Origin of the sequence: Microcystis sp., from assembly GCF_048564745.1 — a bacterium.
In the GTDB taxonomy this organism is placed as follows: Bacteria; Cyanobacteriota; Cyanobacteriia; order Cyanobacteriales; family Microcystaceae; genus Microcystis; species Microcystis ichthyoblabe_A.
This window is the reverse complement of the sequence record NZ_JBLZRT010000129.1, coordinates 1-57,671: the sequence shown is the minus strand read 5'-3', so window position 1 is coordinate 57,671 and position 57,671 is coordinate 1. Positions and strand designations below refer to the sequence as shown.

Genomic DNA, 57,671 nt, shown 5'->3' with positions numbered 1-57,671 from the left:
TGATGCGCCAGATTCTGCCGGAAAAAGCTAAAACTGGTTTAATTATTGCCCTCGATGAGTTCGAGATAATTGAGGATTTAATCGAAGCGAATACCCTCCCCCGGAATTTCCTCGGCTATCTGCGTTCCCTTGTCCAGAGTAGTCCGCGTCTAGCTTTTGTTTTTGCCGGATTACATACCCTAGAGGAGATGACTGCCGATTATTTTCATCCTTTTTTTGGCAGTGTTTACCCGATTCCAGTTAGTTTCCTCTCTCCTGAGTCCACTCGCGTTATCCTCGCTAATCCCGTTGGGGAAGACGAGGATTTTCCCCTAGACTATACCCCATCCGCTTTGGACAAAATTTATCAACTTACCCACGGTCAACCCTATTTAGTACAACTGATCGGCTTTCATCTGGTACGTTTTTATAATAAACAGGTCTTTGAGTTGCAACGTCCCCAAGATATTCGTTTTCAGGTGGAAGATGTGGAAAAAGCCATCGATGCTGAGTTTTTCCAAAGGGGGAATTATTATTTTACGGGTGTCTGGAAACAGGCTAAACAAGATGCGGCCGGACAACAGGAAATTTTAATAGTTCTTTCTCCCCATCTGCAAGGATTAACCCGGGCAGATTTACTGTCCAGCACCGGATTAACTGCCACAACTCTCGACCGGGCCCTAAAAACCCTTGAAAATCATCATGTCATCGAATGCCAAGACTCCCATTATCGGATTGCTGTGGAATTATTCCGTCGTTGGGTATCGGAAACAATGGCCTAAGGGACTTGCGCTTTAATAATGTACCTTTTGGGCGAACGCAGTTCGCCCCTACATTAATGTACCTTTTGGGCGAACGCAGTTCGCCCCTACATTGTGGACAAAATCCGTTACTGTAGGGGCGCAAAGCTTGCGCCCTCCGATCGGTTGGGATATTATTCCCACGCAGGTCCCTAAATTCTTTTGTTATATTTTTGGCTAATATTTCAGCCCCAAATAGGGGGGTTACAGGGCAGCACGGATTCCCACTATAACAAAATATTAGAGCAAATCTGGAAATTTGTCAAGGCCTTGGCAATTTTCCGGTTAAAATTGTTTGTTGAGATGGGGTAAGGGACAAGACCCCCCAGGCCCCGACGAAAAACTTTAGTATAATCAAGAACACTGAGTATTTATTAGCTTTTCTGTCTAAGATTGATGTTAAAGGCTGTTCTGTTCGATTTTAATGGGGTGATCATCAATGATGAACCAATCCATCAAGAGTTAATCAATGAAATCTTGCTCGGGGAAAATTTACTGCCCCTAGGGTCGGAATTTGCGGAGTTATGTCTGGGAAGAAGCGATCGCGTCTGTTTGCGTAATGTTCTCACCCGTCGCGGTCGTCAAGTGACCGAGGAGTATCTGACTAAGTTAATTAACAAAAAAACCAGTTTATACCGAGAAAGATTAGGAAAATTAGAGAAACTTCCTATTTATGAAGAGATATACTCTTTTTTAAAACGGGTTAAGGCCAGGGATCTACAAATCGGTTTGGTGACGGGAGCAATACGCTCGGAAGTAGAATCGATCTTGCAACAGACGGGCCTTGGGGATTATTTTAGTGTCATTGTCACCGGGGATGAGATTAGCACCAGTAAACCTCAACCGGATGGTTATTTACTGGCCGTAGAAAGATTCAATCGTTGGAATTTTAATCTGCAATTGCAACCCTGGGAATGTCTGGTGATTGAAGATACTTTTGCCGGTTGCGAAGCGGCAAAAAGAGCGGGAATGCAGGTGGTGGGAATCGCTCATACCTACCCCTTCCATTTTATGCAGAGAGTGTCCAACTGGGCGATCGATAATTTCTCCCAACTAGACCTCGATCGCGTGGAAGAAACTTTTAGCCAAATCGGGGATAAAAAGGAGCGATCGGGATTTTTAGGCGATCTATGACCATCTAGAGGCGATTCACAAGCTGAAAATCCCTACTTGTAAAAATCGGCAATTCGTGTTATGCTAACGAAAGTGCTAAGAAAATGCGGGTGTAGTTTAGTGGTAAAACCCTAGCCTTCCAAGCTAATGATAGGGGTTCGATTCCCCTCACCCGCTTAAGTTGTTGTGCAGTAAACGTCTAAGGAATTATCGGTAATATCAACGGCGATTCTGACTTAGAGATCGCTATCTTCTAAATATCTCCGTAAATCTTTGGTACGCTGCTCGGTGACATTTGCCAAACAATTACTGTAAATCATGGGAGCTATAGAGCCTCCCTCATAGGCACTTCTTTCAAATTCGCAACTGCTGTCTCTAAACTTAATCCAAGCTTGTTGGGCAGCAATTAATTTTTGTTTGCGAGCAGCTGACAGTTTTGGCAGTAGTTGTTGATAAACTTGATTTAACTTGCGATCGGCGTTTTGATAAGCTATGCTGGCACAAATGTTCATTTGGCTTTGAGTCTGGGGATTGTTACAGTTAGGACGTTGAGCTAGTTGCAAGTTCGTCGATCCAGATGTGGGACTTGCAATGCCAGGGGTAGTCATCCCGACGGCAAATAAACTGGCTATGCTTAATACGGTTAGTAAAAACTTGTCCATGGCTACTTATTTTAATGACGGTAAGAATAAAATAACAGAAAGCGGAAAGATTCTTGAAAAAATGTGTATTTGGCGTGATATATAAAAAGTTTCCGTATAATCCATAGTTAGGTTGCCTGAGTTATTGGTGAGGACTGTGTCAAAGCTTATCGGTAAGGAAGGGCAATTCAAGGAAATTAGCTTGCATTTTGCACCTCCAACTCTGTTGCTCCACGGGTTAGAGCTACAAACGCATCTGCTCTAGCACACAGAAGACCAATATTTATGTCAGTTGAGAAATAACCATCTGCCCACGTTGGAAGTTGTAGAGTATTTCCGAGAACTAAGATTGAGTGAGGTCTTATTTGAGTTTGTAGTTGTCGTCTGTATCTATATTCTGATAGTTGTCCCACTCCTAAGCGAATACGAGGTTGAAAGTTTCTTGGGTTAATAGTTTTTACTTCAAAAATAGTCTCTAAGCCGTTCTTTTCTGCGAGTAAATCAACTGAATTTGGATCATCTGATACGTTATAAGAAAGCTCAGTTAGTCTAGCTGCAAGTCTTGCAACGAGTTCTTGATGCTGACGAGTTTTATCACGTAGCCGTGTTCGTCCTTGTAGGATATTTTCAACGTTAACGTTAGGATTTGACTCGGCAACTTCAGGAATGTTGGGTGAAAAAGGTCTGAGGTTGATTTCTGATACCTCAACAGCCACCATAGGACTATCAATTTCATCTAGCAATTCATGATCAGGATAGTTTTCTGAAAGATATTCTTGACTACGCAAATCGTCAGGTGTGACCCATTGAGATTCAATGCTTGGGCTACCGAAGAATCCGTACCACGATAGGGCATTTTCGCGTTCAATTGAACTTTGTGGTATCCAGAAAGTTGCTGGATCACTATGAAAGTCTAAAATAGCTTGAAGCTGGTCGATATCTGCTAAAACAGTAGGTGACAAGGAAATTCTATTTCCTTGTTTACTCGCAAAGTCGCTTTGTCCTAAAAATTGAAACCATTCCTGAATATCTCGTAACCTACGTTGATCAGCCTCAAATGTATCACCGCGCTCTCTCACCTGTAATAGTCTTGTATATGCCTCTTGCCAATCCCTATTGCGAATTGTAGGTACAAGAGCTAGAAGGCACTCACGATTGTCTAGAGTTGGGGAATAACCTTGTCGATATAGCTCAAGCAGAATTTGTAAAATTAGCACTCCTGGCTTAATCAAAATTCCTGAATCAACATCTAGTTCTGTTCGGTTTGGTGGAATTGTTATTCCTGCTTGTGATAACTCTCCTCTCACTGCTGGAGATAAGTCTGTTTTGTGTCCATTGGGATATTGGTAAGCAAGAACTTGAGTAGAGAAGAGTTCAGAGTAACCAATTGTGCCATCGATATACATGAGACCAATCGATGTTAATTGTGGTTGTCTAATATATCTAGTTGAGTAAATTAGACCCAAATCAGGAAGGATTTGTTGATAGTCACGCCATGTATCCACTTGCCCAGAATCGGCTCTGATATTCGCAGTGAATACTCCGCCACTAACCAAAGCTTGATTAACTAGAACCCGATAATTTGGATATTGTCTAAATCGATAAGCTGCCTCTAGAAGAGCAAACACCTCTCTTGAATTCACCCTTCCCATGTGATGATTAAAAGACCAAGAGTATCCTGGGTACGGAAGTGTCAAACTGCTATCTCCTCCTTGCTCAGAGTCTTTAATGTATCTTGAATAGATTTCCCAACAGCAAAAGCAAGAAGTGGAGGGACAGCATTACCAACCTGCCTATACTGTGCTGTTGATGTTCCTAGAAACTTATACCAATCTGGAAATGATTGAAGGCGTGCTGCCTCCCGAACTGTAATATGACGAGGAACATAGGGATGGATATGTGGTCTGCCACCACCTGCCTTGGAACCAACTAGCACTGTCCCTGAAGGCTTTTCGGGATCGATTCTATCTGTATGGTCTACTTTGTCTCTACTTCCAGGCGGAATTTTTTCGTATCGACTACGAACTCTGTCACCATGAATACGAATATCATGATTAGGCAAATTCTCAACCTGCTCTAAAGCTAACTTTGCAGGTATCCAGTCTGGAAGGTGCTGATTAAGCAAATCTAAGCTTGACGGATCACGATATCTAGGTGAAGGAAAATTAAATTCAACGGGTTGACAGAAGCCTACAACAAATACTCTCTTCCTAATTTGCGGTACTCCATAATCGGCGGCATTTAGGATATCTGTATAAATGTCATAACCTGTCTCAACTTGAAAGTGATAATAAAGCTTCTCCCAGTCCTCGCCGTTGTTAAGAGTCAGCAATCCTGGTACATTTTCAAAAACAAAAGCTTGCGGTTTTAGCTCATTTATAAGACGAATGTAGTCAAATACAAGTTGACCTCGATCATCTGCAAAAGAACCTCTTTTACCTAGTATGCTAAATGCTTGGCAGGGTGGTCCTCCTGCAATAAGGCTTATCTTTTCAGTTTTAATTATTTCTTTGATTTCATCTCCTTTCAGATCTCTCACATCTTTAGCTTCTGCTACGCAATCAGGAAAGTTATAAGAAACGGTATCACAGTAGTATTGAACTTCATCATTTGAGTATTTGAAATTGAACCCTGCAAGAGATAAACCTAAATCTAGCCCTCCACCTCCAGAAAAAAGGGAGACTGCAACAAGCTCGTTCCTCTTTTCTTTAGGCAATCTTAGGGAATTTAATGCAGTAAGATATGAGTTCATGCAGGTCTTAGTTAGTTAACCAAAGAGTCATTAGGTATTGGATTGTAGCTTAAAAGGCGACGTTTTGTACCAGAAGTGTTGAATCTCGATATAGAACTTTACAAACTTGGAGTCTTTGCGCAAATTTGAGCTTCCACTCATGAGAATAGAGTCAATAGCAGAGCAAATTTGCTATCATCAAAACCAATGCACACTTTGGTATCAAACACCCAAATCTTAAGATTCAACACTTGTGGTTTTGTACCACTTCGAGCAGAAAATATACCTTTTGTACCCCCTTAGAGTAGGTGTTGTAGGGTTTTAGGTTAGTGGCTGACGGTAACCTAACTTCACCTTTAGACAAACAGTGAAGCCAGAGAGTTGAGGGGCCATAAGCTGCTTCGGAAGATCCGCCTCAGTTAAGAACTTAGGCTCAGACCTGCCTCAGATGCAAACGGGAATCAGTCCCCCGTCAAGGGTGCAGGAGGCATAAGGTTCGCGGCGGACTGTATCGCCCCCTGAACGGTTACAATTTCTTCTTGACAGGCCCTGCCCTGATAGCTCTACTAGGGTTCTTTGGCCACTCCCCTACTCCTCTCTTTGACTGGCTTGTGCAGCTTCTCCCCTTGTCCCCTAGTCCGGCTTTACACCGTCTCTTTTTGACGGGAGGATGTGGTTTTCCTCATTAACGGGATACCGGTCCTCGCGATCGAGTGCAAAAACCCCAAGAAAGATGAAGCTATCGCTCTGGGTATCGACCAGATCCGTCGTTACCATACAGAAACTTGGGAATTATACTAAATCCGTTGAGCATAGGCTACATATCAGGACGGGCAAAAGGCAAGAAGCAATAGGCAAAAGGGGGAATCAATAATCAGTTTTTAATAACCAGATTTAGTATTATTCGTTCCCCAAATGATTTTCACCGCCACCGAAGTGATCGGTTTTTCCTCCCGGGTCATGTGGAACGTGATCCCAAGGAATCTTTTTCACTGGAAAGATGATCTGTTAATGTACGGCGGTAATGCCTGATTTTGTCCTATAGGTCTAATAAAGTTGTTAAGTATTGCCGTTATCGATCGAGATCGGGTTAGCTTGGAGATAGCAGTGAGCATTCAGCTTTAAACACTTAATAACTGCTAACCGAATCATTGATAAGGGGGTTTTTTCATGGCTTTTAGCCGTTCTAGCGGTATTTTGCTTCATCCCACCAGTCACCCCGGCCGTTACGGGATTGGAGAACTAGGTAGGGAAGCCTATCAATTTATCGATTTTTTGGCTCAAAGTGGTCAAAAACTCTGGCAAATTCTCCCTTTAGGCCCCACAGGGTACGGTAACTCTCCCTACATGAGTTTTAGTGCCATTGCCGGCAATCATCTCCTGATTAGTCTCGATATTCTTCGGGAAAAAAACCTGCTTAGTGAGGCAGATTTCGAGGATATTCCCGATTTTCCCCTCGATCAAGTGGATTTTGATAAATTAATCGCTTGGAAAATTCCCCTACTTAGAAAGGCGGCGAGCAATTTTGTCAAGGGTTCTGACACAATTCTTTACAAACAGTTTGCCGGCTTTTGTGCTGGCAATGCCGATTGGTTAGAGGATTACGCCCTATTTATGGCTTTATCCCACGCTTACCAGGGTAAAGCATGGATGGAATGGCCGACAGAAATTCGCGAACGTCATTGGGGTGCGTTGGAAACACCGAAACAGGAGTTACAAGAGGAGATTTTTCTGCACAAATTCCTGCAATTTGAGTTTTTTGAGCAGTGGTTAGCCCTAAAACGCTATGCTAACTCCCTCGGTATCGAGATTATCGGTGATATCCCCATTTATGTCTCCCATAATAGTGCCGATGTTTGGGCAAATCCGCAGGTTTTCCGACTGGATCCGCAAACCGGTAATCCCTTGGAAGTGGCGGGGGTTCCCCCGGATTATTTCTCAGAAACGGGGCAATTATGGGGAAATCCTCTTTATAACTGGGATTATCTCAAAAATACGGGCTTTGAATGGTGGGTACGTCGTTTAAAAGCGGTTCTTTCCCTAGTCGATATCATCCGTATCGATCATTTTCGCGGATTAGAAGCCTATTGGGCGGTGGCTTTCGGCCAGGAAAACGCTATTAATGGTCGTTGGCTCAAGGCCCCGGGTTATGATCTCTTTAATACTATTGGCGCTCGTTTAGGTAAATTGCCGATTATTGCCGAAGATTTGGGCGATATCGACCAAGCAGTCCTAGATTTTCGCGATCACTTTGCCTTCCCCGGGATGAAGATTCTCCACTTTGCTTTTGGGGGTGATGCGGGTAATCCCTATCTTCCTTTCAACGTCGAACGCAACTGTGTGATTTATACCGGCACTCACGATAATAATACCACTGTGGGCTGGTTTCAGGATAACGCTAATGACTACGAAAAAGCGCGACTTTATCAATATCTTGGCGCTCCCAGTGGTCAGGGAGTGGCTTGGGATCTGATTCGACTGGCCTATAGTTCCGTGGCTAATCAGGCGATCGTACCGTTACAGGATGTGTTAGGTTTAGGATCGGATGCGCGTATGAATACCCCCAGTGTCCCAGAAGGCAATTGGTCATGGCGCTATCGTCAGGAAGCTTTAACCGGAGAATATAGCGAGAGATTGCGAGATTTAGTCAATCTTTTTGGCAGAAATCGTTAAATCCCAATCCTTTTGTCGAGACGTTACCCCTAACGTCTCTTTTTGTCCGGTTAATGTGAGGGAGAATTTTTTAGCAATCTTTGCCGGATGCGATCGAGATTTTCTTGACTATTGACGGGTAAATGGGGTAGGGGTAATTCTAAATTGGGCCAATTACTCAAATCATGGCAGGGACAGGATAAACCCGATTGGCCCAGCACTTCAATTGGTACGGGTATAGTACAACGAGCGCAGGGGTGAAATTCCCATTGAGGGGAAAGTAAGTCTTGGATGGTTTGTTGAGTACCTTCTAGGTAACAATCGCCACTTTGAGGATCAAGCATTTTTTGCCAACAATCCTCAAACTCCGACGAATAGCGATCAGCATTGAAAATAGGCAGCGGAAATAGCATAGCTTGGTTTTTGGGACAAACAACTTTTTTTCCCAATTGAAACCAATGGGCGAGATATTGTTTAACGGCGGAGGTGTCTGACATATAGTTTGTGTGGAGGCTGCCCTGATTATTGCTCTTACCATCAATCCTAGCGTTAACTTCCGGTGTCGGACAGGTCTTAGGATGATTGATGATCGAGTTTAATAATTATTTTAGTAACTGAGCATCGGGAGCTAGATTAATCCCAATAAACTCACCATTAAAGCTTTTTGGGCGTGCATCCGATTCTCCGCTTGTTCCCAGACTTTTGATTGTACACCCTCGATCGCCCCGTCGGTAATTTCTTCACCCCGGTGAGCAGGCAAACAATGGAGAATAATCGCATCTTTGTCAGCGTGACTCATTAGCTGTTCGTTGACTTGGTAGGGCTGAAAAACGGGAATTCGGGCATCAGCGAGGCTTTCCTGTCCCATACTCGCCCAGACATCAGTATAGACCACCTGAGAGTCTTTTACGGCGGTAACGGGATCGTCGGTAATTAGGATTTTACTACCGGTTTTCTCGCCAATAGCCTGGGCGCTGGCGACAATTTCCCCATCCGGTTGATAGTTTGCGGGGGAGGCAACCCGCACATTTAACCCCATCAAAGCACCACCCAAGAGGAGAGAATTAGCGACATTATTACCATCCCCCACATAGGTGAGGTTAATTCCCCTTAAAGTCTGAAAAGTCTCTTGGATAGTCTGTAAATCGGCTAATATCTGGCAGGGATGTTCTAAATCCGTTAAAGCGTTGATAATCGGGATGCGCGAGTAATTGGCAAAAGCTTCTAAATCCTCTTGTTTAAAGGTGCGAACCGCGAGAATATCGAGATAGCGATCGAGTACCCGGGCTGTATCGGCTAAGGGTTCCCCTCGTCCCACTTGGGTTACACTGGGATTAAGATCGATCACCTGTCCCCCTAACTGGTACATGGCGACGGTAAAGGAAACCCGGGTCCGAGTGGAAGCTTTATAAAATAGCAATCCTAAGACTTTTTTGCAGCTAGGGTTAAGAGTGCCAGCTTTAAGCTGTGCCGATAGATTGAGTAGGGCGCTGATTTCTTCGCTACTCATGTCGGTTATTCTTAAAACATCTCGTCCTTTTAAAGTGGCTACCATTGGTTTTTCTCTCGATAAACAGGGGTCTTGATTGGGCTTTATGGCAGTTAGCGATTAGCAAAAATCTTGAGTAAAGACCTTATTATAATCCAGTTTTTTCGCTATTAGGCAATTTTTCCCGAAAATTTTCATTTTGGGGGATGTTAGTCCAGCTAACACCCCCAATTTTTCTGTTAAATTAGGTAGGTGTTAAACATTGTCAGATTCACCCCTTATCAAGGTAGATCCCCCCGCCTATCGGCACCCCCCTTATCAAGGTAGATCCCCCCGCCTATCGGCACCCCCCTTATCAAGGTAGATCCCCCCGCCTATCGGCACCCCCCTTATCAAGGGGGGCAGGGGGATCAAACCCAAAATCTAATTTCTACTTAACTAATTTTGCCCCACACTTAGAACAAAAATTAGACGAGGGCGGGTTTTTGTGTCCACAATTACCGCAGATAATTAAAGCTGGGTTAACCACTTCCGTCACCGAAGAAAGAGGAATTTCTCCACCGCTATCCAACTTATAGTTATGGATTAACTGCAAAATAATTGCATCTTCCCGTTTATATTCTGTATTATCTTTTCCTCCTGTCAACTCCTCGGAACGTTGTTGTAAATATTCAATGAAAGTCCGATACAAAGCTTGTTTTTTCTCGGGAGTGGCTGCAGCCTGTAACTTAGCCGTCACCTGACTTTGAATTTTTTCCTTATCTTCGCGACAAGCTTTTACTTCTAACACCTGTACCGCATCTTCCCAACTGGTGGCGATATCGACTTTTTTTAATCCCGTTGCGGTTTTAATTTCATAGCGAATTGTTTTCTCATTAGTGACTCGATTGACTTCTGGAAAAAGCACTTTTAAAGCTCGGGCAGTCACCACCAATTGATAAATACTCGGATCTTCGGGAAAAACATCCCAGAAAGGAGGTTCCTTTTGGATATGTACGGGGATGGGTAAATCGCGATTTTCACCCATTTGTTGGGCGCGTTTAGCAAGAATAAACTCTCCTTTCCAGTCCTGATAGGATTGCCGCAGTTCTCGCATTCCCTCGAGACAACGTAGGGAAAAACCGCCAATTTCCTGCACGAAGACAAGACGATATTTTTCCACGTCTCCCAAGGGTTTAATATCGTCTTCGTTGGCAATAAATTCCCGCAGTTTCGGAATAATTTTTTGGGCTGCTGGGTTACTGGTATTTCTTCCTCCAATCAGGGCAACATTTTGATTTAATTGCGGTGTAAAACCCGCATCTTTTCCCCGCAAAACCGCAGGATTGAGCATAATTAGGGGTCGCGATTTTTGGTAGGCAATGCGAAGATTATTGATAATATCGGCATCGTTGTTATAAATTTTTAACAAGCGATCACAAGCGGCTAATTCCTGCTGAATGCGACTACTAGCGGGGGCATTTTGTAGTAGTTGATTAGCTTGATTTAGGATAACTTGTTGAAAATCTCTTTGACGAATATCGGCAATCTCGGTGATGTCAAATAAACGCATATTTTCATCGGCGCGGCGCGTTTCTTTCCAGAGGGGGCTAGATTGCTTTAAAATCTCTTCTGAGAGGGGTAAACAAAGGTTATCCATACCCGTATCGTAGGCATTTTTGTTACCAGCAATCCCGGAGGCAAATTGTTCGATAAAGTCTTGATAAAGACTATTTAATTCTTGTCTTTCAAATAATTTAATCCCATTAATTAACAAAGCATCGGCACTATCAATCTGTTGATTAGACTGGAGATTAAATAGATCGCGACTTTGAATTAATTTCTGACGAAAGCGATTAAACCGGCTTTCTAATTGATTGAGATGTTCCAGTAAACGATTAATAACCTCTACTCCTGCACCTCTGGTTTTTCGTTGAATATTGGCCATTAAATGACCTTCCAATCCCGTTAAAGCTTGTTCACAATATTCTTCCATCTTATCTTTTTTCGAGATATGAAGTTTATCTTTCAGATCATTAATTTCTGCCAAGGCTGTGTCGTATTCCCGTTGACGTTTACTTTCGTTTTGACTCCAAACCTGTTCTTGATCGCGACGGAATTTTTCCGCTATGTCGGTGAAGATTTGTCGTACTGAAACAATAAAACTCTCGGCAAATTTTACCCCACGATTTCGATCCTCAAGGATATTATAAAACTCCATTTCTAGAGACTTTTTACCCCGTTGAATAATTTCATCCCGGTTACTATAAATCTTTTTCAGGTAATCGCCGTGCAGCCGTTCATCGGGACTCAATTCTAGTAAATGATTGCGTTTAAATTCCTCGACTCTTGGCGTTAAATAATCATTAATAAATTGCAGGATTTTTCCCTGTTCATTACCTAAAATATTAACACCCTGTTTGGTACAAGATAGCCAATTATCTTGATTGATTTCCTGACGAGTTTCGTTAATCCATTGGGAGATTATGGCAATTAAAGAGCGATCCTTGTCGGCACATAAATCCATAATTAATTCCCCTTCGCTCAAGCGCATTCTTTTGAGGATATCACCTCTGACTAACTCCAACATTTGAGCGGGCAAAATCACGGAATCATTCAGCCACCAATTAATTAAATCTTTGGCTAAACGTTCCGATAAGGAGGCACGAATTTGGGCAATAGGAATTTCAATAGTTGATAGCCCAAAACTCATAAATTGCTTAGGATAACCGCGACCTCCCGGGTCAGCTTGCGCCCAAGAACCCTTAATATTATCTCTAATGGAACGCTTATGGGGGGCAAAATCAGAGGTCATATCTAGGAAGATATTTTGGGCGATCATTTCCCGAATTTGACCGAGTTTAAAATCACCTTCGCCGTTTTTTGTCCCCACTAAATAGGTAAAATCAAAGGGTGGTAATTTACTAACCACTTCATCGACCAAACCACTGCTAAACTGTTGATGATATTCGGTTCTGTAGTCAGAAAAGTAATTTAATTCCATCAGGGCAGCGTAACCATTAGCCAAAACTCGATCGCCGACACTAATCCCCGCAAATGCTTCAGGAGTCGGAACAATTGCCGTACTCAAAGGACTACTTTCCCCTCGTAACCAATTACGAATACAGTAACCTATATCGATTAACATTCCGCTACCCGTACCACCGTTTAAAGACCCCGTAGTAAAGACATTAATAGCAGTATTATTAACTTTAATTCCATAGCGATCGAGCATAAAGTTTTCTTGCCCTTTTACCCGTCTCACCGCGTCTAGAAATTTTCTTTGGATCTCATGATAATTACAAAATAAAGCAAAACGACCACAGGCGCGAATTTGTCCCGCTCCCGCTTCTAGGGAAGTAATATTTCTCTCTAATTCTGGGGGAAACCAACTATTAATCCAGGGATATCTATCCATGTCAGATACCATCTCCTGTACCTGTTTTCCACTCACCCGGGCCCAGTGTTTTTCGTTATCTTTAAAAGCACTGCCAGCAGCTTCAGGATTACTGATTTTATAATCCTTATCCGTATCAACCACCAAAAAACTGACAATCGGAAAATTACTCAAACTGCCATAACTTTCCTCGATTAAGCGACGCAATCGCGATAAAATTTCGTTACCCGTGCCACCAATACCCACTAAAACCGTGGGAACCATGCTTTTTTCTTCTACTGCTGCTGGCATAATTATTTAACTCCTAAGGCCATTTCTTGACGGTTGCGGGGGACTTCGTAGGTGAGGAAATCGTAGGCTAATTTAGTGTTAGGAAAAATCGCCCGCGCTTCCTCTAACAGATTGGAAATATCCAGAGAATTACCCGGTAGATAACGGGGGCTAAAATGGGTCATTAATAACAATTTTACCTGGGCTGCCAAGGCCACTTGGGCTGCCATCGTTGAAGTGGAGTGAACACTTTCAAAGGCTAACCCGGCATCTTGGTGAGCAAAAGTCGCCTCATGAATTAGCACATCTGCATTCTGTGCCAATTCGATCGAGCCTTCACAGAAAATAGTATCGGTACAATAGGCAATTTTACGGCCGATTTCCGTTTCTCCGCAGAGGGACTGACCGCGAATTTTTCTGCCATCGGGAAGGGTGACAGTTTCCCCTCTTTTCAGCTTGCCGTAAATCGGTCCGGGGGGAATACCCAAAGCGTTGGCTTTTTCCACATCAAAACGTCCTGGACGGTCTTTTTCGGCGATACGATAACCGTGGGCGGGAATACGATGTTTTAGTAGCTGACAGGAGACGGTAAATTCTTCATCTTCGTAGAGTATGCCGGGGGAAACGGCATGGACACGCACCCGATTGGCTAAATTAGTATAGGAATACTTAGCACAAGCACGCAGATATTCCGCTAGTCCGGGGGGTCCGTAGATATCAATATCCTGAGCAGAACCGGCTAATCCGATACTGGCTAACAGTCCCATTAAACCAAAGATATGATCTCCGTGCATGTGGGTGATAAAAATGCGTCGGATTTGGGAACTTTTTAGGTCGCTACGCAGTAACTGGTGTTGAGTTCCTTCTCCACAGTCAAACAGCCATATTTCCGCCCGTTGCGGCAAACGAAGGGCGATACTAGAGACATTGCGGGAACGAGTGGGAACCCCAGAACTGGTTCCTAAAAAAGTAATCTCCACAGGATAGCTGTCAGGATAGAGGATTCTTTTTCTAGTCTAGGCTGTTTTTATCGGTTTCTCGATCGAATTGCTGCTTTTCTGTATTTGATCACTTGGAAACAGGAAATCCCCTGATTTTGACCTAACTCTGCAATAATTACTCGCAGCCAGAAATAGGTTGGCGCATCTATCATACTTTGTGCTTTTTGTCAAAAAAACTTTTTTTTTGCAATAAAACTACACAAAAAAAAGATCATCGTTATGGGTGAAATTGACTGATTTAACCGTCTTAGTTAGGATCACCTTGTAGATGTGGCAAGGGGTTCAGTCATTGCTGCCCAAAAAAGCACAGAAGAACCCATTGTGAAATTCAGTAAAATCGCTGTAACCATGATAACATCGTTGTTAAATAAAAATATTTCTCAATTAATTCTTAAGAACTTGTAAATATTGCGGAATGTTAATTTAAATATTCTCAAGTTTGTGGAGTCAATGGATAATTTTTGCTTATCTTTAAGCAACATGGGGTTAGAAGTCAGTCCCGATGAAAAAATTTTCACCCCCACAGATGAAAGAGGTTTCCTTCCCTACACCCTACACCGTCTTTCCAGTCAGGAATCATACCAAATTTCAAAAACTATGGCCTACTTAGGGTTTGCTGAAAAAGTGTATTGGTGGGGTTAGGATTCGGTCGTCAGTAGCCGGTCGTCGGTCGTTTCAGGCTTTGTTGCCCTCTCTTTTTGTACCAATTTGTGTACTATAAAAAGGATAATGCCAGGTTTTTGAGGGTCCCAATCCGATTTTCGCAGCATGAACATCGGATTTTAACAGGTCAAAAGCCTTATTTTAGAAGGGTTTTACCATTATTCAGCAAGCCCTAATTATTCATTATTTTGACATTTTTCAATCTCTTCATCTTTAGATTCCCGCAACAATTTACGGGGATATTTATTCACCTTTTAGAAAGCAAAGTAATTGCTTTTTTACCACTAACATAAACCGTCTCTATCCATAATTTTCTCGCTTCTTCAATATTAATAATCACTTCCTCTAAAGTTTCCCCCTGACTCATACATCCGGGTAAATTGGGAATTAACGCAGTGTATCCGCCCTCTTCTTCGGGATAAATTGAAATCGGATATTTAAGAGATAGAAAGTCTTCTAATATTGGTTGTTCCATCGATAGGTCTAAATAGGTCTAACCGAGTCGCCAATTTGAGGGTTTTCAAAAGGTAACGTTTCGGATAATTCCCGTACTAGCAGTTTATTTAACAATTCACGATTTATTAGCTCGGATATTGGCTTTTTATCGTTCTTAGAATTCGCTCCTACGGCTCTTTTTAAGAATTTTCCTATCAAATCGGACGGGGTTTCTTGTTCTTTAAGCAATAACTCCAGCAATCTAGATCCTTTATTATTGCTTCTATCCGATTGTAAAATCGATATTTTTTCTTGAACAAAAGTAATTGTCCCCGTCCCTCTCACTAAGTCAAGATAGCCTAAAGACTCACCAGTCTGAGGATCTTTTATTTCCTCTTCGCTGGTATTGTAAACTAACATTCTTTGACCTTCTCGAATTCCACTAATTTCACCTCTATTGATCACTAATTTATAGTCGTCAATAACTTTGACAACTTTGGCGGGAAAGGTTCCTTTAGGAGATAAAATGGGTTTTTCGGCTACATTTTCCATATTTTCCTCTATGGTGAACTATGTTTTCTAAGAACGCCAGGTCTGACTCTGGTTTCTTGAATAATTTTTAAATCGTTACTCGCCAATCGATCTAGAATTACCTGATAGATTGTTTGAGGTTTGTCAATGATCGCGTGTATCTTGCCGTCCTTTGGATTAATATATTCAACAAAACCCTCTCCTATTAATCTTTCAAACCCATCTTCATCGGTATAATAAAAAGAGACAAGTAACTCGATCGTAAACAGACTAGAGGAATCAAGAAGGCATAAAATATTATTATTTCCTTGCTTTTGAGACCTCAAAATCCTGGGAGTAATTCCCTGTTTAATAATATTTTCTAAATTTTGGTTTACCTCCTGAAGTTGCTTAACTTCTGCCTCTAATTTTTGCTTCTGTCTAAGAAGTGTGTTAACAGCACTTAACAAAGTGGCTATAAACAGTAGGGTGAAGAAACTGACAATAATTACTAGATCTAGAGGGATAGAAGTATTGAATGGATAACGAATTAAGGCAATACCTCCTAAAAATCCAAGAAGACCGAGTAAAACCCCTTGAATTTCGTTAAAACTAGACCAGATTAACCCCCAAAAGTTATTTTTCATCTTTGTTCAAAACTCAAGAGACCGGTGATTAGCCAGTCTCTCAAGTCTTATCTATCTATTCTACTCGATTCCTTCGATACGGTCCTCCACTTCTTGATAAAGTTCCTGTAAGCGGTCTAAATTCTCTTGAGAAGTTTCCCAGTAACCGCGACCATTAACTTCTAGCAGGGTTCCCACCATCTTGCGGAAAGAATTAGGATTGAGATTCATCAGACGCTGACACATTTCCTCATCTTGAATAAAAGTGGTGTTCACATCTTCATAAACCCAATTATCCACCGCATCAGCAGTTGCCGACCATCCCATCGTATTAACCAAACGCTTCGATAATTCTCGGACTCCTTCGTAACCGTGACTTAACATTCCCTCGTACCATTTGGGATTGAGTAACTTGGTGCGGGTATCCAAGCGCACGGTTTCCGATAAAGTACGCACCTGAGCATTAGCGGTGGTAGTATCAGCAATATAGGCCGCCGGTTTTTTGCCATCATCGCGTAAACTAGCGACAACTTTTGTCGGGTCCGAGTCGAAATAGTGGGAAACATCGGTTAAACTAATCTCGCTAGAATCCAAGTTTTGGAAAGTTGCCTCCGCAGTTTTTAAAGATGCTTCAAACAACTGACGATTATCGGCCATCATCCCCGGATTATCAGAGTCGAAAGCAAAACCCTTGCGGTTGAGATACATATTCTGTAACTCTTTTTCATCTTCCCAACTGCTATTTTCCACCGCGAGATTGATATTAGAAGAATAGGAACCAGAAGCATTAGAAAAGATGCGGGTGGCTGCCTGTCGAACCGTTAAACCCATCTCTTTTGCTTGTGACCTAGCGTGTTTGCGGACATAATTCATCTCCATCGGTTCATTTGCCTCCGCAGCCATTTTTACGCCTTGGTCAAGCAAATTCATCTGATTGATAAATAAATCCCGGAAGACACCAGAACAATTCACCACCACATCAATGCGCGGTCTTCCTAACTCCTCTAGGGGAATCAATTCCAGTTTATTCACCCGTCCCAAAGCATCGGGAAGAGGACGAACCCCCACCATCCAGAGAATTTGTGCTAGGGATTCCCCATAAGTTTTGATATTATCCGTTCCCCAGAGAACACAAGCGATAGTTTCAGGATATTTACCGCCATTATCCAGTTTTTGCCGTTCTAACAGACGATCCACCACGATTTTAGCCGATTTTACCGCCGCTAGGGTCGGGATAGACTGGGGGTCTAAAGCGTGGATATTTTTACCCGTCGGTAAAACTCCGGGGTTACGGATGGGGTCGCCACCAGGACCGGGAAGAACGTATTCCCCTTCCAATGCTTTTAATAGGGCCCCCAATTCATTATCAGCACAGACCTGTTCTAAACAGAATTCTAGGTATTCAAACAGGGGTTTTAACGCCACCGGATCAACTTGTGGATAACCCATCGACCGTAAAGTTTCCAGCCAAGGCGATCTTGCCCTGAGCGAAGTCGAAGGGTTCTTGCCTATATTCAAGAAATTCAGCTTAGAAAGCATCGATACCCGACCTGACCCGTCGGTTTGGGACTTGACTAAAGTTGCGACGGCAGCGCGAGTCGCGAGGGTGATGTTTTGCAGTAGTTCCACATCCTCCAGCACACCTCGATCGCTATTGCGATAAACTTCCTCTATATCCCGGCCGATGCTGTTAGCAATAATCCGGGGTAAGGAAAGTAAATCGTCCTCTTCCCGGTCTAAACTGGCAATATTGACCAAAGTTGCCACCGCCTCTTCCGCCGAGGGGGGTTTCCCAATAACGTGAAGTCCGCAGGGAAGCAAGCGCGATTCAATTTCCATCAGTTTACGATAGACGGAACCGACGATATTATCCCGTTCCTCTTGACTGAGATGGGCAGTGTCACTATCCCTTCGGCCTGGCTCAGGGCAAGCAGGTAAACTTATATCTTTGTCAAGATTGACTAAGCGACATTTATCGACAATAGTATTGACAATTTGCACCCCACGCCCACTATCCTTCAGGGTTTGGTAGGAACCGATCAACTCGCTTAATTCTTTTAACCCTTTGTAGAGTCCAGCATTTTCTGCGGGGGGAGTAAGATAGGAGATGGTTTCCGCATAACTGCGACGTTTAGCGATTGTCGCTTCGCTCGGATTATTAGCGGCATAATAGTAGAGATTGGGAATCATCCCGATGAGGTTATCGGGGTAGCATTCCCCAGACATTCCCATCTGTTTCCCCGGCATAAATTCTAGGGAACCGTGGGTGCCAAAATGGAGAACCGCGTCTGCTTTCCAGACTTGATTGAGATAGGTATAGTAGGCTGCAAAACCGTGGTGGGGACTAGCAGAACGAGAAAATAGCAGACGCATCGGATCCCCTTCATAACCGAAGGTAGGTTGAACCCCGATAAAGACATTACCGAACTCTTTCCCGTAGATTAACAGATTTTGTCCATCACTGTTGAGATGTCCAGGTGGTGGTCCCCAATTTTCCTCTAAACGGACAGAATAGGGGGTTAAACGCTCGTATTCCGGTACAGACATCCGATAGGCGATATTTAGCTCCGGACTATGGTACTGTGCGGTGGCATCATGGATTACCGCTTCCATCAGTTCTTTGGGAGATGCGGGTAAGTCCTGCAAGTCATAACCATTATTTTGTAAAGCTTGCATCACCTCGTAGATAGAACCGAACACATCTAGATAGGCTGCGGTTCCCACATTCCCCTTATCAGGGGGGAAACTAAACACAGTGATGGCGACTTTTTTATTCAGTTTCGGTTTCTTTCTTAGGTTAGCCCATTTTAGCGCCCGTTGAGCGATCGCTTCTACCCGATCCTGTAAAGCGATCGCTTTACCCGTCGCCCCATCCCGGCCCGATAATATAATAGGTTCGATCGCACCGTCTAATTCCGGAATAGCAATCTGTAGCGCCACTTGAATCGGGTGTAACCCCAAATCGCTTTCTTCCCATTCCTGAGTAGTTTGGAAAACTAGCGGTAACGCGCACATATAGGGACGATTGAGACGTTTTAAAGATTCTATCGCTGACCGATGATCTTGTCGCGCTGGACCCCCCACTAAAGCAAATCCTGTCAGGGAAATTACTGTGTCAACGATAGCAACCGCTTCCACTCCTTTTAAGCTTTTATCCCAGAAGTATTCCTCTACCGGTTTAGAAAAATCTAATCCCCCAGCAAAAACAGGAAGGACTCGCGCACCCATAGACTCAAATTCCTGCACGAGAGCGACATAATGAGCGTCATCACCAGTAACCAGGTGAGTTCTCTGTAAAATTAAGCCCACACAGGGAGCCAAGGGGTCTTTTAGGTCATCAGCAATATCACTGCGGTTATTGTACCAAGCGAAGTATTCCTTGACATCCGACCACATTTTCATCGATAAAGGATGCCAGATACCCAGATCCGGATAAACTACCGGTTCTTTGTAAACTACACTGTCATCCTTGTTATCAAAGACGTACTTATCGGCCAACATTAACAGGAAATTCTCTAAATTTTCTGCCGAACCCCCCAGCCAATACTGGAAACTTAACATAAAGTTGCGTGCGTCCTGAGCTTTTTCCATGGGGAGGTATTTCAGGACTTGCGGTAAAGTTCGCAATAACTTTAACATCGCATCTTGGAAACCAGCGCCGGAGTTTTCCCTGCGCTTTTTCATAAAATTAGCGATGACACTCTTAGACTGTCCCAATTGAGCCATCGAAAAGCTGCCTAACTTATTTAAGCGCATTACCTGGGGCATAGAGGGAAAGACAATCGCCGCATCTAATTTATCCCGATGGGGACCGACAGCGGCCACAACTTTATCGGCTAAATCTTCGATAAAGATAAGAGAAGCAATGAAAATATTAGCTTTGGCTACATCCTCCTGAAAATTGCGATAATTTTCTGCATCGCGCAGTTCTTCGATTAAATAACCACTAATTTCGATCGCTAGTTTCCGGTTGTTAGCGTTGATTTCCCTGACCGCACTACTCAGCGCACTTTGGTACTGAGGTTCTAGCACGACATAGACCACCTTGACCAGCGATCGACCATTCAACCCGTCGGGAACTATGTGACGAATGGTGGACTTGACGTGAGTGAACATATATGATGGTTCTCCTTATTATTGCTGAGTCTGGTATGAAGTGATTTTCGTCATCAGATGACGATCGCCCTTTGTTTAAGGTATTTAGATATATGTTTCTGTTTTGTATCAGAAAATGTAACCCAAGTGAGTATTTACTCTGGGTTTTGACACAATTCGATAAATATCTTGCCATATTTTGTAACAGATGGTAAAGAGCTTTCGGAGTAACTGCTCAAGCTTTTCTTTACAAAAATTAATATTTAATCTATTGACTTTTTTAATAAAAAGTGGTAGAAAATGGCAGCTCGGACGAGATGTCGCTGTTCAAACATGATCAGGGTTAGGATCTGATAATCCTCCGTAATTAATTAAATTATATTAATTTTCTTGAAAATACTTGACATTACCCCCCCCCTATGTTAGCCTTCGCAACTAATAATACTTTTTTATGAAGGAGCAATGTATGTTCTTCAAAACCTCTGTAGCTGTTGCCACTACCGCCATCGGTTTAACTGCCCTAGCCTATCCTGCCCAAGCTGCCCAGTTCTTCTTCACCTATACCCACGGTGGCCCAACAACCCCAATAGTTGTCACTGGAACACTCACAGGTGACCTCGGGCCCGGGGGTATTATCACTATCAATGGATTTAGTGATATCACATACAATGGAGTTGACCTCGACAGCGATCCTTTTGAATGGCAGCCTGGCAGCACTTTTGTCGATTCCTACAGTAATCAATCCTCAGGTAGTGGGGTTCCTGCTACGGCTAGTTTTAGTGGTGCATCCATGGATTTTGTACTTTTCGGTAGTGTTTTTCAGTATATTGGCTTTGGTCCTGTTGTGGTTGGGAACCCGACGATTTTTAGCTCTAGCCTTTCTCAAACTATAACGAATCCTCCTCTTACGAATGACCTAGGTGGTGTGGAAGAACCATTTAATCAAGCGGGCTGGAGCATACAACTCATCCCTGAACCTAGTGCTGTTGTCGCCCTATTGGGGTTGGGGTTGGGCGCCTTGGCTTCTAGAGTTAGGAAACAAGGTTAATTTTGATTTTCCCGATGAGAGGTGAGGGTGCAACACTGGCACTTCCACAAGGTTTCATCGGGATTAATGCCTAATTCTCTTAATCTTGCCGTTAATTGCTCAATTTTTTGTAAAGCCAGTTCTTTTTGTTGTCTTTCATGTTCTTTTTGTTGTAAAGCCAGTTCTTTTTGTTGACGTTCAGATTTTTTGGACTGTTTCTCCAGAAGAGCGGCTTCCTCAGGTGTTGGGATTAACTGACCTTTAGGACTAAAATAACGCAATTTATCGGCGTAGATCCCTAAATATAAGCCCAATTCCTCACTCCATAACCAACCCTTCGGCCTGGCTCAGGGCAAGCTGAGCCAAGCCGAAGGGGGCAAGCCAGAAATAATCAGGAGTTCTAAAGGTATTTTGATAAATTTCTTTCTTTTCTTCCCTATCAGTCTTAGCGGTACTTTCAAAAGAGGATTTCTATAATCACATTAGGATATTTTCCCTCTTCTTGCCATACTACCCAACTTTTCCGGTTTTGGTTTCTAGTTGTTCCTAATACTACAAAAAAGTCAGGTCCTCTAAAGTATTCTGATTTTTTCTGATTTGGGCTGTAGTAGATGGTTAAATTCCCGGTTGCAAAGTAATCTTCTCTATCTTGCCATAACCATTCTAGGCATTTTATCAATAAAATAATCTGAGTTAGATGTAAATTACTTTCCAATGGCAGTTCATCACTCCAAAATTCGCCTTTTGGGAAGATCATCTCATCTTTTCGGGCGGTTTGGCTAGGGGATAGGGGTTGAGTTGTAGTCATGGTTATCTGCTATGAATAATAAGCTGTCCGTGTATTTAAACTGCTTGTTGAGATGAGACAAGGGGCAACAGTAAAGGGATTGGGGGAGATTCAGCTAATCTCAGGATAGGCGGTTAAAATGCGTCTTAGCTTATAATGTCCAACTGGCAAAGCATTAAACCACCATCACTGCTACCGAATCACCAGCGTCGGGTGGAGTATTCTCCAAAATTACCCTAAAAATTCTCTTCACCATTCACCCCTAAATTCTGACTTTTAACTGAGGCTGAGGTCGATTTTTTAAGCATTATTGACCTTCTCACCTCTAAGAGCCGAAAATAAACAGAGACGACCTAAACCCAAGATTGCTGGTGAGAAGTTTTCCTGACTGGGGGCCTCTAGATGGCAGCCAGCAAATTCTTGCTGAATTTCTGTTAGGAAATAGGGCCAAATGGTCAAGAAAAAATTACCGCTAAAAATTATTTGATCGATATCTTTAAGACTTTTTTGCTGTTTTTCTAACAAATCATTAACTTTTTGTCTTAAATTATCTAGATATGGTATGATTACCTTCTTATTTAAATCCCTGCGACTGACCGTCCAAGTATGACCGGCTAGAGAGGAGGTAAATTCGCTTTCTTCTTGGAGGATTAATTTGGTTAATCTAGCGGCTGCCAGTAAAGATTTTTTTAAGGGATTAGTATCGGTGATATCGGAGAGCGAAAGCGGCAAAAAAGAACGCCAGAGAGGATAAATTAACTGAGAGAGTATGGCCTGTTCATAGGTGTTTTCCCCGTAGTTAAAATGGCTCAGAGCGATCGCTTGACGGGATAAAGAGCAAGTTTGGGGTGGGACTTCCAGCAGCGCTAAAGTGGTAGTCTCTCGTTTACCTTCGATCACCAGTAGGGTTTGGGGTTGGGGTTGGTCGCTAGTGGGAATATAGGCCAGGGCAGTAGCGATCGCTGTTTCCAGACTAGAGAGGCGATCGGGGGGTATTAGTTGCGCTGTGAGAAGGGCTTTTTTTAGGTCATCCGTGGGGGTTTCCCCGTCATCGGTAATAATAATAGCTTCTAATCGCTCTAGGGCTTCCCAGAGCCAAGAATCGGTGCTAAAATCCCGATTAGATAGCCAGCTAATTAGATATTCTTCCACCTGAGAGCAGGGTAAGAGATCGCTCGTTCCCGTTGCTAGACTCCAAGAAAGAGGATAAAAATCGATCAATCCTTGGCTTTCCCGAAAAAAGACGATTTTCACCCCTGGTGGTTGTACCTCCATTCCTAGGGACCAACGGGCAACTTCTGGGGTTGGAGCGGGGGATAATAAAGGAAAAAGAAGCGCTTTGGCCGATTCTAAATGTTGACGAGTGGCGATAATTGTCTCGGAAGTAACTTCTTGCGGGTTAACTAGAGATGAAATCACCTTGGCAAGAATCCGATCGATCTCGGTCAGTAGGGAGGAAAAATCCTGTTTATCGGTCACTAGATAAATAAAAATACCCACAACTGTCTATTGTAGAATCACCCACTTAAAACAAACAAAACTTAAATATTAAACCATGGAAGAAAAACGCTATCCTGCGGAAAAATCAGCAGAGATTCAAAAATTATTGGATACCGCCACTTTATTTGTCGGTTTGCCCCGTGAAAGCCTCGATCAAGTTACTTCTCATGCTGTCACCCGCACTCATCCTGCTAATCGGGCGATTTTATTAGAAAATGATTGGGGGGGTTCAGTTTACTTTATTCTCGATGGTTGGGTGAAAATTCGTACTTACAATATGGATGGCAAAGAAGTCACCTTAAATATCCTCGGTAAAGGGGAAATAGTCGGAGAAATGGCCGCTTTAGAAGAATCTCCCCGCTCCACTGATGCTATCACCTTAACCACGGCCACAATTAGCAGTATTCCCGCTCAAGATTTTGTTAATCTGCTCAAATCGGAGCCTTTAGCGGGAATTCGTCTTTCTCAGTTGATGGCCAAGCGTTTACGTCAAGTTAACCAGCGTTTACGCTTGCGCGAGGCTGATAGTCTTTCCAGAGTCGCCGATACTTTACTCTTTTTGGCCGAAGGTCAAGGAGAAAAAAGCGGTCAGGGTGCGATAATTCCTAATTTACCTCACCGGGAATTGAGTAGTATTAGTGGACTGGCCCGGGAAACCGTGACCCGATCCTTGACCAAATTGCACAAAAAAGGACTGATTCAAAGACAGCAGGAATCCCTCTGTATTCCCGATCTGGTCGCTTTAGAAAAAGTGATCGCCTAAATTCAGTTATCAGTTATCAGTTATCAGTTATCAGTTATCCTACTAAAATCCGGTTATTAAAGACTGATTATTTATCTCCCCTTTTGCCTGTTGCCTGTTGCATGAGTGCCTATCTTCACTAGGAAATTTATTTTGCACGACTACTTATGACTGAAAGATTAACCGGTTTTGGAGTGGTGCTGGTGACAACGGCCAGCGAAACGGAAGCGGAACACCTAGCGATCGCCTTACTTAACGAGCGCCTGGCCGCTTGTGTCAGTATTTACCCGATTCGTTCCATTTATCGTTGGCAGGGACAGATTGAAAACGAGCGCGAATGGCAATTAGTGATTAAAACCGATTTAAAGCAGTTTGAGCAGTTATCGGCGAAGATACAGGAACTTCATAGCTATGCCGTCCCAGAAATCATCGCTTTACCGATTGTGGCGGGTTCTCAGACCTATTTAGACTGGTTAGCCTCCCATACCAGTGGGGTGTCAGAATAGACCAATCGGCCACTTGAGCGAAAAAAATCTATATAATTCTTAATAAACTATCTCAGGAAGCGCAAAAAGTTTTAATCTAGATGCTGATTAAATGTTTAAACATCTGGTTTTAAGACCGATCGCCTCCACGATTGGAGAACTCAGCACATCGTCAAGGGAGATAGTTAAAATCCAATGAGTCTTAAGGCAAGCGGTGGCAGCTCCTTAGCGCGTCCCCAACTCTATCAAACCGTCCCGGTATCTGCCATTACCCAAGCAGAACAACAAGACCGCTTTCTCGATAAACCCGAACTCAATGAACTGATCGCCTACTTCCAATCGGGGAGCAAGCGCTTAGATATCGCCCAAACGCTCACCCGGAACTCCGATCTGATCGTCTCACGGGCAGCTAACCGGATTTTTACCGGTGGTTCACCCATGGCCTACCTAGAAAAACCCCCCGTGGAAGAATTGGCCCTGGTGGGTGCGGGTAAAGTTATCAACGTCCAGGAAGGGATGAAATTAGGAACCGTTACCTACGCGGAAAGCGGCTCCGGTGGCGGTGGTGGCCTTCTCGGTGGCTTAAAAGGGATTTTCGCCTCTAGCGGCCCGATTCCCCCCGGATTCCGACCGATTAACGTCTCTCGTTACGGTCCGAGCAATATGCAGAAGTCCCTCCGGGATTTATCCTGGTTCCTGCGTTATATTACATACGCGATCGTGGCTGGTGATACCAGTATCCTGATCGTTAATACCCGGGGTTTAAGGGAAGTTCTCGAAAATGCCTGTTCTATTGATGCCACCATCGTGGCCCTACAGGAAATGCGGGCCGCTTCGATCGAGTATTTCCAAAGAGACAAGGATGCGGCCACTTTAATCAGTGACTATTTCAATATCCTACTGGGGGAATTAAAGGCCCCCACCCCCTCTAATAAACTGCGTCAGCGTCCCAGTAGTGACCAACAGGGTTTAAGTCTTCCCCAAAGCTACTACAATGGCGCCGAAAAACGGCAAAAGTTTGTCATGAAAACCGGTTTATCGGAGTCGGAAAAATCTTCGATTATTAAGGCAGCCTACAGACAAATTTTTGAACGGGACATCACCCGCGCCTATAGTCAGTCCATTTCTGACCTAGAATCGAAGGTGAAAAACGGCGACATCTCGATGAAAGAATTCGTCCGTCGTCTCGGTAAATCGCCTCTCTATCGTAAACAGTTCTTTGAACCTTTTATCAATAGTCGCGCTCTAGAATTGGCTTTCCGTCATTTCCTCGGTCGCGGTCCTTCCTCCCGGGAAGAAGTGCAGAAATACTTCTCGATCGTCTCTAGCGGCGGTTTAGCGGCGTTAATCGATGCTTTAGTCGATTCTCAGGAATATTCCGACTATTTCGGCGAAGAAACCGTTCCCTATCTCCGGGGTTTGGGTGCAGAAGCGCAGGAATGTCGTAACTGGGGGATGCAGATCGACCTGTTTAACTACAGCGCACCTTTCCGCAAAGTTCCCCAATTTATCACCACCTTTGCTAAATACGATCGCCCCTTACCGGATCAGCACGTTTACGGTTCCGGAAATGATCCCCTAGAAATCCAATTTGGGGCAATTTTCCCGAAAGAAACCCGCGAACCTAGTTCTAGTCCCGCTCCCTTCGGTAAAGATACCAAACGTATCCTCATCCACCGCGGACCTGCCACTAATAACCAAAATAGCAACCCCGGCGCCCGAGGTGAATTCCCCGGTACTTTGGGACCGAAAGTTTTTCGTCTCAATAACGAGTTACCCGGTTCTAGCAATGGGGTGAGCGTTAAATTTGGCGAAAGTTCCACCCAAAGAGTGATTTTAGCGGCTTATCGTCAGGTTTTCGGTCGAATGCCCTACGAAGGTCAGCGTTTATCCGTGGCCGAGATTAAGCTGGAAAATGGCGATATTACTCTGCGCGAGTTTATCAAAACCCTAGCTAAATCCGAGGCTTTCCGGAAAATCTACTGGACTCCTCTCTATGTGGTGAAAGCGATCGAATATATTCACCGTCGTCTGCTCGGTCGTCCCACCTACGGTCGTCAGGAAATGAATCAATACTTCGATCTTTGCTCGAAAAAAGGCTTCTATGCTTTAATCGATGCCCTTATCGACAGTCCTGAATATACGGAAGCTTTTGGCGAAGATACGGTTCCCTACGAGCGCTATCTAACTCCCCAAGGGATGCAGTTACGGATGGTGCGTTTGGGTAATCTCCGCGAAGATATCGGCCAAAGAGTTGATAAAGAGGAAACCCCGCGCTTTATTGAATTGGGTACACCTTCGGTCTCGATTCGCACTGAACCGGATATTCAATCTCGTGTCGGTCAAGGTGTCACGGTTCAACGGGAACAAACTAAGGTCTTTAAACTGTTAACTAATCTGGATAAAGTTGCCGTACAAAATACTGTTCGCGCCGCCTATCGTCAGATTTTTGAACGGGATCTCGAACCCTATATCATCAATGCCGAATTTACCGCTTTAGAGAGTAAATTAAGCAATGCTGAGATCACGGTGAAAGAGTTTATTGAGGGTTTAGGTGGTTCGGATCTTTACCTGAAAGAATTCTATGCTCCCTATCCGAATACGAAAGTAATTGAATTGGGAACTAAGCACTTCTTAGGTCGCGCTCCCTTGAATCAAAAAGAAATCCAGAAATATAACCAAATTCTGGCAACTCAGGGATTAAAGGCTTTTATCGGTGCCATGGTTAATAGCATGGAATACCTACAATTATTTGGTGAAGATACAGTTCCCTATCGTCGTTTCCCAACTCTACCAGCCGCTAATTTCCCCAATACGGAACGCTTATACAATAAGCTGACTAAACAGGATAGTGAACTGGTGGTTCCCAGTTTTAAACCAGTAGTTAAGGTCGGTGGTTAGTTAGTCCTTGAAGTTAGTTAATTTAGCTCGTGTTTAACACGAGCTTTTTTTTAGTTTAGTACCCCAAAGCTAACCCATCGGACCGAGGTTCGCAATTTGCCGGATAATTTGACCCTTGCCAAAATGGGAGGAATCTGCGATCGCTACCTGATGGCCTCTGGGGGTTAATCCGGGCAGTAATTCGGGGGCTGCACCCCTTTCTAAAAGTACGCTGTTTCCCTGTAAAAATCGCCATCTAGTGGCATCAAGGGCGGTTTGAGGATTGAAATGATGGTCAACCATGTTTACCGCCATTTATCGCGGGCTTTGGGGTTGCATCGGCGCACCCATCAAAAGTGCCATCATCCCAAGGGAGAAAACTGACGACAAAAGTTTCATCCCCCTAAATCCCCCTTAAAAAGAGGGACTTAAATTGATCATTCGATGTGTAATTTTCACCCGCGAGAATTGGCATAACTTACTCGTTTAAAACTACAGTTTTTTTCGGGTAAACGACAATAACGACATTCCGAGGGGTGAGGTTGCCGAGGGGGAAAATCGGGACAGGTAAAAGAGGAGAGAACTTGCTGAAAATGAGTGATAAAATCTCGATCGATCCGTTGATTAGGTATATCGATAATTCGATCGGGATAAATCAAACGTCCGTGGGGAATTTGACCCTTGCAGAGGGATTTTGTTTCCGGTGCGTGGGGGAGTAGAAGCATATAGAGGAGGATTTGGTAAAGATGGGAGGTTTTTTCCCGTCCACTTTTGCAGTCCTCCACCACTACCCAATTATCCTTAATTGCGACGATATCAGGACGACCAGCAATACAGATAGAATAGGTTTTTCCTTTCACTTTAAAGGAGTTAGCATTCTCCACATTAACGCTAAAACCCAGATTTTGTAATTCGCTCGATCTTTGTATAACCATTTTGTCATGATCGCTACTATCGAAGTCGCTGGGAAGCAAAGAAATATGATAATTTGTCGGCAACCAATTCCCATAATGACAGTTTTTTTCTTTGGCCATCAGTTGCGCTACACGAGTTACCCAAGCATAGGGAGTTAACCGTTTTTGAGATTGGGAGGGGATTAGATTCGTCGCTTTATTGGTCTTGGGTAAGACATTCTGATTAAGAGCCATATATTTACTCATTCAAAGTTTATATTGCGATAATATCGGCATTAAAATCAAATTTCGAGAGCAGATCACCTCAAAATTAAGTGAGGTGAAGTGAGGTAATCTGAGCTTGTGGATAAAAATTGATCTGGCTATATTGATAAATGTTAACCTGATGGGAAAGCTAAAGAATGAATAGCCTCAATGCGATCGCTATGACTAAAGCTAAACTGGCAACAAAGGGTATTTCTGCAACCAATCAAGGCAAAATTCGACTCAGAGAAGCGCAAACAAGAAAAGAAGGCAAAAAGTTAACTTATGAGCGTATTGCTGAGAAAGTTACTACAAGTAGAAGTACCGTAGAGCGATTTTTTAACGGCAAACCTATCGAAATAGCTACTGCGAAGGGAATAGTCGAACTTTTAGGATTAAAACTAGATGATGTAGTGGATTCTAGTCATTTACAGTCATCAGAACCAGTTTTGGAAGAAGCGCAGCAGCAAACTATTCTCCATGAAGTCTTTACAAAAATGCTCGCAGAACAAATTAAACGCATGACCTCAAATCCTTTAACCGTAGGGGATGATATTAATTTAGAGCGAGATAAAATGTATGTTCCTTTGGGATTAATAGAACGGATAAAAAAACCTAGAGTTAAGGATAGGGAAGCGGAAAAAGGATCGAGATTTTACGATTCCCAAGAAGAAATCACCCGCAGATTTGAAAATGATCAGTTTTTCTGTGAGGTAATCGAAGGGGGAAATAGTCCTAAAAGTGCGGGAAAACGGATCGTAATTATCGGTGAACCCGGTGCGGGAAAAACTACCCTACTACAGCAGATAGTTGATCGCGTTTCACAAACACATCCAGAAGATAGAATTATTTGGGTTTCTCTCGCAGATTTGCCAGGGGATAATTTAGAGAATTATTTACTTGACAAATGGCTAAAAGTAGCTTTAAAAACCTTTGAGGTTAAACCAGAATCAAAACGAGCATTAGTAGATATTTTCAATACCGAGAGAGTTTGGTTATTACTAGACGGACTCGATGAGATGGGGATTAATAACCCATTATTCTGGATTCGTAACCAGATTGAGCAAAGTTGGCTCGCTGCAGCAAGAATCCTGTTAACCTGTCGGTTGAATGTGTGGGATAATGGTAAGAATTATCTCGATAATTTCGATGTTTATCGGAATTTATATTTTGATGAGGAACAAGTTAAGGATTTCATTGGTCGGTTTTTTATCAATGATCATAAGCGTTCTTTACTGCTTCAAGGTGAGTTAAATAAATCGGGAAAAGAACCTATTCGAGATTTAATTAAAAATCCTCTCCAATTAACTTTACTTTGTTACGCTTGGCAAAGACGAGAGGGTACTTTACCCGAAACGAAAGCGGGTTTATATAAATGGTTTGTGGAAACTCTATACGAATGGAAATCTGAATATTTTCCCACTACATCGTCACAGCAAAAAGAGTTAAATCGTGCCTTGGGAGAATTGGCAAAGGCAGCAATTAATCAACCATCAAATCGTTTCCGCTTAAGTCGTGAGCAAGTAGTTAAATATTTGGGTGAAATCGATCAACCTTTAGGTAAATTAAAATTAGCTTTAGATATAGGTTGGTTAAACATCGTTGGGGTTGCTGAAGAAAATCCAGAGGAAGAAGTTTATGCTTTCTTTCATCCCAGTTTTCAAGAATATTTTGCCGCTTTGGTTATTGATGATTATCAATTTTTCTTGAATCATATTCCTAAAAATCCAGAACAAGGAGTCTATAGAGTTTTTGAAAATCAATGGACAGAAGTTATTTTATTATGGTTAGGACAGCAAAGTGATCAGATAATAGCTGAAAAAAATAAATTAATGGAGGAGTTGTTTAATTTTAATGATGGTTGTGGGTTTTGTAATTTTTACTGGTGTGTTTCTTTTGAAATTCTGATAAAGTTTTTAGGTGAATTCAAACAATATTGCAATTATGATAAAATTCTCACCAAGGCTATTCAAATAACTTTAGGTGAAATTGATATAAATACGGGGGAAATATATCATTATTCTTATGGGATCGATTCACGTAGGCTCTTACACTCATTGTATGAGTTTGACAAAGATAAATTTATTGCCACTTTAACAAAGTATTGCTTGATTATCGAGAATAACTGCAAACTGAATAAAGCAGAAAATCTGGCTCCTTTAGTTGTTTTTTTATTGAATTATGACAGTAGCAATCAATTAGGGATATCAATTGGTCTTCATCTATTGATAGATGAAGAACTAGATGATCCTTATCGTTCATTTGTGCTATGGAGTTTATCGGAGCAGCCGCAAACAGGAAAAACTATTTCAGAAACTCCAGAGCTAATATCGATATTGTTAAAAAAACTCAATCAAAAACTGTGGGATATTATTCATAAAGCAAACTATCAAAAAAAAGATTATCTTTTTTTTCTAGAACATAAGGAAACCGTGGACTTTATAGAAAGATTAGCTATTACTGATCCATTAATTTTTGATAACTTTTTTCCCTTTCTTATGACTGAACCAGAATTTTCTAAAAACAAAGAAATAATAATCTATGAGATTTTAGAAAATTGGGATTTGTTGTATAACATGGATCGCTTGACTATTTGGTATCAAGAAAATATTTTCAATAAATTAGAACATAGTAAGATATTTGATAGTCAAGACAAAAAATCTTTATTAAATAAGCTAAAAAATTCAGACAGGGAATATCTTTTTGAATTAGACAGGGAAGGTGAAGACACAGAGCTTGAAGTACAATATGTGAAAATTTCAGAATTAATCGAAACATATACAAGTAATATTAGCATAGACTATTATTCCGAGGCTTTAGCATCTATAATTAAAGGTAGTTATCCAGATTATTTTGATCGAATTCCAAATCCAATTGAAATTGACTATGAAAGTATGTCTAAAAACGATGTACTATGTCTAATAATCAAGTCACTAAAAAAATATTTGACCGAAGCTTATAGCAGTTATGATAGAACAACTTTTGAAGAATCCTATAGAGTTTGCTGCCAATGTGTTCAACAGATGACCTATACCGAATTTTATAAAGCGTGGCACGGTCAAACTGAAAACAACATTCCCGAAGAACTACAATCGCAACACTTAGACTATATTCTTGAAAAAATTAAAACAAATAACCCCAATGTTCGCACTATTGATATTAAAACAATAAACCAAGAGACTAACCTCGATCGCCTTGCGAAAGGTCTTGGTAATCGTATCTTGACAAAATTAATTTCTCCGATTAATGATGTCTATCATTTAGAGTGGTGTCTCAAGACCGAAAACCCAAATCTTGCCCTAATTTTTTATGGTGATGATCCGAGGGATTCTTTTATTCAACTTTGCCAACTTATCAGCGATTTTGGTTCTATTGCCATAATCACAGATAAACCTATAGAACAGCCAATACAAGGATTTTTACCCAATCAAATTAACCTCGAAAATGCCAGACAAACTTGGCTAGAAAAAATGGTAAAATAAATTATTGATCCGAAAAATTTACCTAAGTATTATTCTTGAAAATGTTTAACACATCGGGCGCTAGGGATTGACTGGTAGCGACGGCAGCGCGAGGGGAAAAAATTAAACGACGTTGGGAAGGGTAGGGATAAAAGTTAGGATCGAAAACCATGGCAATTAGGGAAAAAGTGCGGGCGGTTTTTGGTAGAATTAATAGTGCGAGCAAGTGTATTAATCGAGAATTTCTCACCTTCCCCGATGGAAGTTGGAAGCATTAAGTCTCGGTGACTTCTAAACTGTCCACAATTGTCCGAAAGCTTTCTAATCCAGCTTCGAGGTTTTCCATAATCTCCAAAGCCAGCACATCGGGGTCAGGCAGGTTGTCAAGGTCGGTTAAACTTTTATCTTTGAGCCAAAATATATCGAGGCTGGTTTTATCCCTGGCGATAATCTCATCATAGGTGAATTTTCGCCAACGTCCTTCGGGATTCTGTTCTGAATAGGTTTCGCTGCGTTGATGACGATTTTGGGGATGATAACAGGTGATGAAGTCCTGTAAATCGTCGGGTTTTAAGGGGTTTTTCTTGAGGGTAAAGTGAATATTGGTGCGAAAGTCATAAAACCAGATGGCTTTTGTCCAAGGGTCTTTAGCGGCGGGTTTATTATCAAAAAAGATGACGTTGGCTTTCACTCCCTGTTTATAAAATACGCCGGTGGGTAATCTGAGGATAGTATGCAGGTCGGTGGTTGATAATAGTTGTTTGCGGACGGTTTCCCCGGCGCCACCCTCGAAAAGGACGTTATCGGGGACAACCACGGCAGCTTGTCCTGTGCTTTTGAGCATGGAACGAATATGCTGGACGAAGTTGAGTTGTTTATTAGAAGTGGTTGCCCAAAAATCCTGACGATTATAGGTTAAGTCTTCTCGGTCCTGTTCCCCGTCTTCATTAGTGAAAGTTAGGCTGCTTTTTTTGCCGAAAGGGGGATTAGCAAGGACATAATCGACGCTAAGGGGAGAAGGAGCAATCAGAGCATCGGTGGAGGCGATAAAGCATTGCTCATCGTTAATATCGCCGATATTATGCAGAAACATATTCATCAATGCCAGGCGTCTTGTATTGGCGACGATTTCATTACCGTGAAAGGTGCTTTTTTTGAGAAATTCTTTCTGTTCTCGGTCTAAGGGATGATTTTTGACCAAAAAGTTATAGGCTGCCAGAAAAAAGCCGCCGGTTCCACAGGCAGGGTCAGCAATAGTTGCCATGGGTTGGGGACGCAAGCATTCTACCATGGCCCAAATCAAGGGCCGAGGGGTGAAGTATTGGCCGGCGCCGCTTTTGGTGTCTTCGGCGTTTTTTTCCAGAAGTCCTTCGTATATGTCGCCTTTGACATCCGTTTCCATCATCACCCAGTTTTCTTCATCTATCATGGTGATGATTTTGAGCAGTTTGGCAGGGTCTTGGATTTTGTTTTGAGCTTTGGTGAAGATTTGCCCTAATAAGCCTTTTTTTTGCCCTAATTCGCGTAATATGCCGAGGTAATGAGCTTCGAGGTCGGCCCCTCGTTTGCTGCGCAGACTTTGCCAGTCGTATTCAAAGGGGATGCCGATTTTGCGATTATAGGGCGGTTTGGCGTATTCATCAGCCATTTTCAGGAATAGGAGGTAGGTGAGTTGTTCAAGGTAGTCCCCATAACTGACCCCATCATCCCGCAGGGTGTTACAAAAACTCCAAACTTTTGACACAATTGAGGCGGTATTCATGACATTGGTTTGTTTATTAGGGTTTTATTGGCGTTTTTTGGCTTTTTCATAAGCAGGGTCATGTTCAGCAAAGCTTAGAATAACCACTCGTTTAGGAGAAGGTTTGTCATGGATGCGATAAACAAGACGGTAGGGGGTTCCATTCCAATCGATTTCTAAGGCACGACATCCTTTGAGTTTTCCTGTTAAGTTATGACTAGGAAATCCTAACGTTTGATAGGGGTCTAAGGCGAGTATTTTTTGATAGTTTTGCCATTTTTGTTGCAGTTTTGGCGGTAATTGCGAGATGTCATTTTGTAATTCTTTGACGCTTTGAACAATATAAGGATTTTTAGCTTTGCTCATTGGCAACCCACTGTTTTAGCTCATCTTCGTCAATTTCTTGGTCTGCTTGGATAAGAGTAATTAATTGACTGGGATTATCTAATTGGGGCAGTCTTTCTATAGCTAAAGCTTCGGCTGACAGGGTTTGAGGATTGTCTTCGAGGATGACAATAACTTCGACTTTTGCCCCTTGGGGAAGTTGGGGGGTGTCGATTTTTATTGTTCCATCGGATTGAACGAAGGTGGTTTGACGAATTGCTTGTGCCATTTCTGTACTATGATTTATGTGATTTTTTGATTGGCTATGATTAGATTTTGCTACGAATATCAAAAGTTTTTGAATTGAGCATCCCATCAATCCCTCAATCATAGTCCTCATTTAATCATTCCTAATCATAGTACGAGTTTCCCCTCAAAGGCCCGTTTTAAGATGCTTTGGCGCAATGCTTCCGCTTTGTTTAAGTTCTCGGTGAGGGTGGCTTCTAATTGGTCACATACTGATAATCTTGATTCGATTTCATCTAATATCAATTTTTGTTCAACTGTCGAACACAAAACAATAGGTAGATTAGATAAAACGGTCATATTAATAGATGCTAAGTTTACCGTCTGTTTTCCATGCTTAAAAAAATGGTTTCTAGCTGTCTGAGTTTGCGAAAAATAAGAAATATAGAGAGATTTTATAAGTTGTTGGAAAGTTCTTGCTCGAAAAACATGGTTTTGATGAATACAATCTGAAATTTCGTTTCTCCAAATTGTTCCTCTTCCTAATTTGTCCCTATCACCTCCCTCTGTGTAAAGAATATCGCCAGATACTAATCTATATTTTTCTAAATCTTCAGGAAGTACCTCAATATATTTTATAACAGATAAATCTAAGTAGCCATCTTGAACATTTGCTACTCTCAAGTAAGGGAGAGAAATAGTATTTTTACCCTCTAATTTCCTTCCTTTTGTCACACCACCAATAATATCACATAAATTTCCCAATTTCACCCACATCCAACCATCAGGTAAACTGGGTAAATTGCTTAATTCTTCTTTGGTGAGGGGAGGTAAATCTTTTGGCTGTTGGGGTTTGGTGGGTTTTTTTGTTTCCTTGCCGTTATTTTCCCATTCTTTAAGCGCTTGTTTCCAGTCTGCTAATTGTTGCTGATAATGGCGTTTTCTTTCAGCTTTAATCTGTTCTAATAGGGTATCGGCATCCTCTAGACTGTCTTGATGTGTGTTGCGCCATTTTTCGGTTAATTTGCCCTCAAATGCCCATTTTAACACTGCTTGACGGTAGGTTTTTAGTTGTTCTAGCGCTTTTTTCAGGGATGCAACCCCGTTATCTAATTCTGAGAATAATTCTTCAATTTTCTCGACAATGCGATGTTGTTCAGGTAGGGGAGGGAGGGGAATAGAAAGACTTGCAAAAGCTTTCGCTGATATCTCTTTAAAAGTTGTTCCATTTGCGTGCTTTTCTGCAAGCTGCTTTGCTGATTTTAAATAATAATAAATATATTCATTAAAAATGTTTTCATTAGGGATAATACTTTTAAATCCTTGATTGGTAGCTAATGAATTAGAAGCAATAGCGACATATCCTATTGGAGCGCGAGAAGAAAATAAAATAGAACCTTTAGGCATTAATTTCGCTGAAGAATTTTCTAAACCAAATTTAGAAATTGATTTATTTCCCTTTGATATATATTTCTGATTATAACCAGATAAATCAGCAGGAGAAATCCAACAAATTTCCTCCTCCCAATATTCAGCAACTTTAGTTGATGGTGTCCCACCTGATACAATTTTTCCTATATCTTGAAGTTGCACAATTTTCCACCCCAGGGGTAAATCTGAATAATTTGAGTTTGAGTCAGTCATAATCAATAAAAATCACTCCTCTTGAGGATTAATAATAGTTGTCATTTTTGCAATTAAATCAGGGATATTGTCTTGGGATGTTTGCCAAAGCGTGATTAATCTAACCTCTGAATAATCATGAATAATTTTATCTCGCATTCCTGCCATTTTCCGCCATTCTATTTGCGGATAGAGACAGCGAAACTCATCAGGAATATTTTTACTCGCTTCCCCAATAATTGCCAAAGCCATCATCACTGATAAAACTCTCTCCTCATTTTGTTCAAATTCCTCAAAAGATAAATTTATGGTTTGTTCTTGGATTATTTTAGCATATTTTAAAATATCCTCTAGATAATTTTTGACAATCCTTTTCATAGATAAACTGTCTCATTGAGAATCTGTTCACGAAGGGCAGCTTTTAAGGATTTTTTATCAATTAAATCCACAGGAAGACCAAGTTTATCACTAATTAAATACTCAACTTCTACTAAATCAAATAAGGTGGGGACTTGGGAAAATTCTACTAAAATATCCACATCACTATCTTTAGTTTGTTCTCCCCTGACATAGGAACCAAAAAGTCCTAATTCAAGGATTTTAAATTTTTCTATTAAAAAGGGCTTATAAGGGATTAAAATTGCTTTGATTTCCTCTAAAGTTTTCGGTTTAACTTCTTCGGGTTTCACTTCAGAGGAAAGCTGTTCAACGAGGCATTTTTTATCCATCGGCGATAATTGCTTGGCTAATTCCATCACATCTTGTAAGGTCATATTTACTCCTTAATTTGTAGGAAATAATTCCTCAATAACTGACAAATATTCGGTAATTGCGTCTTGAATGTTGCTTAACCCTTCTTTCTCTGTCTCTCCCTGGGACCAACAACCGGGCAACCCCGGACAACAGACGCTGCAGCCTTCTTCGGATTGATAGAGAATGATTTTATGTTTCATGATTTAGGAGTCCTTTTGATTTCGTATTTTATGCCACTAAAGCGGTGTTTAATTCCTCGATAATAGCCTCCATCTCATCGCCAAAAAGCTGATGGAGTTTACCGATTCCCCCCATACTATCAAAAGGGGTATAGTCCAAATCCTCTCGCTCTAAGGCAAAAGAACTGATAATATGTTCCTTGATTGCCCGTAGCCATTGCATCTGTTCTTGATTGAATTTTACTGATGCGCCCGCCTGTTTTTGAAAAACCCAAGTTTGAAAAGCTTTATCGATGCGTTTTTCATGGGGGGTTAAAACCTCATCTAAGCCAATAACACGCCGGATTAGGGCAATTAACGCTGTTAACTCACTGGTGGGATTGCTTGGCACCGCTTCTATCTGTTGATAGGCTGCCCATACTCTCATCGGCGCTAGGTTGGGGCGGTCTTTTTTGAGAATATCTAAGACTTCCTTGACCATTTTATAGGTGACGGGACGCTGTTGATAGGGCAGGTTATAGAGGATACGCAGGGCGGTGATTTCGTCCTTATTTGCCTCAATAAAGGCTGTAAAGTCATTTATTAGGGCTTGATTGTCTATCCGTTGCGCTTCACTCCATCCTGAGAATGTCACCCTATCCAGATTCTGAGTATCTATGTACTGTTCGTGTACTTTCCGCACATTCTCAAGGTAATGACTCAATTCCCCAGTCAAATAGCCGGCAGCCGCACGAGCAAGGGCTTTTTCCGCCGCTTTTAACTGTTCTGGGGTCGGATTTGTGGTTTGATAGGTTTCTTTAGCCCTATCCTCAATATTATCGGGGTCTGTGGCATTGAGCAGGGCTTTGGCCATATCTCCCAAAGTTGCCCCTCCGGTGATTTCTTTTATCTTTTCGGCTTCTTTTGGCGTGATTTGTCGTTCTAATCGCGCAAAACGACAGGCTAGGGAGATATAGGCATCGCTATCGTCTGTTCCCATCATAATGCCCATCATCAGGTCTTTTAAGGGGACACTGGATTTTCTTTCCAGGGGCCGGCTATCGGTTTTGGCTGATTGTTCCACACCGACAGCATCGATGATAATAAAGTGAGTTTTGGCAGAAAGGGCGGATTGAGAGACTTTTTTGAGACCATCATGGTCAAGGGTGCGTGTACCTCGTCCTTTCATCTGTTCGTAGTAGTTTCGAGATTTGACATCCCGCATAAAAATTAAACACTCAAGGGGTTTAATATCGGTTCCCGTGGCAATCATATCGACTGTGACGGTGATACGGGGATTAAAATAATTTCTGAACTGAGAAAGCACAGATTTCGGGTCTTCTGGCGATTTATAGGTAACTTTTTTGCAAAAATCGTTCCCTTCGCTAAATTCTTCCCGGACTATCTGAATAATATCGTCAGCATGGCTGTCATCCTTGGCAAAAATCAGGGTTTTCGGGACTTCTTGGCGATGGGGAAATAATTCTGGCAGTTTATCGCGAAAGGTGCGGATAATTTGGCGTATTTGGCTGGGATTGACCACATCTCGGTCAAGTTGCTTGCCGGTATAGACAATATCCTCATCCGGTTGTACCCAGCGTTTTTCACGGGTTAATTTTTCCCTTTTTTCGATGTATTCCCTGAGAATACGCCCGCCATTCTTGGTTATCTCCGTTTCTATAGTATAGACTTGATAATCTACGTTTACGCCGTCCATTACCGCTTGTTTGTAGCTGTATTCACTAACCACATTTTCATGGAAAAAGGCAAATGTCCGCACGTCGGGAGTGGCGGTTAAACCAATCAGAAAAGCGTCGAAATATAATAAAACCTGTTGCCAAACGTTGTAAATCGAGCGATGACACTCATCGATGACGATAAAATCGAAGAATTCAAGAGGAACTTTCGGATTATAGACCACGGGGACCGGTTGTTTCCCTTGTACTAATTCATTCGGGTTGGTTTGTTCGGCAGCCTCATCGAGACTTTCCCCTTTAAGGATAGAATAGAGTCTTTGAATGGTTGAGATGCAGACCTGAGCATCTTTGGCCAGATAACTGGAGGATAATCGCTGAACGTTGTAAAGTTCGGTAAATTTTCGGTTATCATCATTGGGAACAAAATTCCTAAACCCCCCTTCAGCTTGTTCTCCTAAGTTTTTGGTATCGACTAGAAATAACACCCGTTTGGCATCGGCAAACTTTAGGAGACGATAAATAGCGGTAATAGCGGTGAAGGTTTTGCCGCTTCCCGTGGCCATCTGCAGCAAGGCCCGGGGAAAATTTCGCTTAAAGGAGGCTTCTAAGTTGGTAATAGCTTTAATTTGACATTCTCTTAGTCCATTCGGGTCAAGGGGGGGAATATCTTGCAGTTTATCCCGCAAGCTTTTGGGTTTATCTTGCCATTCTTGCAGGGTTTCGGGTTGGTGAAAGGAAAAAACAAGACGGGAACGAGGTTTCGGGTCGCGGCGATTGGTAAAGCGCGTCAGCTTGCCTGTGCTTTCGTAAATAAGGTTAAGGGGCCGGTTATTGATATATTTCAGCTTACTATTAGCGTATTTGTTTGATTGTTCCTCCGCCACCGTTAAGTACAAGCCTTTTTCCTCTCGTTTGGCCTCAATAATACCGACGGGTTCTCTATCCACAAACAGGACATAATCAGCGAATCCGCTATCGGTTGGATATTCCCTGATAGCCACTCCCAAACTGGTATTGAAGTTGATTTCTTTTTTATCTTGGACAGACCATCCCGCTTGACGCAATTGTTCGTCAATCAGTTCACGCGATTGGTTTTCTGGGGTTTGATTGCTGGAAGGCATGGTTAGCAAATTTGGCGCGATAAGCTGACTAATTTAACAGCAAATGTCAATATTTAAGTAGGTAGGTATTGAAAACTTTCAGATCCCCCCGCCTATCGGCACCCCCCTTATCAAGGGGGGCAGGGGGGATCGAACCTAAAATCCATTTTTAATTTAATTATAACCAGCTATTTATCTTTATCTAAGCAGATTTTAGAAAGTTTTTTTTTATCTTAATATTAATTATCAGTGGTCGGAGATAAGGTCTTAAGAAATGTCAATTATCGCTATTCTTACTGACCCTCAATAAATTAAGTACCTAAGCAAAATTAATTACACATATCTAACCCCGCTCTTGCCTCTTGCCCCTTGCCTCTTGCCTATCTTCACTAGGAAATTAATTTTGCACGACTACTTAAAATCAGATCATAAATGCGATCGCTTGCTCAATTCTCGATGATTAATCTAGAGGCTAAAATCAGCAACTGAGACAATTAACCTTTTTCCAGCTACCGAGTTTAGGTGGTAAGCTGTTGACTATCTAAATTACTCGTTAAGACTGTCTATGAGCAGGGAGAGGCAGTTAGAGCATTTGTACTAAATTTTCAATACGCAGTTTAAATTCAGTGCAGCTTAGTCCGCTAAACGGTAGTGAACTTGACAATGTAGTTGATATTGTTACCGAACAGGGACTAAAAGATAGAATCAGAGAGCGCATACTTAGGGCCGGCTGAATAAATCTAAAAACCTTGTTGGGTAAGAATTTTAGACTTTTTGTCAATCAAAAAATACCAGATCTGGGAGTGAGCAGGGAGAAAATTCAGGTACTTTTTCCCTGAAAATTAGGATTGACCCTAAATAGCTGGGCAAAAAATCAAGAAAAACAGCAAAAAAGCGCAGTTACCCCCTTGACAAATAGCCAAAACTAGGCATTAGTTAAATTTAATTATTTTTTAATAAAAACCGCCTTCTATCACCAGAAAAAGCTATCGGTAGATTTTTATCCGAGTAATGTAATCATCTTTACAGCTATCGGGGATCAAAGGATGTTACGGTGAAGGAGCGATGACAAACCCACTTTAAGATCACCCCAATTGCTATGGCACAGATTCTCGATCCCCTCCCCAACGGCAAGAAAAATAGTATTCTTTGTTGCTATGTCAATGCGACCAATCATATTCAAATTGTTCGCATCACCAATATTGCTAACTGGTATTTTGAAAGGGTGGTTTTCCCCGGGCAGCGTTTAGTATTTGAGACCCTAGCGGATGCTTTCTTAGAGATTCATACGGGGATGATGGCCAGTGCCATCCTTTCCGATAATATCCCCTGTGAACGCCTTTATATCAGCGATGGGGATGACGATGACTCCGACGGTCAACTAGAGGGGGAAATATTCTACCCCCATTCCCTAGAGGAAAGTCAAGGGGCGAAAATTGACAATACCGTACCCTTCGGTTTAACTTTAGCTTCCGCCTAGCTAATAACCTAATCTGATAATTCCCCTCGCACGAGAATCACAGTGCAATTAACCGCACGGGCAATCGTCGAGGGGATATTGCCATTTAATAACTGATTGAGCAAACTTTCCCTAGATGCACCCAAAAGCACCAAAGAACAGTCTTCCGATTCCACCAGATTAATTACCGCCTCGGCCGGAGAGGCCGAACGAATCGGTAAAGGCACGACTGGCTGTGCGATCGCTTTCTGTAAAGATGCTTGTAAAACTTCCAAAATAGACAGATCTGGCAGTAACTCCGTCGGAGAATAGATTTTACATAACCAAAGTTTGGGATAATCCGAAGACTCGGACAAGGACAGCAAACTAGGCAATAATGCTAAGGCGCGTTGGGCATTGGGACCGCCGGCGGTGGGAATCAGCCAAATCCTTTCCCGGTTAGGATCATTGGGAAAACAATCCTTTGTACCCAATTTTACCAAAATGGTTTCACAGGGAGCTTGGGCGATCAAAGTATCGACTAAAAACCCAAAAATCGCCCCAGTAGTGGATCTTTCCCCCGTCCAACCCATAATTAATAAATTGCTGTGTCGTTCGCGAATCGTGGCTAAAATCCCGTCGGCGATATCCTGAGCCACCGAAATTTGTGTATGAACAGAGATATTCTGCTGTCGCGCTAATCTTTCCAGACGATGAAGTAATTTGCGTCCTTCCCGCGTATCTACCCGGACTTCCGCCGGAGAACTAAGACGAGGTACAGTAATCACATAGAGACAATCTATCTCATAATTGCGTTCACGGGCGACAGCAGCGGCAATTTTAAACAAAGCGGTAGCGGTGTCGGGATTGGCAATAGGTAACAAAATCCGGCCTATTCCCACAGCCGGAGAACGAGTTTGATAAACCACATAGGAAGGGGTAGTGGGTTGGGGAAGTTGACAAACCCCCCCCAATTGATCAGCTTCCACACGGATAATATCAGTGCGGGTGATGATCCCCACCAGTTTTTGACCATCGGTAACGGGTAAACGGGAAAGCTGATAGCGATTTAACAGAAATAAAACATCGCTTAAAGCTGCTTGGGGAGCTACAGTAATCGGATTGGGAGTCATGATCTCCCGCAGCACGGTTTGACTGTTTTTTGATCGCCATTTATCCAGATCACTTTGGGTAAAAATCCCCAATAGTCGCCCCTGTTCCACCACGGGAAAACCGCGATGATGGGAACGAGACATAATTTTCACCACTTCCCCCAGGGGTAAATCCGCCGGCAGAATTTCCACCTGCGATTGCATCACATCTATAGCCGACAGATGGGCCAACACATCATTAGCAGGGGTTTCCTCGTTGAGAATAATACCACTAGCGGAAAGTAAATGCTGATAGAGGGAACCGGGGCGAATGCTTTCGGCAGTGATATAAGAAACGGCACAGGTCAACATCAGGGGCAGCACAACATTAAAATTGCGATGCAGTTCAAAGACAATCACGATCGCCGTTACCGGAACCCTGACTACTCCCGTAAAAAAAGCCCCCATACCGGCTAAAGTATAACTAGCTTCGCTGCCGAAACCCATAATTTTCGTCTCGATTCCCCCCACCAGAAACCCCAAACAGGATCCCAACACCAAAGCGGGGGCGAGGAGTCCTCCGGGGGCGCCAGAACTATAGGAGATCATGGTCAGGAAAAAATAGACCACAAAAGCGAGGGCGGTATTCTGCCAACTTAATTCGCCTGCCAGCAAAAATTCGCGTAAACCGGTATTATCTCGAAAAAAGTCGGGTAAAAAAGCCACTACCGTTCCCGATAAGCAGCTGACCAGACCGATACGCCAAGCCAGAGATAACCGCCAACGCCGCTGCATCTGGCTACAAAAAAGTATGCCTTGATTGAATAAAGCCCCCAATAAGCCCGCTAACACCCCCAAAAGGACATAAAAGGGTATTTCTTGGGCAGAGAAGCTAATATTGGCATATTCAGTGATGATCGAGGGGGTATTCTGCAGCATCATCGAAACCACGGCCCCGGTAAAGGAAGCCACGATCGCCGTTTCTAGGGTCATACTGGAAACATCGCGCATTAATTCCTCGATCACAAAGAGGACTCCGGCGATGGGAGTAGTAAAACCGGCCGCTAACCCCGCAGCTGCCCCGGCTGCGATCATCTGACGACGGTGATCGGGACTGGTGGGCAGCCAGACACTTAATTGGGCCGCTAGGGCTGCCCCGATGTGTACCGTGGGGGCCCGACGACCAAGGGTTAAACCACCGCCAAGGATCAGGATCGCCCCGATCATTTTTACGACGGCAACGCGCCAAGACAGGGGCAAAGGATATTTAGCTAAGGCCGCTTTTACTTGGGGAATACCACCCCCGGCGGCGGCGGGGGAGAAGTGTTCCACAATCCAACCGGCACTGTAACCGAGCAGAAAACCGCCGAGGGGCAAAACTAGGAAAGGAGAGGAATTGGCTACTAGATGCACCCGCCAACCACCTAACCAACCGATGCCCAATTTCAGGATAATAGCGGCAAGGGCGGAGAGAATTCCGATTAAACAGGCGACCAGTAAAGCATAACGACTATCGGTGGCGCTACGTCCGAAGTGTTGGGATTTGAACCACTGACGGAGGTTTTGGTGACGGGCAAAAAGTCCCATAATTATCAGGGAGAATCAAGGCAATGGCGGAGCGAGGATTTATTTCGGGTTCTCATTCCTCGTCTCTTTAATCATAGGCCGTTAAGTTCTGTCACCGTTCACCTTGTTTCTACCGGTGGACTCAATAATAGTCTATCGATGGGCTAGGATCAAAGGTTGTCGCTATCTTTGAGCGGAGGATATAAAACTTGTCATTGATTGACCATATCTCTACAGTAGATCTATTTTGTGGGGCTGGGGGGCTAACCCATGGTTTTGAGAAAGCTAGACTCAAGGATATTCCTTTGTATGCTAATCAACTATTTTCTGTTTTTCGCTGATTTCTGTTCTGGCAAATCCATCGGGTTTGTTAGCCATCTCGAAGTTACTTGCAACTATCATTTTATCTAATCAATCATCAATGTCTTTGCGGACAAAAGCCGCTCCACTTCCCTTGACAGCAGCTTTTCTGAATAATTAACTATATAGTGATATAATGATGTTAATTTGGCTCAAGTGCCGAAGCTCTTATCATATTTTTTAGCTAATGTCAATAAAGTTATGAAACGATTTCTATTATTATTTTGTGTTCTCGTCAGTTTTTTGCTATTTATTAGCCTTCAAATCGATTTTTCCTTGTCCGCACTAGCTCTAACTCGACAACAGCTAGAAGGACCGGGGCAGCTGTTGTATCAATCCCGTCATAGTTTGCGCGATGATACTGGTAGTCCTTGGCAGGTGGTGTTATTCAAACGGGTTAAAGATGGGGAAACGGTAGAAATTAGTTTGCGCTTGGTGGGATTTCCAGAGGGGATTGAGTTTCTTCACCCGGAAAGATTAACGATAACCACTGCTAAAGGCCAAATTTTAGCGGCTGAGGATGCTTTTGCCCAAGAATCACCCGCAGCTAACGTTGGTCAATACAAGATGCAGGATATCTTAGCGCAGCTACCCGTTACCGAAGCGATCGAGCTTTCCCTACCCCTAGACAATCCCCGCTCTCTCAGTATCCCGACTCCTGTACTTTTAGAATGGCAAAGTCTGCTTTTTTCCGTAAATGTTTGACTTTTTGGGTTAGGGTGAAAGGTGGGGGAAATCCCAATCACCGACAATAAAAAAAATGCTCAATTAGCCACGGTTTCAGCTATCACCACTACAATAAAATCACTACCAAAATTTCAATTGTCTGACTACAGTTCTAAAGCTTCGTAGATGTATAATTTATTCAGAAAACCGACGGTACTGAAGTGATAACTAGGTAAAGGGGGAGGGAACGATAATTCCGTTTGATAAACGCTGAAAATGAGAAAATTCTTTCTGGATGTGTTAGTGGCGATCGCTTCTTGTAAAAAAGGATTACCGGTATCCACCAACATTTTACAGTAACCCCGCAAGAGAGCTTGCACCTCGATGGAAGCTTGCGCCTGAGCGCAGACATTATCCTTAAGATAGCTAGTTAACCTCTGGGAAGCGTATTGTTCGTAATCTTGACGATTGGGGTTAGTTGTCAGCAATATTCCCGCAATTCCCCCTAAAACCACCCCTAACACCATTCCCCCTAACCGCGCCAATTTCATAAGCTCTCAAATCATCACTCACTTACCCTAACCATAGCCTGAATTAGGATAAAAAACCTCTTGTCAACCATTCGTCTTGTGCTATACTTGAAAAGGTGTACGGCGAGCGTAGCCAAGTGGTTAAGGCAGTGGATTGTGGTTCCACCACTCGGGGGTTCGAGTCCCCTCGTTCGCCCTCTTTTCAAGGATCGCTAATTCTTCCTTCCCTATATCTTCCCTTTCGACAAAGGATTTCTCGGCTGGTGAGAGAGAGTCTATCTTTCTCTAGAAAAGTCGCATTTCATCCATTGCTTAAAAAGACAATGGCTTTCATGCTCCCGTGTTATTTCGGTAAAATAAAAGTCCATCTTCCTAAGCACAATGACGAGAAAAGAACGGCCCCACTCGTGGTTCTCAAGAAAACCCTTGACCTGGCAACAATCGCGGGCTATGTGGCGCGATTTATGGTTAGAAGCGTCCCTCGATTTTCCCTATCTAGCTTTGATTGTTAGTTCTTGTGCGATCGCTACTTTTGGCTTAGTCGCTAATAGCGCGGCCGTGATTATTGGGGCGATGATTATTGCCCCTTTGATGTTGCCGATTCGTAGTCTAGCTTTTGGTGGTTTAATTGGTAGTTGGCGATTAATTCGTAAGTCGGCCTTGGCGATTTTAGTCGGTACGATTATCGCTTTAGTGATAGCTTGGTTCCTAGGATTATTGATCGGAATTTCCGAATTTGGTAGTGAAATTCAAGCCCGTTCTCAACCAAATCTTTTAGATTTAGGAGTGGCAATTACTGCGGGGGCAATCAGTGGTTATGCCAAAATAGAACCGAAAATTTCAGGTACTTTAGCGGGAACAGCAATCGCCGTGGCTTTAATGCCGCCAGTTTGTACGATTGGTTTAGGATTATCCCAAGGGAATTGGGTGCTGAGTTGGGGGGCAACTCTGTTATATATTACCAATTTATTAGGCATTGCTCTCTCCTGTTTGTTGGTCTTTTTGCTGGCAGGTTATTCTAATTTTCATCGGGCGCGTAACGCTCTAATTTTGACTTCTATCCTGACAGCAGTGCTGCTAATTCCGTTAGGAATAAGTTTTGCAACTCTGGCCAATCAAGCTCGTTTAGAAAGGTTGATCAAAAAAGCTTTATTACAACGAACGATTACTTTTCAACGGGCAGAATTATTGGAATCTTCGATTAATTGGCTCAATCAACCTCCCCGGGTGAAATTAGTAGTGAGAACCGCCGAAAGCATTACCCCCAGACAGGTAGAATTGTTGGAAGAATTTATTACTAAGGAAATGGGGCGACCTTTTCAATTAAATGTCTTGGTTTCTAAGGTTAATGAAGTCACTGCCCCAGAATAAAGTCGAGAAAATTAGCTCAAGTAAGTAGTCGTGCAAAATTAATTTCCTAGTGAAGATAGGCAAGAGGCAAGAGGTGGTTAGATATGTGTAATTAATTTTGCTTAGGTACTTAATGACAAACAAGGATTAATTTGCTATCTTAATGTTTGATATTTAATCTATAGGTAGGGTTCAGGTGAGTGGCGGCAATCGACCAGAAAGCACGGCTTATGTGCGGATAATTAAGCAATCTTGGCAAACGGGGAAATTAGAGGGAGAAGTGCGGACGGAACAATATCAATGGCGTTTTCAATGGCATTTTCTTCAAGGCAAGTTATTAGTACAACCTTCCCTAGGTAGGGCTTTGATTTTTGAACCCTTGAATCGGTTTTTAGAACGCTGCGATTATCAATTAGAACCGGGAGGAGATTATGAATTTACAGTGCGCTCAAAATTTTAAATATGGGGGATTGAATTACAGCCTTTCTCCTAAGGATGAAGTTTAACCTAATTTGGCCTCATAAAAGGAAAACTTTGTACCTCATCATTAAGATAACAGCCTATTGAACAACAGAAATTGACGGTTTATGGACAACCCGGCCGAGATACTAGGTTTTTACAGGAAGTTTTTTGATTTAAATCCCACCGGTTAGGCTAAAATTCAGCCATACTAAAGCGTTATATTAACGATAAGAATTTTTAGGAATAAGGGAAATGACTCAAGGACAGAAGGTTTCAGTGGGTATTGTCGGCGCTTCCGGATATGGTGGCGTACAGTTGGTACGTTTGCTCAAAGAACATCCCTTAGTAGAATTAGTCTATCTGGGGGGCGATAGTAGCGCTGGGAAACCCTACAGTGATTTATATCCCCATCTCGGACATAGCATTAATCTTAATGTGGAGGCGATCGATTTAGACAGAATTGCCTCCCGTTGTCAAGTGGTTTTCTTGGGTTTACCCAATGGTTTAGCCTGTGATTTAGCCCCTCCTTTGATCGCTAAAGGGTGTAAAGTCTTGGATCTGTCAGCAGATTATCGTTTTACTAGCCTAGAAACCTATAGTAAATGGTATGGCAAGGAACGTCAGGACCAAGCGATCGCATCTACGGCTGTGTACGGTTTACCGGAACTTTATCGGGAAGATATTAAAAATGCCTCTTTGATCGGTTGCCCCGGATGTTATCCTACTGCTAGTTTAATGGCGATTTCTCCCCTGTTAAAACAGGGTTTAATTCTCCCGGAAACCACGATTATCGATGCTAAATCGGGAACTTCGGGAGGAGGAAGACAAGCTAAGATTAATATGTTATTGGCAGAAGCAGATAGTTCGATCGGGGCCTATAATGTAGCGGGAAAACACCGTCATACTCCTGAAATCGAGCAGATTTGCGGTGATTTAGCTGGTCATGAGGTGCGCGTCCAGTTCACTCCCCATTTAATGCCCATGGTTCGGGGTATCCTGTCCACAGTCTATGCAACTTTGCGGGATCCCAATCTGGTGCGGGATGATTTAATCACTATCTACAATGCTTTTTATCGTGCTTCTCCCTTTGTCAAAATCCTACCGGGGGGAGTCTATCCACAAACTAAGTGGGCCTGCGGTACTAATTTATGTTATCTCGGTATTGAAGTGGATCCGAGAACCGATCGAGTGATAGTAATGTCAGCGATCGATAATTTAGTTAAGGGACAATCGGGACAAGCGGTACAATGTCTCAATCTCATGATGGGTTGGGAAGAATCCCTTGCTTTGCCGCAAATGTGTTTTTATCCTTAAAAATTCGGCTTGGGCGCAAGCTTTGCGCCCCTACATTGCAGCCAGTATGATTGGTGAGGACCCATAGTGTACGCCCTCCCTTCGATCAGATTCGCTCATCACCATAACCTCTTAGCCAATCAATTCTAGAAACCTTGACTTATTCGACTGGGATCACCTAGAAAGGATCTTTCAGGAATCGATCCTTGAGTCGCTTCTGGGAGAATTTGCCAGTGTTGATCTAAAGCTTGTAACACCCGGTCCTGCTGATTTCTGAATCCCTCGATATTGCCACTACCAGCATTCATAATTACAAACCAAACTTTACCCCTTTCTTGGGTGGGAATTTCTCCGGCTAAGGCGCTAACTTGGGCTAAAGTTCCAGTTTTAATCATCACTCCTTTAGGAATGGCCCGCCACTGCATAGTTCCTTTGGTATCGCGTCCCCCCACCGGAAATAAATCAGCTACTTTGATCGGTTGATTGGCTAACTTGCGATCCAAGGCCTTGAGAATCTCAATAACTGCCCGGGGAGACAAGCGATTTTCTACCCCCAATCCCGAACCATTAATTAATTGAATTTCCTCCTCTCCTACCCCAGTAATTTTAGTATTAATTGCGTCCACTGCCGCGGGGCCACCGAGCAGTTCCGCTAACATTTCTGACATGACGTTATTACTATAAATATTCATTTGACGCAACAGTTCCGTTAAAGTTAAGGACTGATGACGCAATAATAATCGGGCATTTTCGGGGCGAATTTGACTGGCTCGAACCATGCCCAAAATCTTCACCTGTGGGGCTTGTGTGCCGCTAGGAAGACTCTGAAAAGCTTTTTGGGTTTCTTTTGACCATTTCGATTGATCAAGCCCAATTTTCAGCAATTCTCCCGCTTTGAGGGGATCGGTTTGAAAATTCATGGCGAATTGACCCGTAATGATCAGATCGCCTTTGACCTGACGGATACCTAATTGATCGAGGCCATTGCCCACTGCGATCGCTTCTTCCCAGACAAAGAGAGGATCTCCTGACCCTTCAATAATTAAATCTCCCTCTAACACCCCGTTTTTGACCTCTCCCGTTGTGTAAAAACGAGTAGCAAAACGATGATCGAGGGGCCAGGTTTCCACGGCGGCGAGAGTAGTGGCGATTTTGGTTAAAGAAGCCCCCGAAGCGGGCAGATTACCCTGATGATCGGCTAAATCAGCCCATTCCGTCTCAATTAAGACCCGTTGTTGACTAGAGTTTAAACCTTTTTTCGTCAAGTCTTGCAGATAATCGGCCACGATCGCCGCTACCCGGGGATCGGGAGCGGTGGGAAGGTCAAAAATAGGCTGATTTTGCCAAGAAATTAGGGGAATATTGGCGATCGGTTGGGGTTGCCCCCCCAGCCAACCGAAGAGAAAGCCGAAAACTGCAAAATTAAAAACTGAGAACATCTTTTCCTTAATCGCAATGATGCCTTATTGTATAGAGATGATTGGTAATTTTTAACAATTGCTCGATCAGAAAACACTAATCCTCGATCGGCCAGCTTTTCTCAAGAGCTGCCGCTCAACTTATTAAAGATTTCTATCCCACTGACTCAATGGCAGAAACGGCATTAAATCGGGCAAGAATCGCGGTAGATGCGATGGGAGGTGACTACGCTCCCAACGAGATCATCGCGGGATCGATGCGAGCTTCCGAAGAATTAGATGTAGAAGTATTATTAGTCGGCGATTCTGAACGGATTGAGGCTTATTTCCAGCATCATCCCCGTCCCAAGAATCTCACGATCGTCCACGCAGAGGAAGTGGTGGCCATGGACGAAGAGCCGATCACCGCTATCCGTCGCAAACCAGCGGCCTCGATTAATGTGGCCATGGATTTAGTCAAACAAAATCGCGCCGATGCGGTGGTGTCCGCCGGTCACTCCGGGGCAGCCATGGCGGCGGCGTTGCTGCGTTTAGGTCGTTTAAAAGGAATCGATCGCCCGGCGATCGGTGCGGTGCTGCCGACGATGTTAGCGGGTAAATCGGTGATTATCCTCGATGTCGGGGCGAATGTGGACTGTAAACCCAAATATTTAGAGCAGTTTGCCCTAATGGGGACAATTTACAGTAAATACGTTATGGGGGTTGAAGAACCGCAAGTCGGTTTACTCAATATCGGTGAAGAAGCCAGCAAAGGTAACGATCTCGCCCTAAAAACCTACGAATTATTAGAAAATAACCAGCAAATTCCCTTTATCGGCAATGCTGAGGGCCGGGATGTGCTATCGGGACAATTTGATGTGATCGTCTGCGATGGTTTTGTCGGTAATGTCCTGTTAAAATTTGCCGAAGCGGTGGGGGGAATTATCCTACAAATTCTCAAGGAGGAATTACCTAGGGGGATACAGGGTAAAGTCGGGACGGCTTTAATTAAACCCAATCTTAAACAGATTAAACAACGCATGGATCATGCGGAACACGGTGGTGCGCTGTTATTTGGAGTCGATGGGGTCTGTGTGATCAGTCACGGCAGTTCCCAAGCGCCTTCAATTTTTAACGCCATCCGACAGGCGAAAAATGCCGTCGATAATCGCGTTTCTGAGCGCATTCAAGCCTACAATGACCACCATCATCAATTAAAAGAGTTGTCGGTGAACGGTGAAGATTAAGCTGTCAGCCATCTTGAAGGGGTCAGGAGACGGGAGACTCCGAGACAGGAGACAGGAGACTATTTTTATTTATTCTTCCCACTTCCCACTGATAACTGACCCACTGATAACTGATCACTGATAACTGATAACTGAAAAGGGGGAATATTTTGAACGGATTCGGGGCAGCAGTCGTCATTACCGGTTGTGGTTCGGCCACACCAGCGCAATTTCTCAGTAATGAAGAACTCAGCCAAATTGTCGAGACTTCTGATGAGTGGATTAAAAGTCGCACCGGCATCGGTAAACGCCATTTAGCGGATCAATCGGTGTCTTTGAGCCAATTAGCGTCCCAAGCGGCTATTAAGGCTCTAGAAATGGCTCAGGTGTCGCCTAGGGACATCGATCTGATTCTCTTGGCTACTTCTACCCCCGATGATCTGTTCGGTAGTGCTGCCCAAGTTCAAAGTCAGATCGGGGCCAATCGGGCGATCGCTTTTGATCTAACCGCCGCCTGTTCGGGTTTTCTGGTGGGATTAGTCACCGCCACTCAGTTTATCCGTACTGGTACTTACCGCAATGTCTTGGTTATCGGGGCCGATGTTCTCTCCCGTTGGGTGGATTGGAACGATCGCGCTACCTGTGTCCTCTTTGGTGATGGGGCAGGGGCGGTACTTTGTCAAGCAAATGATACAAAAGATAACATTCTCGGTTTTGAACTCCATAGCGACGGCAGCCAGAATAGTTCTCTTAATCTCGCCTATCAGGGGGAGGAATTGCCCCTTAAGCAGGGGATAAGGGTTCAAAAAGGGACCTATAAGCCTCTAACAATGAACGGACGGGAAGTCTATCGTTTTGCCGTGGCGAAAGTGCCAGAGGTCATCGAAAAAGCTCTCTATCGGGCTAATTTAACCACCAGTGACATCGATTGGTTAGTTCTGCACCAAGCTAATCAAAGAATTATGGACGCGGTGAGCGATCGCCTGAAACTGCCTCCAGAAAAAGTGATCAGCAATCTCAGCGAGTATGGCAACACTTCCGCGGCCTCGATTCCTCTAGCTCTCGATGAAGCTGTCAGGAGTGGTAAGGTCAAAAAAGGTGATATTATTGCTTCTTCCGGCTTTGGTGCTGGTTTAACTTGGGGGGGGATTATCTTCCGTTGGGGAGATTAATTCAGTGATCAGTAACCAGTAAATAGCAAACAGTAAACAGTAAACTTAAAACTCACATCTGATAACTGATAACTGACCAAAACACAACTATCTATCTATTTTAAGAACTTATGAAAACAGCGTGGATATTCCCGGGACAAGGATCGCAAGCGTTAGGAATGATTGGAGATTTAGCGGAAAGTGCGCTTGGCCAAGAGAGATTAGAAATAGCAGAAAAAATCCTCGGTTGGTCGGTGTTAGAAAAATGTCAAGGGGATGAAGAAACCCTATCTCGTACTCTTTATACTCAACCTTGTTTATTTGTGGTGGAGAGTATTTTAGCGGATTTGTTGCAAGAAAAAGGTCATTTTCCCGATCTAGTTGCCGGTCATAGTCTCGGTGAATATTCCGCTTTGTATGCGGCCAGGGTGTTTAATTTTGAAACAGGATTAAATCTAGTTCAAAACCGTTCCCGTTTGATGGATGGGGCCGAAGGTGGTAAAATGGCCGCCTTAATGAAATTTGAGCGCACCAGTCTAGAGACAGTGATTAATCAGACGGAAAATGTAGTTATTGCTAATGATAATAGTGCCGAACAAGTGGTGATTTCTGGGACTCCTGAAGCGGTGGATTCGGTATTAGGTCAAGTGAAAGTTAAGCGGGCTATGCCGTTAAAAGTATCCGGGGCTTTTCACTCTCCCTTGATGGAAAATGCCGCTATTCAGTTTCAGCAGATTTTAGAATTAGTTAATTTCCAAACAGCGAAAGTTCCCGTGATTTCTAATGTTGATCCAAGCAATCCTACCCAGGACGGGGAACAATTAAAAAAATATCTAATCCAGCAGATGACTAGCTCGGTTCGCTGGCGAGAAATTATGTTAAAGTTGCCGGATGTGGGTGTGGAAAAAGCGATCGAAGTGGGACCGGGTAAAGTTTTAACTGGTTTAATTAAACGAACTACTCCCGCAATCGAGTTAGAAAATATTAGTCAATTAGCTGATATATGCAAGGGTAGCGAAGATGTTAAATTGCAGGGTTCATTAATTGGTGTTGGTTAAATTATCTAGCAATATTTTCGATGAAGGAAGTAAATTGATCGATACCTAGCCAAAAATTTGGTTAGGTATTTTTTTAGGAAACTATCATAACTTCTACTGTTTCTCCTGCTTGTATAGTAGTTTTACCCTGGGGAATTATGGCTAAAGCATTAGTACCCGCTAAATTAATTAAATTAGCCGAATTGTGTTGTCCGGAAGCGAGTTGAAATTGATAAACTCCCTCGATAATTTCTATTTTTCCCCAGAGATAAACTTCCCTTTGTCCCTTAGATTTGAGAGTATCGCGGGTGATAACTCGCAGAAATTTGTTCTGATAATCTGTTAATCCCGATAATTTTTTAATGGCTATTTGCACGAAGCGCCAACAGGAAACTAAAGCAGAGACGGGATTACCGGGGATACCAAAGTAAATACAACCGTTAGGAAAAGTAGCAAAGGTTAGGGGTTTACCCGGTTGAATAGCAACGCTGTCAATCAGAATTTCTGCTCCTAATTCCCCTAAAATTCCCTCGATATAATCGTAATCTCCCACGGAAACACCGCCGGTGGAAAGGACGATAGCACTAGAATTAATGGCTTTTCTGATAGTTTCTCTGAGAAGATCGGGATTATCTTTGATTATACCTAAAGGTGTGGGAATTGCCCCTAAACTGGCGACAAATGCGGTTAAAGCGTAGCGATTCGAGTCAATAATTTGACCTTTTTGCAGGGTTTCATCGGGATTAATTAATTCATCTCCCGTGGAGAAAATTGACACTTGGGGACGGGAAAAAACTGTTAATTCGGTAGCTTGTGCCGTGGCTAAAACTGCTATTTCTGGGGAATTAATGGCAGTACCGGCTTTTAATAAGGGATTTCCCGCTCGATAGAATGTGCCGCGTTGACGCACGAAAAGACCTATTTTTTCGGGAGGGATAAGAATTGCCACTCGCTCCCCTTGTTTTTGAGTATTTTCCTGCATAATAATCGTATCACTGCCGGCGGGTAACATCGCTCCCGTAAATATTCGGGCTGTTTCTCCTGGTTGAATAATTATTTCGGGAGCTTTGCCGGCGGGAATTTCAGCGATAATCTTTAAAGTAACGGGATTTTCTGGGTTAGTGTCTTTGACATCTTCGTAGCGGACAGCATAGCCATCCATTGCGGAATTATCCCAATAGGGAAAGTCTAAATCACTGCTGATATCTTCGGCTAAAATGCGCCCAAAAGCTGCCTCTAGAGAAACTTTTTCTGTTTCTGGTTGGGGTTGAATTTGAGTTAAAATTATAGATTCTGCTTCTTTGACTGAGTACATGGATTAAACAAATGAACCGATTAGCTAGATTAAGGGTGGAAGATATACAAGCTTGGATACAGGAAGTGCATTTATCGGATAGCAAGGGTCAGACTCCCTATTATATTCCGGTTTTGAACCAAGTTCATCCCGAGGTTTTCGCTCTCCAGATTCACTGTCTTGAGGGGGAGATTTTGTCTTGGGGGGACGAAACTGTAACTTTTCCTTTGATGAGTGTGATTAAACCTTTTTTGTTATTATATCTTTTAACTCATTTAGGGGAAGATGCTGTTTTTCGTCGCGTGGGAAAACAAGCTTCTAGTTATCCTTTTAATTCCTTAACTCAACTGCAAGAGGATCGAGGTTTTCCCCGTAATCCTATGATTAACAGTGGTGCGATTGCCTTGGCGGATTTATTAGCAGGATCAACGCCGGAATCTCGCTGTGAAAATTTGCTTTTATGGTTAAATGAAATGGGTAATTGTCAATTATTTCTTGATCGCTCTGTGCTTGAGTCTGTTCACTCCTATCCTAATACCCACAATCAAGCTTTAAGCTTAGAATTAGAAAAAAATGGTTATATCAGTCATCGTTATTTAGCTCTAGAAACCTACAATCAAATCTGTTGTTTATCTGGAAAAATTGCCGATCTTGCTAATTTAGGTAAGTTGATTTTAGCTGCTCCTTTTGGCGAAATTATTCTAGAAATTATGACTAATTGTGGACTCTATGAAGCTTCCCAACAATTCGCCCTTGAGGTAGGTTTTCCCACTAAATCGGGAGTCAGTGGCGCTTTATTATCAATTGTACCGCAACAGGGAGCGATCGCTTGTTATAGTCCCCTGTTAAATGAGCAAGGTAATTCAATTTTAGGACTTAATTTATTAACAAAAATAAGTCATTTTGTCAAGGAAAATTAATCTATGAAAATAAGCCTTAATTCCTCAAAAAAACACCGATTCTATTTGGTAATTATCTTGCTGATATTTATGGCTTTATGCGTCACCAGTTTATTTTTCCCCCTACCAGAATCTCTCAATTATGATGAAGGTTATCATTATGAAAGTGGACTAGAAATTCTCAGAGGTAGGGCAGCACAACGGGGCGATGAAGATATTTATCATCGCAATATTATGCCAGCTTCAGCGCTGCCTCCCCTAGTCGATCAAACAATACAAAATCTTTTTCATATCTCTAAATATCTAAACTTAGAAAATAAGTTTTTTGGACGGTTTGCCACGATTATTATCTCAGTAGTTCTAGCCATATATGTTTTTATCTGGTCAAAACAACTCTATGGATTATCAGCAGGATTCTTGGCTTTAATTATCTATATTCTCGACCCTAATATTATCGGGCATTCACGGATAATTACTCAAGATGTATTCGGAGCCGCCTCAATTTTTATTGCCAGTTACTATTTCTGGTCTTTCCTAAGATTTGGTGGCAGAAAAAATCTAGTTTTAAGTATATTAACTTTTGGAATTGCCCAGATTTGCCGCTTGACAGCCGTTTATTTAGTTCCCATCTATGTAATTTTAAGCGTAGGTTTTTACCATCGGGAAATTATTCAATCTATTCAACAGAAAAATATTTTAGTTATTCAACAAGGAATTAAGCGCAGTATTTTCTATATATTAGCTCTGATTTTATCAACAATGTTAATCATAAATATTGGTTATTCTTTCGAGGGAAGTGGCAGGCAATTAGGAGATTATCAGTTTCTCAGTCAGAGTTTTCAACGGCTGCAAACCAATCCTATCTTCAAATCTTTACCGATTCCTATTCCCGCCGCTTATTTGCAAGCATTAGATTTCGGAAAGTATAAACAAGAAACGGGTTTTGGTAGTGGAATGCCCTATCTTTTGGGACAGTTAGGATTTATAGTTGATCCAGTACAAGGATTTAAAATTAAGGGATTTCCCCAATATTTTCTGATTGCTTTTCTCTATAAAGTACCGATAGCTACCCAAATATTTATCTGGTTGGGATTTATCAGTTTATTTCTCTGGAGAAAACAGTTAAATTTTTGGCAGAATGAAGCATTTTTGATTATTCCCACTGTCTTATATTTCATCTTAATGAGTTCTAACACTGCTCAAATAGGTATTAGATATATTTTAATGATTTTCCCTTTTTTATTTGTCTTTGCTAGTCGTATTGTTACCAGTTGGGCAGCTTATAAAAGACCCTATCGCATTTTAATTATTGTCCTGACCCTTTACTTACTAATTTCCAATCTCTCCTATTTTCCCCATTATATTTCCTATTTTAACGAATTGGTTATTGATCGCAAAATGAGCTATCAAGTTCTGGCCGATTCTAATTTAGATTGGGGACAAAATAAAAATTATCTGCAAGACTATCTTCAAAAACATCCCAACGCTCTCTTTATTCGTTATGACCGAGATAATAAACTTAATTTAGTCATCGAGAATCAAAAAGTTGCACCCCCACAGGTTTCCCTCGATAATCCGATTAATTTACTGGTGATAGAAGCTAATCAATTAATCGGTATTACCACCGATTCTAACCATTTTTACTGGCTGCGTTCCAGTCGTAAACCTATTGATCATCTTGCTTATAGCTACCTAATTTTCAAGATTTCCAGCAATTCTCATTTTAAAAAGTAACAAGTGATACAGACAGAAACAAAGCTTTAAGCAAGCTACAAAATGCGCTCCCGCGAGTGCGACTGCATCGCAGAGAAGTGAGTATATAGAGTATTTATACTCAAAATATTTGAAA

47 protein-coding genes, 2 tRNA genes and 1 pseudogene (1 of these 50 running past the window's edge) are annotated in these 57,671 nt (G+C 42.6%); 22 read left to right on the top strand and 28 right to left on the bottom strand.

Annotated features, from left to right (window positions below):
* The 3 genes from ACOCD9_RS14685 to ACOCD9_RS14675 form a co-directional block, all read left to right on the top strand.
* Nucleotides 1-761, top strand: the end of a protein-coding gene (locus ACOCD9_RS14685) for an AAA family ATPase (RefSeq protein ID WP_419547857.1). Its footprint begins 1,669 nt before the window's first position; only the last 761 of its 2,430 coding nucleotides appear in the window; its start codon lies off the left edge, out of view; it ends in the stop codon at nt 759-761.
* A gap of 414 nt (nt 762-1,175) precedes the next feature.
* Nucleotides 1,176-1,913, top strand: coding sequence for an HAD family hydrolase (locus tag ACOCD9_RS14680; protein ID WP_106909663.1), 738 nt, complete (start codon nt 1,176-1,178; stop codon nt 1,911-1,913).
* Nucleotides 1,914-1,998: 85 nt separating this feature from the next.
* Nucleotides 1,999-2,069: transfer RNA gene (locus ACOCD9_RS14675), tRNA-Gly, on the top strand.
* 59 nt (nt 2,070-2,128) lie between these two features.
* Here ACOCD9_RS14675 and ACOCD9_RS14670 read toward each other — a convergent pair.
* From ACOCD9_RS14670 to ACOCD9_RS14660, 3 genes are all read right to left on the bottom strand, one after another.
* Nucleotides 2,129-2,554, bottom strand: coding sequence for a lysozyme inhibitor LprI family protein (locus ACOCD9_RS14670; protein ID WP_002803944.1), 426 nt, complete (start codon nt 2,552-2,554; stop codon nt 2,129-2,131).
* A 176-nt stretch (nt 2,555-2,730) separates the two neighbouring features.
* Nucleotides 2,731-4,176, bottom strand: coding sequence for a hypothetical protein (locus ACOCD9_RS14665; RefSeq protein ID WP_419547856.1), 1,446 nt, complete (start codon nt 4,174-4,176; stop codon nt 2,731-2,733).
* Nucleotides 4,177-4,226: 50 nt separating this feature from the next.
* Complete coding sequence (locus tag ACOCD9_RS14660; protein WP_002803950.1) at nt 4,227-5,285, bottom strand: DNA cytosine methyltransferase; 1,059 nt, start codon at nt 5,283-5,285, stop codon at nt 4,227-4,229.
* 651 nt (nt 5,286-5,936) lie between these two features.
* On the opposite strand from ACOCD9_RS14660, the gene ACOCD9_RS14655 reads away from it, so the two are divergent.
* Both ACOCD9_RS14655 and malQ read left to right on the top strand, forming a co-directional pair.
* Complete coding sequence (locus ACOCD9_RS14655) at nt 5,937-6,065, top strand: type I restriction endonuclease (RefSeq protein ID WP_080602289.1); 129 nt, start codon at nt 5,937-5,939, stop codon at nt 6,063-6,065.
* 369 nt (nt 6,066-6,434) lie between these two features.
* Entirely contained in the window at nt 6,435-7,937 is a 1,503-nt protein-coding gene (malQ, locus tag ACOCD9_RS14650) for a 4-alpha-glucanotransferase (protein WP_419547855.1), read from the top strand.
* A 50-nt stretch (nt 7,938-7,987) separates the two neighbouring features.
* On the opposite strand, the gene ACOCD9_RS14645 is transcribed toward malQ, so the two are convergent.
* From ACOCD9_RS14645 to ACOCD9_RS14630, 4 genes are all read right to left on the bottom strand, one after another.
* Complete coding sequence (locus ACOCD9_RS14645; protein ID WP_419547854.1) at nt 7,988-8,413, bottom strand: hypothetical protein; 426 nt, start codon at nt 8,411-8,413, stop codon at nt 7,988-7,990.
* A 131-nt stretch (nt 8,414-8,544) separates the two neighbouring features.
* Nucleotides 8,545-9,471 (bottom strand): ornithine carbamoyltransferase, encoded by a 927-nt coding sequence (gene argF / locus ACOCD9_RS14640; protein WP_002762401.1) that lies wholly within the window; start codon nt 9,469-9,471, stop codon nt 8,545-8,547.
* A 364-nt stretch (nt 9,472-9,835) separates the two neighbouring features.
* Nucleotides 9,836-13,072 carry a tubulin-like doman-containing protein gene (locus ACOCD9_RS14635; protein ID WP_419547853.1) on the bottom strand — a complete coding sequence of 1,079 codons (3,237 nt, stop codon included), beginning with the start codon at nt 13,070-13,072 and terminating at the stop codon, nt 9,836-9,838.
* A 2-nt stretch (nt 13,073-13,074) separates the two neighbouring features.
* Nucleotides 13,075-14,031, bottom strand: coding sequence for a ribonuclease Z (locus ACOCD9_RS14630; RefSeq protein WP_287702872.1), 957 nt, complete (start codon nt 14,029-14,031; stop codon nt 13,075-13,077).
* 471 nt (nt 14,032-14,502) lie between these two features.
* Here ACOCD9_RS14630 and ACOCD9_RS14625 point away from each other — a divergent pair, with 471 nt between their 5' ends.
* A complete protein-coding gene (locus ACOCD9_RS14625) occupies nt 14,503-14,694 on the top strand; it encodes a hypothetical protein (protein ID WP_287714862.1) in 192 nt (63 codons plus the stop codon).
* A gap of 268 nt (nt 14,695-14,962) precedes the next feature.
* On the opposite strand, the gene ACOCD9_RS14620 is transcribed toward ACOCD9_RS14625, so the two are convergent.
* The 4 genes from ACOCD9_RS14620 to ACOCD9_RS14605 are packed head-to-tail and all read right to left on the bottom strand — an operon-like array spanning nt 14,963 to nt 20,402.
* Entirely contained in the window at nt 14,963-15,190 is a 228-nt protein-coding gene (locus tag ACOCD9_RS14620) for a type II toxin-antitoxin system HicB family antitoxin (protein ID WP_287702868.1), read from the bottom strand.
* An 8-nt stretch (nt 15,191-15,198) separates the two neighbouring features.
* On the bottom strand, nt 15,199-15,702 hold the full coding sequence (locus ACOCD9_RS14615; protein ID WP_008196688.1) for a hypothetical protein: 504 nt from the start codon (nt 15,700-15,702) through the stop codon (nt 15,199-15,201).
* 8 nt (nt 15,703-15,710) lie between these two features.
* Nucleotides 15,711-16,307 carry a hypothetical protein gene (locus ACOCD9_RS14610; protein WP_002794452.1) on the bottom strand — a complete coding sequence of 199 codons (597 nt, stop codon included), beginning with the start codon at nt 16,305-16,307 and terminating at the stop codon, nt 15,711-15,713.
* 60 nt (nt 16,308-16,367) lie between these two features.
* Entirely contained in the window at nt 16,368-20,402 is a 4,035-nt protein-coding gene (locus ACOCD9_RS14605) for a magnesium chelatase subunit H (protein ID WP_419547852.1), read from the bottom strand.
* A gap of 445 nt (nt 20,403-20,847) precedes the next feature.
* Here ACOCD9_RS14605 and ACOCD9_RS14600 point away from each other — a divergent pair, with 445 nt between their 5' ends.
* Nucleotides 20,848-21,429, top strand: a complete 582-nt coding sequence (locus ACOCD9_RS14600; RefSeq protein ID WP_419547851.1) for a PEP-CTERM sorting domain-containing protein — start codon at nt 20,848-20,850, stop codon at nt 21,427-21,429.
* Here the strand turns inward: ACOCD9_RS14600 and ACOCD9_RS14595 are convergent.
* Nucleotides 21,426-22,216, bottom strand: a pseudogene (locus ACOCD9_RS14595) (Uma2 family endonuclease). The gene ACOCD9_RS14600 and the pseudogene ACOCD9_RS14595 sit on opposite strands and share 4 nt — an antisense overlap.
* 279 nt (nt 22,217-22,495) lie before the next feature.
* Complete coding sequence (locus tag ACOCD9_RS14590; RefSeq protein ID WP_287702858.1) at nt 22,496-23,695, bottom strand: hypothetical protein; 1,200 nt, start codon at nt 23,693-23,695, stop codon at nt 22,496-22,498.
* Between the two features lie 55 nt (nt 23,696-23,750).
* Between ACOCD9_RS14590 and ACOCD9_RS14585 the strand changes: the two genes are divergently transcribed.
* The 3 genes from ACOCD9_RS14585 to ACOCD9_RS14575 all read left to right on the top strand — a co-directional run bounded on the left by ACOCD9_RS14585 (nt 23,751) and on the right by ACOCD9_RS14575 (nt 27,823).
* Nucleotides 23,751-24,458 carry a Crp/Fnr family transcriptional regulator gene (locus tag ACOCD9_RS14585; protein WP_287702856.1) on the top strand — a complete coding sequence of 236 codons (708 nt, stop codon included), beginning with the start codon at nt 23,751-23,753 and terminating at the stop codon, nt 24,456-24,458.
* 146 nt (nt 24,459-24,604) lie between these two features.
* A complete protein-coding gene (gene cutA, locus ACOCD9_RS14580; RefSeq protein WP_419547850.1) occupies nt 24,605-24,943 on the top strand; it encodes a divalent-cation tolerance protein CutA in 339 nt (112 codons plus the stop codon).
* A gap of 174 nt (nt 24,944-25,117) precedes the next feature.
* Nucleotides 25,118-27,823, top strand: coding sequence for a phycobilisome rod-core linker polypeptide (locus ACOCD9_RS14575; protein WP_419547849.1), 2,706 nt, complete (start codon nt 25,118-25,120; stop codon nt 27,821-27,823).
* Nucleotides 27,824-27,892: 69 nt separating this feature from the next.
* Here the strand turns inward: ACOCD9_RS14575 and ACOCD9_RS14570 are convergent, their stop codons facing one another.
* Nucleotides 27,893-28,105, bottom strand: a complete 213-nt coding sequence (locus ACOCD9_RS14570; RefSeq protein WP_419547848.1) for a gamma-glutamyltransferase — start codon at nt 28,103-28,105, stop codon at nt 27,893-27,895.
* Between the two features lie 152 nt (nt 28,106-28,257).
* Nucleotides 28,258-28,950, bottom strand: a complete 693-nt coding sequence (locus tag ACOCD9_RS14565) for a PD-(D/E)XK nuclease family protein (protein ID WP_419547847.1) — start codon at nt 28,948-28,950, stop codon at nt 28,258-28,260.
* 167 nt (nt 28,951-29,117) lie between these two features.
* On the opposite strand from ACOCD9_RS14565, the gene ACOCD9_RS14560 reads away from it, so the two are divergent.
* Nucleotides 29,118-32,441 (top strand): NACHT domain-containing protein, encoded by a 3,324-nt coding sequence (locus ACOCD9_RS14560; RefSeq protein ID WP_419547846.1) that lies wholly within the window; start codon nt 29,118-29,120, stop codon nt 32,439-32,441.
* 22 nt (nt 32,442-32,463) lie between these two features.
* Here ACOCD9_RS14560 and ACOCD9_RS14555 read toward each other — a convergent pair whose 3' ends face one another.
* The 9 genes from ACOCD9_RS14555 to ACOCD9_RS14515 form a co-directional block, all read right to left on the bottom strand.
* Nucleotides 32,464-32,646 (bottom strand): hypothetical protein, encoded by a 183-nt coding sequence (locus ACOCD9_RS14555; protein WP_271926183.1) that lies wholly within the window; start codon nt 32,644-32,646, stop codon nt 32,464-32,466.
* Nucleotides 32,647-32,694: 48 nt separating this feature from the next.
* Nucleotides 32,695-34,182 carry an N-6 DNA methylase gene (locus ACOCD9_RS14550; protein ID WP_419547845.1) on the bottom strand — a complete coding sequence of 496 codons (1,488 nt, stop codon included), beginning with the start codon at nt 34,180-34,182 and terminating at the stop codon, nt 32,695-32,697.
* Between the two features lie 24 nt (nt 34,183-34,206).
* Nucleotides 34,207-34,527 carry a type II toxin-antitoxin system RelE family toxin gene (locus ACOCD9_RS14545; protein ID WP_002733533.1) on the bottom strand — a complete coding sequence of 107 codons (321 nt, stop codon included), beginning with the start codon at nt 34,525-34,527 and terminating at the stop codon, nt 34,207-34,209.
* A complete protein-coding gene (locus ACOCD9_RS14540; RefSeq protein ID WP_002775395.1) occupies nt 34,514-34,774 on the bottom strand; it encodes a hypothetical protein in 261 nt (86 codons plus the stop codon). The genes ACOCD9_RS14545 and ACOCD9_RS14540 overlap by 14 nt, the downstream gene beginning before the upstream one ends.
* A gap of 125 nt (nt 34,775-34,899) precedes the next feature.
* Nucleotides 34,900-36,375, bottom strand: coding sequence for a restriction endonuclease subunit S (locus ACOCD9_RS14535; RefSeq protein ID WP_287702844.1), 1,476 nt, complete (start codon nt 36,373-36,375; stop codon nt 34,900-34,902).
* Nucleotides 36,376-36,387: 12 nt separating this feature from the next.
* Nucleotides 36,388-36,732 carry a DUF86 domain-containing protein gene (locus ACOCD9_RS14530; protein WP_123230081.1) on the bottom strand — a complete coding sequence of 115 codons (345 nt, stop codon included), beginning with the start codon at nt 36,730-36,732 and terminating at the stop codon, nt 36,388-36,390.
* A complete protein-coding gene (locus tag ACOCD9_RS14525) occupies nt 36,729-37,127 on the bottom strand; it encodes a nucleotidyltransferase family protein (RefSeq protein ID WP_002775384.1) in 399 nt (132 codons plus the stop codon). The genes ACOCD9_RS14530 and ACOCD9_RS14525 overlap by 4 nt, the downstream gene beginning before the upstream one ends.
* A 9-nt stretch (nt 37,128-37,136) precedes the next feature.
* A complete protein-coding gene (locus ACOCD9_RS14520; RefSeq protein WP_002734875.1) occupies nt 37,137-37,307 on the bottom strand; it encodes a type II toxin-antitoxin system HicB family antitoxin in 171 nt (56 codons plus the stop codon).
* Nucleotides 37,308-37,335: 28 nt separating this feature from the next.
* Nucleotides 37,336-40,083, bottom strand: coding sequence for a type I restriction-modification enzyme R subunit C-terminal domain-containing protein (locus ACOCD9_RS14515; RefSeq protein ID WP_287702840.1), 2,748 nt, complete (start codon nt 40,081-40,083; stop codon nt 37,336-37,338).
* A 1,078-nt stretch (nt 40,084-41,161) separates the two neighbouring features.
* Between ACOCD9_RS14515 and ACOCD9_RS14510 the strand changes: the two genes are divergently transcribed.
* Nucleotides 41,162-41,542: a DUF1830 domain-containing protein gene (locus tag ACOCD9_RS14510; RefSeq protein WP_193960783.1), complete on the top strand. Its 381-nt coding sequence runs from the start codon at nt 41,162-41,164 to the stop codon at nt 41,540-41,542.
* Nucleotides 41,543-41,550: 8 nt separating this feature from the next.
* Here ACOCD9_RS14510 and ACOCD9_RS14505 read toward each other — a convergent pair whose 3' ends face one another.
* Nucleotides 41,551-44,178: a chloride channel protein gene (locus ACOCD9_RS14505; protein WP_419547844.1), complete on the bottom strand. Its 2,628-nt coding sequence runs from the start codon at nt 44,176-44,178 to the stop codon at nt 41,551-41,553.
* 540 nt (nt 44,179-44,718) lie between these two features.
* Here ACOCD9_RS14505 and ACOCD9_RS14500 point away from each other — a divergent pair.
* A complete protein-coding gene (locus ACOCD9_RS14500; RefSeq protein WP_419547843.1) occupies nt 44,719-45,222 on the top strand; it encodes a DUF3122 domain-containing protein in 504 nt (167 codons plus the stop codon).
* 125 nt (nt 45,223-45,347) lie between these two features.
* Here the strand turns inward: ACOCD9_RS14500 and ACOCD9_RS14495 are convergent, their stop codons facing one another.
* Nucleotides 45,348-45,734: a DUF4359 domain-containing protein gene (locus tag ACOCD9_RS14495; RefSeq protein WP_287704707.1), complete on the bottom strand. Its 387-nt coding sequence runs from the start codon at nt 45,732-45,734 to the stop codon at nt 45,348-45,350.
* 102 nt (nt 45,735-45,836) lie between these two features.
* Here ACOCD9_RS14495 and ACOCD9_RS14490 point away from each other — a divergent pair.
* The 4 genes from ACOCD9_RS14490 to argC all read left to right on the top strand — a co-directional run bounded on the left by ACOCD9_RS14490 (nt 45,837) and on the right by argC (nt 48,839).
* A tRNA-His gene (locus tag ACOCD9_RS14490) sits at nt 45,837-45,909 on the top strand.
* A gap of 185 nt (nt 45,910-46,094) precedes the next feature.
* Nucleotides 46,095-47,084: a DUF389 domain-containing protein gene (locus ACOCD9_RS14485; RefSeq protein WP_287704709.1), complete on the top strand. Its 990-nt coding sequence runs from the start codon at nt 46,095-46,097 to the stop codon at nt 47,082-47,084.
* A 175-nt stretch (nt 47,085-47,259) separates the two neighbouring features.
* Nucleotides 47,260-47,523: a DUF3146 family protein gene (locus ACOCD9_RS14480; protein ID WP_287704711.1), complete on the top strand. Its 264-nt coding sequence runs from the start codon at nt 47,260-47,262 to the stop codon at nt 47,521-47,523.
* A gap of 254 nt (nt 47,524-47,777) precedes the next feature.
* Nucleotides 47,778-48,839, top strand: a complete 1,062-nt coding sequence (gene argC, locus ACOCD9_RS14475; RefSeq protein WP_419547842.1) for an N-acetyl-gamma-glutamyl-phosphate reductase — start codon at nt 47,778-47,780, stop codon at nt 48,837-48,839.
* A gap of 125 nt (nt 48,840-48,964) precedes the next feature.
* On the opposite strand, the gene ACOCD9_RS14470 is transcribed toward argC, so the two are convergent.
* Nucleotides 48,965-50,257 carry a D-alanyl-D-alanine carboxypeptidase gene (locus tag ACOCD9_RS14470; RefSeq protein ID WP_419547841.1) on the bottom strand — a complete coding sequence of 431 codons (1,293 nt, stop codon included), beginning with the start codon at nt 50,255-50,257 and terminating at the stop codon, nt 48,965-48,967.
* A 149-nt stretch (nt 50,258-50,406) separates the two neighbouring features.
* Here ACOCD9_RS14470 and plsX point away from each other — a divergent pair, with 149 nt between their 5' ends.
* From plsX to fabD, 3 genes are all read left to right on the top strand, one after another.
* Nucleotides 50,407-51,462, top strand: coding sequence for a phosphate acyltransferase PlsX (plsX, locus tag ACOCD9_RS14465; protein ID WP_419547840.1), 1,056 nt, complete (start codon nt 50,407-50,409; stop codon nt 51,460-51,462).
* 149 nt (nt 51,463-51,611) lie between these two features.
* Complete coding sequence (locus ACOCD9_RS14460) at nt 51,612-52,613, top strand: beta-ketoacyl-ACP synthase 3 (protein ID WP_287704717.1); 1,002 nt, start codon at nt 51,612-51,614, stop codon at nt 52,611-52,613.
* A gap of 110 nt (nt 52,614-52,723) precedes the next feature.
* Nucleotides 52,724-53,650, top strand: a complete 927-nt coding sequence (fabD, locus tag ACOCD9_RS14455) for an ACP S-malonyltransferase (protein ID WP_287704719.1) — start codon at nt 52,724-52,726, stop codon at nt 53,648-53,650.
* A 73-nt stretch (nt 53,651-53,723) separates the two neighbouring features.
* Here the strand turns inward: fabD and glp are convergent, their stop codons facing one another.
* A complete protein-coding gene (glp, locus tag ACOCD9_RS14450; protein WP_419547839.1) occupies nt 53,724-54,944 on the bottom strand; it encodes a gephyrin-like molybdotransferase Glp in 1,221 nt (406 codons plus the stop codon).
* Nucleotides 54,945-54,955: 11 nt separating this feature from the next.
* On the opposite strand from glp, the gene ACOCD9_RS14445 reads away from it, so the two are divergent.
* Both ACOCD9_RS14445 and ACOCD9_RS14440 read left to right on the top strand, forming a co-directional pair.
* Nucleotides 54,956-55,843, top strand: coding sequence for a glutaminase (locus tag ACOCD9_RS14445; protein WP_287704723.1), 888 nt, complete (start codon nt 54,956-54,958; stop codon nt 55,841-55,843).
* Between the two features lie 3 nt (nt 55,844-55,846).
* Nucleotides 55,847-57,556 carry an ArnT family glycosyltransferase gene (locus tag ACOCD9_RS14440; protein ID WP_287704725.1) on the top strand — a complete coding sequence of 570 codons (1,710 nt, stop codon included), beginning with the start codon at nt 55,847-55,849 and terminating at the stop codon, nt 57,554-57,556.
* Nucleotides 57,557-57,671: the final 115 nt, after the last annotated feature.

Bases quoted from the DNA above. Each gene is read 5' to 3' on its own strand.
- ACOCD9_RS14680 (WP_106909663.1), top strand. From the start codon at position 1,176: ATGTTAAAGGCTGTTCTGTTCGATTTTAATGGGGTGATCATCAATGAT.
- ACOCD9_RS14670 (WP_002803944.1), bottom strand. From the start codon at position 2,554: ATGGACAAGTTTTTACTAACCGTATTAAGCATAGCCAGTTTATTTGCC.
- ACOCD9_RS14660 (WP_002803950.1), bottom strand. From the start codon at position 5,285: ATGAACTCATATCTTACTGCATTAAATTCCCTAAGATTGCCTAAAGAA.
- malQ (WP_419547855.1), top strand. From the start codon at position 6,435: ATGGCTTTTAGCCGTTCTAGCGGTATTTTGCTTCATCCCACCAGTCAC.
- ACOCD9_RS14645 (WP_419547854.1), bottom strand. From the start codon at position 8,413: ATGTCAGACACCTCCGCCGTTAAACAATATCTCGCCCATTGGTTTCAA.
- argF (WP_002762401.1), bottom strand. From the start codon at position 9,471: ATGGTAGCCACTTTAAAAGGACGAGATGTTTTAAGAATAACCGACATG.
- ACOCD9_RS14635 (WP_419547853.1), bottom strand. From the start codon at position 13,072: ATGCCAGCAGCAGTAGAAGAAAAAAGCATGGTTCCCACGGTTTTAGTG.
- ACOCD9_RS14625 (WP_287714862.1), top strand. From the start codon at position 14,503: ATGGATAATTTTTGCTTATCTTTAAGCAACATGGGGTTAGAAGTCAGT.
- ACOCD9_RS14620 (WP_287702868.1), bottom strand. From the start codon at position 15,190: ATGGAACAACCAATATTAGAAGACTTTCTATCTCTTAAATATCCGATT.
- ACOCD9_RS14615 (WP_008196688.1), bottom strand. From the start codon at position 15,702: ATGGAAAATGTAGCCGAAAAACCCATTTTATCTCCTAAAGGAACCTTT.
- ACOCD9_RS14610 (WP_002794452.1), bottom strand. From the start codon at position 16,307: ATGAAAAATAACTTTTGGGGGTTAATCTGGTCTAGTTTTAACGAAATT.
- ACOCD9_RS14605 (WP_419547852.1), bottom strand. From the start codon at position 20,402: ATGTTCACTCACGTCAAGTCCACCATTCGTCACATAGTTCCCGACGGG.
- ACOCD9_RS14600 (WP_419547851.1), top strand. From the start codon at position 20,848: ATGTTCTTCAAAACCTCTGTAGCTGTTGCCACTACCGCCATCGGTTTA.
- ACOCD9_RS14585 (WP_287702856.1), top strand. From the start codon at position 23,751: ATGGAAGAAAAACGCTATCCTGCGGAAAAATCAGCAGAGATTCAAAAA.
- cutA (WP_419547850.1), top strand. From the start codon at position 24,605: ATGACTGAAAGATTAACCGGTTTTGGAGTGGTGCTGGTGACAACGGCC.
- ACOCD9_RS14575 (WP_419547849.1), top strand. From the start codon at position 25,118: ATGAGTCTTAAGGCAAGCGGTGGCAGCTCCTTAGCGCGTCCCCAACTC.
- ACOCD9_RS14570 (WP_419547848.1), bottom strand. From the start codon at position 28,105: ATGGTTGACCATCATTTCAATCCTCAAACCGCCCTTGATGCCACTAGA.
- ACOCD9_RS14565 (WP_419547847.1), bottom strand. From the start codon at position 28,950: ATGGCTCTTAATCAGAATGTCTTACCCAAGACCAATAAAGCGACGAAT.
- ACOCD9_RS14560 (WP_419547846.1), top strand. From the start codon at position 29,118: ATGAATAGCCTCAATGCGATCGCTATGACTAAAGCTAAACTGGCAACA.
- ACOCD9_RS14550 (WP_419547845.1), bottom strand. From the start codon at position 34,182: ATGAATACCGCCTCAATTGTGTCAAAAGTTTGGAGTTTTTGTAACACC.
- ACOCD9_RS14545 (WP_002733533.1), bottom strand. From the start codon at position 34,527: ATGAGCAAAGCTAAAAATCCTTATATTGTTCAAAGCGTCAAAGAATTA.
- ACOCD9_RS14540 (WP_002775395.1), bottom strand. From the start codon at position 34,774: ATGGCACAAGCAATTCGTCAAACCACCTTCGTTCAATCCGATGGAACA.
- ACOCD9_RS14535 (WP_287702844.1), bottom strand. From the start codon at position 36,375: ATGACTGACTCAAACTCAAATTATTCAGATTTACCCCTGGGGTGGAAA.
- ACOCD9_RS14530 (WP_123230081.1), bottom strand. From the start codon at position 36,732: ATGAAAAGGATTGTCAAAAATTATCTAGAGGATATTTTAAAATATGCT.
- ACOCD9_RS14525 (WP_002775384.1), bottom strand. From the start codon at position 37,127: ATGACCTTACAAGATGTGATGGAATTAGCCAAGCAATTATCGCCGATG.
- ACOCD9_RS14520 (WP_002734875.1), bottom strand. From the start codon at position 37,307: ATGAAACATAAAATCATTCTCTATCAATCCGAAGAAGGCTGCAGCGTC.
- ACOCD9_RS14515 (WP_287702840.1), bottom strand. From the start codon at position 40,083: ATGCCTTCCAGCAATCAAACCCCAGAAAACCAATCGCGTGAACTGATT.
- ACOCD9_RS14510 (WP_193960783.1), top strand. From the start codon at position 41,162: ATGGCACAGATTCTCGATCCCCTCCCCAACGGCAAGAAAAATAGTATT.
- ACOCD9_RS14505 (WP_419547844.1), bottom strand. From the start codon at position 44,178: ATGGGACTTTTTGCCCGTCACCAAAACCTCCGTCAGTGGTTCAAATCC.
- ACOCD9_RS14500 (WP_419547843.1), top strand. From the start codon at position 44,719: ATGAAACGATTTCTATTATTATTTTGTGTTCTCGTCAGTTTTTTGCTA.
- ACOCD9_RS14495 (WP_287704707.1), bottom strand. From the start codon at position 45,734: ATGAAATTGGCGCGGTTAGGGGGAATGGTGTTAGGGGTGGTTTTAGGG.
- ACOCD9_RS14485 (WP_287704709.1), top strand. From the start codon at position 46,095: ATGACGAGAAAAGAACGGCCCCACTCGTGGTTCTCAAGAAAACCCTTG.
- argC (WP_419547842.1), top strand. From the start codon at position 47,778: ATGACTCAAGGACAGAAGGTTTCAGTGGGTATTGTCGGCGCTTCCGGA.
- ACOCD9_RS14470 (WP_419547841.1), bottom strand. From the start codon at position 50,257: ATGTTCTCAGTTTTTAATTTTGCAGTTTTCGGCTTTCTCTTCGGTTGG.
- plsX (WP_419547840.1), top strand. From the start codon at position 50,407: ATGGCAGAAACGGCATTAAATCGGGCAAGAATCGCGGTAGATGCGATG.
- fabD (WP_287704719.1), top strand. From the start codon at position 52,724: ATGAAAACAGCGTGGATATTCCCGGGACAAGGATCGCAAGCGTTAGGA.
- glp (WP_419547839.1), bottom strand. From the start codon at position 54,944: ATGTACTCAGTCAAAGAAGCAGAATCTATAATTTTAACTCAAATTCAA.
- ACOCD9_RS14445 (WP_287704723.1), top strand. From the start codon at position 54,956: ATGAACCGATTAGCTAGATTAAGGGTGGAAGATATACAAGCTTGGATA.
- ACOCD9_RS14440 (WP_287704725.1), top strand. From the start codon at position 55,847: ATGAAAATAAGCCTTAATTCCTCAAAAAAACACCGATTCTATTTGGTA.